General features: G+C 35.4%; 53 protein-coding genes, 1 tRNA gene and 2 pseudogenes (1 of these 56 only partly in view). 27 read left to right on the forward strand and 29 right to left on the reverse strand.

What is annotated here, in order from left to right; genetic code table 11:
* Window positions 1-238 precede the first annotated feature (238 nt).
* The 3 genes from ACFIMI_RS04950 to ACFIMI_RS04960 all read right to left on the reverse strand — a co-directional run bounded on the left by ACFIMI_RS04950 (window position 239) and on the right by ACFIMI_RS04960 (window position 2,621).
* Window positions 239-547 carry a hypothetical protein gene (locus ACFIMI_RS04950; RefSeq protein WP_375621249.1) on the reverse strand — a complete coding sequence of 103 codons (309 nt, stop codon included), beginning with the start codon at window positions 545-547 and terminating at the stop codon, window positions 239-241.
* Complete coding sequence (locus tag ACFIMI_RS04955) at window positions 540-884, reverse strand: hypothetical protein (protein WP_375638399.1); 345 nt, start codon at window positions 882-884, stop codon at window positions 540-542. The genes ACFIMI_RS04950 and ACFIMI_RS04955 overlap by 8 nt, the downstream gene beginning before the upstream one ends.
* Window positions 885-1,394: 510 nt before the next feature.
* Window positions 1,395-2,621 carry a UbiH/UbiF family hydroxylase gene (locus ACFIMI_RS04960; protein WP_375692293.1) on the reverse strand — a complete coding sequence of 409 codons (1,227 nt, stop codon included), beginning with the start codon at window positions 2,619-2,621 and terminating at the stop codon, window positions 1,395-1,397.
* Window positions 2,622-2,841: 220 nt separating this feature from the next.
* Here ACFIMI_RS04960 and pcsA point away from each other — a divergent pair, with 220 nt between their 5' ends.
* The 3 genes from pcsA to ACFIMI_RS04975 are packed head-to-tail and all read left to right on the forward strand — an operon-like array spanning window position 2,842 to window position 5,102.
* Window positions 2,842-3,624 carry a phosphatidylcholine synthase gene (pcsA, locus tag ACFIMI_RS04965; RefSeq protein ID WP_375692294.1) on the forward strand — a complete coding sequence of 261 codons (783 nt, stop codon included), beginning with the start codon at window positions 2,842-2,844 and terminating at the stop codon, window positions 3,622-3,624.
* 21 nt (window positions 3,625-3,645) lie between these two features.
* Complete coding sequence (locus tag ACFIMI_RS04970; protein WP_375638401.1) at window positions 3,646-4,692, forward strand: enoyl-CoA hydratase/isomerase family protein; 1,047 nt, start codon at window positions 3,646-3,648, stop codon at window positions 4,690-4,692.
* Complete coding sequence (locus ACFIMI_RS04975; RefSeq protein ID WP_375613429.1) at window positions 4,689-5,102, forward strand: DUF6163 family protein; 414 nt, start codon at window positions 4,689-4,691, stop codon at window positions 5,100-5,102. Before ACFIMI_RS04970 ends, ACFIMI_RS04975 begins: the two co-directional genes overlap by 4 nt.
* Before the next feature lie 323 nt (window positions 5,103-5,425).
* Here the strand turns inward: ACFIMI_RS04975 and ACFIMI_RS04980 are convergent, their stop codons facing one another.
* The 11 genes and pseudogenes from ACFIMI_RS04980 to ACFIMI_RS05030 form a co-directional block, all read right to left on the reverse strand.
* On the reverse strand, window positions 5,426-5,788 hold the full coding sequence (locus ACFIMI_RS04980; RefSeq protein WP_375618144.1) for a hypothetical protein: 363 nt from the start codon (window positions 5,786-5,788) through the stop codon (window positions 5,426-5,428).
* Window positions 5,789-5,911: 123 nt separating this feature from the next.
* Window positions 5,912-6,053: pseudogene (locus ACFIMI_RS04985) on the reverse strand (MBL fold metallo-hydrolase); the annotation flags it as partial.
* A 44-nt stretch (window positions 6,054-6,097) separates the two neighbouring features.
* On the reverse strand, window positions 6,098-6,457 hold the full coding sequence (locus ACFIMI_RS04990) for a hypothetical protein (RefSeq protein WP_375606871.1): 360 nt from the start codon (window positions 6,455-6,457) through the stop codon (window positions 6,098-6,100).
* Window positions 6,458-6,566: 109 nt separating this feature from the next.
* A complete protein-coding gene (locus ACFIMI_RS04995) occupies window positions 6,567-7,376 on the reverse strand; it encodes an MBL fold metallo-hydrolase (protein WP_375638402.1) in 810 nt (269 codons plus the stop codon).
* A gap of 10 nt (window positions 7,377-7,386) precedes the next feature.
* Window positions 7,387-8,160 carry a TatD family hydrolase gene (locus tag ACFIMI_RS05000; protein ID WP_375638403.1) on the reverse strand — a complete coding sequence of 258 codons (774 nt, stop codon included), beginning with the start codon at window positions 8,158-8,160 and terminating at the stop codon, window positions 7,387-7,389.
* Window positions 8,150-9,709 (reverse strand): methionine--tRNA ligase, encoded by a 1,560-nt coding sequence (metG, locus tag ACFIMI_RS05005; protein ID WP_375638404.1) that lies wholly within the window; start codon window positions 9,707-9,709, stop codon window positions 8,150-8,152. Before metG ends, ACFIMI_RS05000 begins: the two co-directional genes overlap by 11 nt.
* 76 nt (window positions 9,710-9,785) lie before the next feature.
* A complete protein-coding gene (locus ACFIMI_RS05010; protein WP_375692295.1) occupies window positions 9,786-10,829 on the reverse strand; it encodes a DNA polymerase III subunit delta' in 1,044 nt (347 codons plus the stop codon).
* Window positions 10,826-11,470 carry a dTMP kinase gene (tmk, locus tag ACFIMI_RS05015; protein ID WP_375613423.1) on the reverse strand — a complete coding sequence of 215 codons (645 nt, stop codon included), beginning with the start codon at window positions 11,468-11,470 and terminating at the stop codon, window positions 10,826-10,828. Before tmk ends, ACFIMI_RS05010 begins: the two co-directional genes overlap by 4 nt.
* 28 nt (window positions 11,471-11,498) lie before the next feature.
* The gene (locus ACFIMI_RS05020) at window positions 11,499-12,662 is read right to left on the reverse strand and encodes a D-alanyl-D-alanine carboxypeptidase family protein (protein ID WP_375681822.1); all 1,164 of its coding nucleotides are present in this window, start codon (window positions 12,660-12,662) and stop codon (window positions 11,499-11,501) included.
* A gap of 1,089 nt (window positions 12,663-13,751) precedes the next feature.
* Window positions 13,752-14,651, reverse strand: coding sequence for a septal ring lytic transglycosylase RlpA family protein (locus ACFIMI_RS05025; protein WP_375610370.1), 900 nt, complete (start codon window positions 14,649-14,651; stop codon window positions 13,752-13,754).
* A gap of 539 nt (window positions 14,652-15,190) precedes the next feature.
* A tRNA-Lys gene (locus ACFIMI_RS05030) sits at window positions 15,191-15,266 on the reverse strand.
* Window positions 15,267-16,469: 1,203 nt separating this feature from the next.
* Here ACFIMI_RS05030 and lexA point away from each other — a divergent pair.
* Window positions 16,470-17,174, forward strand: a complete 705-nt coding sequence (gene lexA, locus ACFIMI_RS05035; RefSeq protein ID WP_273791042.1) for a transcriptional repressor LexA — start codon at window positions 16,470-16,472, stop codon at window positions 17,172-17,174.
* Window positions 17,175-17,634: 460 nt separating this feature from the next.
* On the forward strand, window positions 17,635-18,948 hold the full coding sequence (rimO, locus tag ACFIMI_RS05040) for a 30S ribosomal protein S12 methylthiotransferase RimO (RefSeq protein WP_375613421.1): 1,314 nt from the start codon (window positions 17,635-17,637) through the stop codon (window positions 18,946-18,948).
* 525 nt (window positions 18,949-19,473) lie between these two features.
* On the opposite strand, the gene ttcA is transcribed toward rimO, so the two are convergent.
* The 4 genes and pseudogenes from ttcA to ACFIMI_RS05060 form a co-directional block, all read right to left on the reverse strand.
* Complete coding sequence (gene ttcA, locus ACFIMI_RS05045; RefSeq protein WP_375628128.1) at window positions 19,474-20,349, reverse strand: tRNA 2-thiocytidine(32) synthetase TtcA; 876 nt, start codon at window positions 20,347-20,349, stop codon at window positions 19,474-19,476.
* A gap of 236 nt (window positions 20,350-20,585) precedes the next feature.
* Window positions 20,586-21,203 (reverse strand): 30S ribosomal protein S4, encoded by a 618-nt coding sequence (rpsD, locus tag ACFIMI_RS05050; protein ID WP_273722651.1) that lies wholly within the window; start codon window positions 21,201-21,203, stop codon window positions 20,586-20,588.
* Window positions 21,204-21,373: 170 nt separating this feature from the next.
* Window positions 21,374-22,201, reverse strand: a complete 828-nt coding sequence (gene murI, locus ACFIMI_RS05055; protein WP_375611921.1) for a glutamate racemase — start codon at window positions 22,199-22,201, stop codon at window positions 21,374-21,376.
* Window positions 22,194-23,031 (reverse strand): annotated as a pseudogene (locus tag ACFIMI_RS05060) (RNA methyltransferase). The gene murI and the pseudogene ACFIMI_RS05060 overlap by 8 nt, the downstream one beginning before the upstream one ends.
* A 302-nt stretch (window positions 23,032-23,333) precedes the next feature.
* Here ACFIMI_RS05060 and sfsA point away from each other — a divergent pair.
* From sfsA to radC, 3 genes are read left to right on the forward strand one after another with little or no spacing between them, the layout of a single operon-like run.
* The gene (gene sfsA / locus ACFIMI_RS05065) at window positions 23,334-24,050 is read left to right on the forward strand and encodes a DNA/RNA nuclease SfsA (protein WP_375611922.1); all 717 of its coding nucleotides are present in this window, start codon (window positions 23,334-23,336) and stop codon (window positions 24,048-24,050) included.
* Window positions 24,043-24,873 (forward strand): type I methionyl aminopeptidase, encoded by an 831-nt coding sequence (gene map, locus ACFIMI_RS05070; RefSeq protein ID WP_375611923.1) that lies wholly within the window; start codon window positions 24,043-24,045, stop codon window positions 24,871-24,873. Before sfsA ends, map begins: the two co-directional genes overlap by 8 nt.
* 17 nt (window positions 24,874-24,890) lie before the next feature.
* On the forward strand, window positions 24,891-25,685 hold the full coding sequence (gene radC, locus ACFIMI_RS05075) for a DNA repair protein RadC (protein WP_375613419.1): 795 nt from the start codon (window positions 24,891-24,893) through the stop codon (window positions 25,683-25,685).
* Window positions 25,686-25,729: 44 nt separating this feature from the next.
* On the opposite strand, the gene ACFIMI_RS05080 is transcribed toward radC, so the two are convergent.
* The 4 genes from ACFIMI_RS05080 to ACFIMI_RS05095 form a co-directional block, all read right to left on the reverse strand.
* Complete coding sequence (locus tag ACFIMI_RS05080; protein WP_375611925.1) at window positions 25,730-25,942, reverse strand: DUF3126 family protein; 213 nt, start codon at window positions 25,940-25,942, stop codon at window positions 25,730-25,732.
* Window positions 25,943-26,562: 620 nt separating this feature from the next.
* Window positions 26,563-27,336, reverse strand: coding sequence for an alpha/beta fold hydrolase (locus ACFIMI_RS05085; RefSeq protein ID WP_375613418.1), 774 nt, complete (start codon window positions 27,334-27,336; stop codon window positions 26,563-26,565).
* Complete coding sequence (locus tag ACFIMI_RS05090) at window positions 27,333-27,845, reverse strand: DUF192 domain-containing protein (RefSeq protein ID WP_375613417.1); 513 nt, start codon at window positions 27,843-27,845, stop codon at window positions 27,333-27,335. Before ACFIMI_RS05090 ends, ACFIMI_RS05085 begins: the two co-directional genes overlap by 4 nt.
* Before the next feature lie 250 nt (window positions 27,846-28,095).
* Window positions 28,096-28,671 carry a cold-shock protein gene (locus ACFIMI_RS05095; RefSeq protein WP_273791031.1) on the reverse strand — a complete coding sequence of 192 codons (576 nt, stop codon included), beginning with the start codon at window positions 28,669-28,671 and terminating at the stop codon, window positions 28,096-28,098.
* 323 nt (window positions 28,672-28,994) lie between these two features.
* Here ACFIMI_RS05095 and ACFIMI_RS05100 point away from each other — a divergent pair, with 323 nt between their 5' ends.
* The 5 genes from ACFIMI_RS05100 (at window position 28,995) to ACFIMI_RS05120 (ending at window position 33,851) form a co-directional block, all read left to right on the forward strand.
* Window positions 28,995-30,128, forward strand: a complete 1,134-nt coding sequence (locus ACFIMI_RS05100; RefSeq protein WP_273791030.1) for an ABC transporter substrate-binding protein — start codon at window positions 28,995-28,997, stop codon at window positions 30,126-30,128.
* 112 nt (window positions 30,129-30,240) lie between these two features.
* Entirely contained in the window at window positions 30,241-31,317 is a 1,077-nt protein-coding gene (locus ACFIMI_RS05105; RefSeq protein WP_375611928.1) for a branched-chain amino acid ABC transporter permease, read from the forward strand.
* The gene (locus ACFIMI_RS05110) at window positions 31,317-32,375 is read left to right on the forward strand and encodes a branched-chain amino acid ABC transporter permease (RefSeq protein WP_375613416.1); all 1,059 of its coding nucleotides are present in this window, start codon (window positions 31,317-31,319) and stop codon (window positions 32,373-32,375) included. Before ACFIMI_RS05105 ends, ACFIMI_RS05110 begins: the two co-directional genes overlap by 1 nt.
* Window positions 32,372-33,154 (forward strand): ABC transporter ATP-binding protein, encoded by a 783-nt coding sequence (locus ACFIMI_RS05115; RefSeq protein WP_375611930.1) that lies wholly within the window; start codon window positions 32,372-32,374, stop codon window positions 33,152-33,154. Before ACFIMI_RS05110 ends, ACFIMI_RS05115 begins: the two co-directional genes overlap by 4 nt.
* Window positions 33,141-33,851: an ABC transporter ATP-binding protein gene (locus tag ACFIMI_RS05120; protein ID WP_273791026.1), complete on the forward strand. Its 711-nt coding sequence runs from the start codon at window positions 33,141-33,143 to the stop codon at window positions 33,849-33,851. The genes ACFIMI_RS05115 and ACFIMI_RS05120 overlap by 14 nt, the downstream gene beginning before the upstream one ends.
* A 95-nt stretch (window positions 33,852-33,946) precedes the next feature.
* On the opposite strand, the gene gatA is transcribed toward ACFIMI_RS05120, so the two are convergent.
* Together gatA and gatC are read right to left on the reverse strand one after the other, a co-directional pair.
* On the reverse strand, window positions 33,947-35,431 hold the full coding sequence (gene gatA, locus ACFIMI_RS05125; protein WP_375611931.1) for an Asp-tRNA(Asn)/Glu-tRNA(Gln) amidotransferase subunit GatA: 1,485 nt from the start codon (window positions 35,429-35,431) through the stop codon (window positions 33,947-33,949).
* A 31-nt stretch (window positions 35,432-35,462) separates the two neighbouring features.
* Window positions 35,463-35,750: an Asp-tRNA(Asn)/Glu-tRNA(Gln) amidotransferase subunit GatC gene (gatC, locus tag ACFIMI_RS05130; protein ID WP_375606898.1), complete on the reverse strand. Its 288-nt coding sequence runs from the start codon at window positions 35,748-35,750 to the stop codon at window positions 35,463-35,465.
* A 148-nt stretch (window positions 35,751-35,898) separates the two neighbouring features.
* On the opposite strand from gatC, the gene ruvX reads away from it, so the two are divergent.
* Window positions 35,899-36,378, forward strand: coding sequence for a Holliday junction resolvase RuvX (ruvX, locus tag ACFIMI_RS05135; protein ID WP_375611932.1), 480 nt, complete (start codon window positions 35,899-35,901; stop codon window positions 36,376-36,378).
* On the opposite strand, the gene ACFIMI_RS05140 is transcribed toward ruvX, so the two are convergent.
* Complete coding sequence (locus ACFIMI_RS05140) at window positions 36,363-37,982, reverse strand: acyl-CoA dehydrogenase family protein (RefSeq protein WP_375613414.1); 1,620 nt, start codon at window positions 37,980-37,982, stop codon at window positions 36,363-36,365. The genes ruvX and ACFIMI_RS05140 overlap by 16 nt on opposite strands.
* Before the next feature lie 125 nt (window positions 37,983-38,107).
* On the opposite strand from ACFIMI_RS05140, the gene ACFIMI_RS05145 reads away from it, so the two are divergent.
* The 4 genes from ACFIMI_RS05145 to dprA are packed head-to-tail and all read left to right on the forward strand — an operon-like array spanning window position 38,108 to window position 42,204.
* Window positions 38,108-39,073, forward strand: a complete 966-nt coding sequence (locus tag ACFIMI_RS05145) for an aspartate carbamoyltransferase catalytic subunit (protein WP_375692296.1) — start codon at window positions 38,108-38,110, stop codon at window positions 39,071-39,073.
* Window positions 39,070-40,371 (forward strand): dihydroorotase, encoded by a 1,302-nt coding sequence (locus ACFIMI_RS05150; RefSeq protein ID WP_375636758.1) that lies wholly within the window; start codon window positions 39,070-39,072, stop codon window positions 40,369-40,371. The genes ACFIMI_RS05145 and ACFIMI_RS05150 overlap by 4 nt, the downstream gene beginning before the upstream one ends.
* 11 nt (window positions 40,372-40,382) lie before the next feature.
* Window positions 40,383-41,015 carry a glycerol-3-phosphate 1-O-acyltransferase PlsY gene (gene plsY / locus ACFIMI_RS05155; protein WP_375613412.1) on the forward strand — a complete coding sequence of 211 codons (633 nt, stop codon included), beginning with the start codon at window positions 40,383-40,385 and terminating at the stop codon, window positions 41,013-41,015.
* Complete coding sequence (dprA, locus tag ACFIMI_RS05160) at window positions 40,972-42,204, forward strand: DNA-processing protein DprA (RefSeq protein WP_375692297.1); 1,233 nt, start codon at window positions 40,972-40,974, stop codon at window positions 42,202-42,204. The genes plsY and dprA overlap by 44 nt, the downstream gene beginning before the upstream one ends.
* Here dprA and ACFIMI_RS05165 read toward each other — a convergent pair.
* Window positions 42,134-42,340 (reverse strand): hypothetical protein, encoded by a 207-nt coding sequence (locus ACFIMI_RS05165; RefSeq protein ID WP_005773510.1) that lies wholly within the window; start codon window positions 42,338-42,340, stop codon window positions 42,134-42,136. The two genes, dprA and ACFIMI_RS05165, sit on opposite strands and share 71 nt — an antisense overlap.
* A gap of 264 nt (window positions 42,341-42,604) precedes the next feature.
* Here ACFIMI_RS05165 and topA point away from each other — a divergent pair, with 264 nt between their 5' ends.
* From topA to ACFIMI_RS05200, 7 genes are all read left to right on the forward strand, one after another.
* Window positions 42,605-45,178 carry a type I DNA topoisomerase gene (gene topA, locus ACFIMI_RS05170; protein WP_375611939.1) on the forward strand — a complete coding sequence of 858 codons (2,574 nt, stop codon included), beginning with the start codon at window positions 42,605-42,607 and terminating at the stop codon, window positions 45,176-45,178.
* Between the two features lie 3 nt (window positions 45,179-45,181).
* Complete coding sequence (gene rnr / locus ACFIMI_RS05175; protein ID WP_375689043.1) at window positions 45,182-47,458, forward strand: ribonuclease R; 2,277 nt, start codon at window positions 45,182-45,184, stop codon at window positions 47,456-47,458.
* 265 nt (window positions 47,459-47,723) lie between these two features.
* Entirely contained in the window at window positions 47,724-48,896 is a 1,173-nt protein-coding gene (locus tag ACFIMI_RS05180; RefSeq protein ID WP_375692298.1) for an MFS transporter, read from the forward strand.
* A 102-nt stretch (window positions 48,897-48,998) separates the two neighbouring features.
* Window positions 48,999-49,166, forward strand: a complete 168-nt coding sequence (rpmG, locus tag ACFIMI_RS05185; RefSeq protein WP_004864083.1) for a 50S ribosomal protein L33 — start codon at window positions 48,999-49,001, stop codon at window positions 49,164-49,166.
* A 331-nt stretch (window positions 49,167-49,497) separates the two neighbouring features.
* Complete coding sequence (locus ACFIMI_RS05190; RefSeq protein ID WP_375611942.1) at window positions 49,498-50,061, forward strand: thermonuclease family protein; 564 nt, start codon at window positions 49,498-49,500, stop codon at window positions 50,059-50,061.
* Window positions 50,062-50,089: 28 nt separating this feature from the next.
* A complete protein-coding gene (locus ACFIMI_RS05195) occupies window positions 50,090-50,719 on the forward strand; it encodes a uracil-DNA glycosylase family protein (protein ID WP_375613408.1) in 630 nt (209 codons plus the stop codon).
* Between the two features lie 21 nt (window positions 50,720-50,740).
* The gene (locus tag ACFIMI_RS05200; RefSeq protein ID WP_015856433.1) at window positions 50,741-51,232 is read left to right on the forward strand and encodes an Lrp/AsnC family transcriptional regulator; all 492 of its coding nucleotides are present in this window, start codon (window positions 50,741-50,743) and stop codon (window positions 51,230-51,232) included.
* A 26-nt stretch (window positions 51,233-51,258) separates the two neighbouring features.
* Here ACFIMI_RS05200 and cobT read toward each other — a convergent pair whose 3' ends face one another.
* The 3 genes from cobT to glpD all read right to left on the reverse strand — a co-directional run bounded on the left by cobT (window position 51,259) and on the right by glpD (window position 55,869).
* A complete protein-coding gene (cobT, locus tag ACFIMI_RS05205; protein WP_375628152.1) occupies window positions 51,259-52,266 on the reverse strand; it encodes a nicotinate-nucleotide--dimethylbenzimidazole phosphoribosyltransferase in 1,008 nt (335 codons plus the stop codon).
* A 393-nt stretch (window positions 52,267-52,659) separates the two neighbouring features.
* Complete coding sequence (gene dusA / locus ACFIMI_RS05210; protein ID WP_375613406.1) at window positions 52,660-53,640, reverse strand: tRNA dihydrouridine(20/20a) synthase DusA; 981 nt, start codon at window positions 53,638-53,640, stop codon at window positions 52,660-52,662.
* Window positions 53,641-54,339: 699 nt separating this feature from the next.
* Window positions 54,340-55,869, reverse strand: a complete 1,530-nt coding sequence (gene glpD / locus ACFIMI_RS05215) for a glycerol-3-phosphate dehydrogenase (protein WP_375628154.1) — start codon at window positions 55,867-55,869, stop codon at window positions 54,340-54,342.
* A 345-nt stretch (window positions 55,870-56,214) separates the two neighbouring features.
* Here glpD and ACFIMI_RS05220 point away from each other — a divergent pair, with 345 nt between their 5' ends.
* Both ACFIMI_RS05220 and accB read left to right on the forward strand, forming a co-directional pair.
* Window positions 56,215-57,087, forward strand: a complete 873-nt coding sequence (locus ACFIMI_RS05220) for a DsbA family protein (RefSeq protein ID WP_375621287.1) — start codon at window positions 56,215-56,217, stop codon at window positions 57,085-57,087.
* A 242-nt stretch (window positions 57,088-57,329) separates the two neighbouring features.
* Window positions 57,330-57,671, forward strand: the 5' portion of a protein-coding gene (gene accB / locus ACFIMI_RS05225; RefSeq protein ID WP_375613403.1) for an acetyl-CoA carboxylase biotin carboxyl carrier protein. Its footprint extends 156 nt past the window's final position; 342 of the gene's 498 nt are visible here — the first part of the coding sequence; it begins with the start codon at window positions 57,330-57,332; its stop codon lies beyond the right edge, outside the window.

The following is a 57,671-nucleotide window of genomic DNA, read 5'->3' on the forward strand; positions in this document are numbered from 1 at the left end:
GATGGATAATTATATCTCACTTACATTTCTTCAAGAGATGCTTTTAAAAAATCTACTTTTTGAGGTATAATAAGAAATTAAATAAGGAATTTTAGTAAGTTAGATGTTATTTCATTTATAATATGATAATCGTTTCATCAAAAAAAGAACATATAATTTGTTGATGATTTAATTGTTTTTCATAGAAAAAATGACGAGAAATTTCTATTCATTATGAAATTTATAAGAGAAAAAATTATTATGATTCATATAAATTTCCCAATAAAATACAGCATATACCGACACTCCCTCCCATTCCTGATCCTATCAGTGCTCCTATTATTATTCCGGCAGAAAGTGCTACTCCTATACCCATTGCGATAACTGGACCAAATCCTGGAAGAGCAATATAACCATAAGCTGCAAGAGTTGCCGCGATAGCTCCTGATATGCTACCATTTAAACCGCCAATGAAAGCAAATTCTTTAATAGAATGGTAGCACTTTTTTAATTTTTTTTTCTTACAGCTGTGAAAAGAAACGTTGCTGTAAGTTTTTAAATCAATCATATTCTTTTCTTTCATTTTGAATGCTAACTGTTCCTGAATAGTCAACGGATACGAAAAAATGGGACTTTTTAAATTTTACTAAAGCACGCCAGATACCATTGTCATCTAAGCGCAATCGTTTAATATTCTCAAAACCATTTTGCATAAGACAATTTTTAACTTGTGAAGCAGTAAATGAGTTCTGACCTATTTTAGTGACCTTTTGAGTAGAGCTATAGGTAAAGGTTTGACAATAAGGAAGGTAAAAAACTTCACTTATTGAAGTCGTGACTATCAACGAGACACATGCAATCATTATAAAAAAAGTACTTAATTTCAAAAAATTATTTAGTGTCATCTTGTTACCATTTGTTGAAACAACACTTCATTAACCTCTGTGTTACTAACAGGTTCCAAAGATGATTTTATTTTTAATATTATACTTAACAATAAAAATTTTTGAAAATATATTGATTAAATAAAACTGTTTTTATTTATTTTCTTATTAAAATTAATTTAATAAAATAAATTTTTCAAAACGGTATTATTTTTCATTTTATTTATAGTTCTAAATTTAACAGCTATGATTTAGCAAGATATCTTTATAATTTAATTTGTAGTCTATAATTCAGTTTTCTCTTATTTCATATCAACATACTAAATAATATAATAATTTTTAATAAAAAATAATTTACAGTTATATTAATTAAACATGTTATTATTATAAATAAATCAATAAATATAATTAATTATTTTAATATAATTTGTTACTTCTTAGAAAGAACAAAAATATTTTTTTACATCAGTAATAGATATGATTCAAAATACAATTTATTATTTTTTATCTTACGTTATTATTCATTATTGCTTAGTAGAGCTGTTTTGATGATTTTGTTGGAAATATTTGCATAATTTCCTTGAATCCATAACCGGGATACATTCCTTCGCGCATAAATAAATTACGTAATGGTGGGAAACTATGCAACAAACCAAGCCCAATGCTTCGTATGATATGAACAGGCAACATATGAGAAAGTAGAGCAGAGTTCAGTGTATGAACAGCTCCACTTCGGATTAATATATCTGGTTTGCGGCATTTGTTATAATGTGCAACAATCATTTCAGAGTTAGAATTGGATATTTTATTGGGTAAAATATCAATTAAAGTTTGGACATCACGGAATCCTAAATTTAATCCCTGTGCCCCAATAGGGGGAAAAACATGAGCGGCTTCACCCACTAAAATTGTTCGATTAGCAGCAAAATGATGAGAAAGAAGTCCGAAAATCGGCCATGCTTGAATTGATGTTTCTAAGCTTAGCTTTCCAAGCATTGATTGCATTTGGTTTTCGATCATTTTTGCAATTGTTTTTGGTTCTATATTTAATAATTCCTCAGCGCGGGAAGGATGAACAACCCATACAAGACTAGATCTTCGTCCTGGTAGTGGAACCTGTGTAAATGGACCGTGTTCTGTATGAAATTCAGTTGATGTATTTTGATGAGAAAACTCATGAGAAAAGTTGAGAACAAGTGCTTTTTGTGGATAATTCCACTGTTTCACACTTATCCCTGCTGCTGCACGTGTAAGAGAGTGACGTCCATCAGCTGCAACAACAAGTGGTGCTTGAATAATTCTATGATCAGCAAGAGTAATGCATACATGGTTTTTTGTGTGATGAACAGATTTGGCTGCAGAAACAAATCTTGTAATATTGGGCGTATGTGTAACAGCGTCGACTAAAGCACTATTCAATTTTACATTAGGTATATTATAGCCAAAAGCTTTTTCGCCAATTTCAGTAGAAGAAAAATGCACCGTAGGAGCATGCACAATTCTAGAAGTTATATCTATAATTCTCATGGACGATAAAGCAGCTGCATGTTTTTGAAGATTATCCCAAATATTGAGTTTTTGAAGCGTGCGTATTGCGGGCATCATAAGAGCCGTTGTCCGTAACTCATCTGTATGAGCAGGGGGCCCAACAAGAAAAACAGAAAGCCCCTTCTGTGCAAGACTCAGCGCGGCTAACATTCCGACAGGACCTGCACCAATAACAGCAATATCTTTATGCTCTTCCTTTTCAAATATCACAACGATTTGAACCTTTATTCATTGAGAAAATATTTTAACATTTCCAAATGATCTCTCTCTTTTTATTATATGAAGCTCTTCTATTATTATAGTATGTAATAAATAATGCGATATAAAAAAGTAACCTTTTTATGATTTTTTTAAATGCTGAGTTATATCATCGTTAAAAAATGGCGTATTGATAGATGGTTGAAGACTTTAAAACGAGGATAAGAAAACCTTGAAACGTAAATTAACAAAGAAAATCAAAACAAATGCTAAATTATTACGCCATAAAAAAGTAACAATGCCACAAGCAAAGGCCTTTTCCGTTCATTTACTAACAGCTTCGGGATCATTTTTAGCGTTTCTTTCTCTTATATCAGCCTCTCAAAAAGAATGGACAGCTATGTTCTGTTGGCTTGGGCTTGCTCTTCTCGTTGATGGTATAGATGGACCAATTGCACGCAAACTTGATGTTAAGTACGTTCTTCCAACATGGTCTGGAGAGCTGTTAGATAATATTATTGATTACGTGACTTATGTCTTAATTCCTGCCTTTGCACTCTATCAAAGTGGTTTCATGGGGATAGGGTTATCATTTTCATTGAGTGCAATTATTGTTATTTCATCTGCTATTTATTATGCAGATACTAGTATGAAAACCAAAGAAAACTTTTTTAAAGGATTTCCTGTTGTTTGGAATATGATGATTTTTACGCTTTTTGTAGTCAGACCAGGAGAGTGGATTACTTTTATCATTATTGTTCTATCGGCGATTATATCTTTTTTGCCAATTTATTTTATTCATCCAGTAAGAGTCCTTCGTTTACGTAGAATTAATTTTCCCATTTTTCTCTTATGGTGTTTTTTTGGTGTTTCTGCCTTCTTTTATCAACTAGAGGCTCCCTATTGGGTTAAAATAGGAATTTCGGTAACAGGAATTTATATATATTGTATTGGCGCAATCATGCAAACATTTCCTAAACTTGGGGCAAAAAGTATAAAAAAAACAATGAAATAATTGTTTTAAGAAGGGTGTGAGATGCAAATTAATTTTGGAGCAGATGATGATATTTCTTTTACGAAAGAAGGGCGTGCTGGTATTATAAAGCTCACACGTCCTTCAGCATTAAACGCTCTTAATCAACGAATGGTTTCAGCTTTAAAAAAAGCTCTCAGAACATGGGAAACAGATGATAATGTTTCTTGTGTCTTAATTGAAGGGGAGGGGCGTGCTTTTTGTGCTGGTGGAGATGTTGTAGAAATCTATCATATGGGGAAAAGTGCTGCTGCTTGTCAATACTTTAGAAATGAATATAGTTTAAATGCTTATATCAAACATTTTTCAAAGCCCTACATTTCTTTCTTAAACGGTATTTGGATGGGAGGAGGGGTAGGTATTTCTCTCTACGGCTCGCATCGAATTGTTACAGAAAATACAGTTTTTGCTATGCCAGAAGGTGCGATTGGATTTTTCCCAGATGTAGGTGCAAGTTTTTTCTTACCATCTCTTCCCAATCATTTTGGTATCTATCTTGCATTAACGGGCGCACGTATAAAGTGGGGAGATTGCTTAAATTTAGGATTAGCAACACACGCCGTTGCTGAAACTGAATTCGATATGATTAGAAAAGCTGTTATTGAGCAAGGAGATCCTACTTTAGCTTTAAACGAGCGAACAATTACAAAAGACTATGAAACAAGTCATGAAATACGTTGTATTATTAACACTTGTTTTAGTGCCCATACCTTAGAAGAATGTCTCGAGTTGCTACATAAAAAAAGCAATGAAGATGTTTTATTTGCTAAAGAATGTTATGATATTTTGCAGTCACGTTCTCCGACAAGTTTAAAAGTTATCTGGAAACAAATGAAACAAAATTCATCTCAAACGTTGGAAGATTGTATGAAAATTGAAAACCGCATAGCGTATCATATGATTCATTCACATGATTTTTATGAAGGTATACGTGCTATGTTAATCGATAAGGATAAAAGACCTCAATGGCAACCAGATAAACTTTCAAATGTGACAGATGAAATGGTAGATTCTTACTTCCAACCTGTTGAACAAGAGTTATTATTGTGAAAAATAATTCTCACAAACAGATTTCAAAAATCAATTTAATCTATAACTGTTACTTACGGTTTTTAGCATTTATTTGCTTAGTTCTAGGTATTTGTTATTGGATACGCCTTGTTGGTGTTTTTCCAGGTATTCTATGGCGTTTTGATCTTATGCCTTGGCAGTGGCAATTTGCATCAGCTATATTGGCTATTCTCTATCCTATTGCCTTAGTTGGACTTTGGATGTATTCACTATGGGGTATCATTGTGTGGTGTATTGCAGCGTTGATTGAAGCAATAACAATATATTATTCCGATTTTATTTATCAGCCATTTGTACCATTATTTCATGGAATATTGTTTTTAGCTTTTATAGTACTACAAATTGTAATTATTTTTTTTAAAAGAGTAAAAAATAAAAAAACATTGTGATTAAAATTTTCGAGCCAGAATAACAGGCTCAATTTTCGATCTTAGCTAACTTAACTAGCTCAAGTAGCTCATTTTAAAGCTTCGTTCCTCAAAACACTGATGCTAGCTATACTTCTCCATAAAGTTCCATAATATATATTATGCGATAATATGATGCAGAAGATAAATCCTTTATCCAAAAAGAAAACCCTCCTTTAAAACATCATCATATTTATATCATACAATTTACTTTTAAAATAAAATTTGGTCTTTAAAGTACATTCCTTAAAGACCAAAAATAGTGATAGTGATAATGAAATTACGTATAATAAAACTAAGAAAAATTATTGTGCTATTTGACAACGTTTCGTACGTGCAAGATCACTCAAAACAGCATTACGGTTATTTAAAGCTGAAATTTCATTACTTTCACTGGATTTAGGATCTATAAAAAACAAAGCAGGAAGAAATACAAGACTTGTTGCTGCTAAAGCCGCATTTTTATTTCTTGCTTTATAACGCTCTCTAATTGTAGCATCGATTTGGCGCTTATTAGCAAAAAATTCCCGTTGAATATCAGAACAACTCATTGTTCCATCATGTAATGTGGTAACTGGAATATTTTTTTCTAAACGCCCCCCACATGCTGTCAAAAAAAACGCTAAAACGACAATACATACACCCCATTTAAAATTTTCTTTATACATAAAAACCTCACTTTTAACACAAAATGTTTTTAATGAGATTTAAATAGAGCAAAAGTAAGATTAAAATTTTAACAAATATACTATCAACAAAAATATATTTCGTTAATAAGTTCACGCATCTGTTTAAAAAGTAAGACCTTGATATGCAAGGTTTTACATAGGATGGGACGTAATTTACGACCACATTGTAATTATGTGTGAGTAGAGCTTCAATGATGAGAACATCCAAATCCATTAATTTCGATTTGGTCTTTAAGGTATATTCCTTAAAGACCAAAAAATGAAATTACATATGATAAATAAGAAAAATTACTGTACTATTTTACAACGTTTCATACGTGCAAGATCACTCAAAACAGCATTACGATTATTTAAAGCCGAAATTTCATTGCTTTCACTGGATTTAGGATCCATAAAAAACAGAGCAGGTAAAAATACAACACCTGCCGCTGCTAAAGCTACATTTTTATTTCTTGCTGTAGAACGCTCTCTAATTGTATCATTAATCTGTCGTTTATTAGCAAAAAACTCCCGTTGAATATCGGTGCAACTCATTGATCCATCATGTAATGTTGTCGTTGCAATATTTTTTTCTAAACGCCCCCCACATGCTGTCAAGGAAACTGCTAAAACGGCAATACATACACCCCGCTTAAAATTCTTATACATAAAAACCTCATTTTAAACATAAAAAAGTGATATTTATGTCAAAAATAAAACAAAATAAAGGATAATCTTCAAAAAACTTTATTTAACGTAAAATATTGTATGAATAAGCTTATGCAGTTGTTTCGAAAGTAAGGCCCTGATACGCAGGTTTTACATAGGATGGAACGTAATTTACGACTGCATTATAATCCAGCGATCTATCCATATGTGTGAGTATTGCTTGTTTTGGCTTTAAATATTTTATCCATTGTAATGCTTGATCAACAGAAAAATGACTTGGGTGAGATTTAAATTGAAGGGCTTCGATGATGAGAACATCCAAACCCATTAATTTGGATAATGTTTTTTCAGGAAATTCACTAACATCCGTACAATAGGCAACGTTCCCAATCCGAAAACCTAAGGAATGAATGTTTCCGTGGTGTTGTAAATGTGTATTGACGCTTATTTCTCCGCCCTGCCCCTGAATAATAAATTGGCTATCTTCATTGATAAGATGCTCTTTTAAAATGGGAGAATAAGATGAATCTTTTGGAGTTTGAAAACAATATCCGAAAGCACTTTTGAGATGCTCTAGTGTAAATCTGTCGGCATAGATATCTATTAAACATTTTTGTGCAAGTGCATAGCTGCGTAAATCATCAATACCGTGGATATGGTCTGCATGAGAATGCGTGTAAAGAGCAGCATCAAGATGGCTTACACGCGCATCGATCATTTGTGAGCGAAAATCTGGACCTGTATCAATAACGATCGTTGTTTTGCCTCCTGAAGGTTTAATACGTTCAACTAATAAAGAACTTCTGTAGCGTTTATTTTTAGGGTTATTCGGATCACATGTTCCCCAATCACCATTAGGTCTTGGCACTCCTGGAGAAGGACCACAACCTAATATTGTAAATCGGTATTGATCACACATATCTTTTGCCTTATTTCATTTTGCTAAATAAACGAAAAGCATTACGCGTTGTTATTTGAGCTGTTTCTTCAATGCTTAAGCCAATTGTTTCAGCCAAAACAGCTGCTGTATAACATACAAAAGATGGTTCATTTGTTTTGCCCCGATGGGGACTAGGTGCTAAAAATGGAGCATCTGTTTCCACTAACAAATGCTCATGGGGCACAATTTTTGCTATTTCACGGATTTCAAGTGCGTTTTTAAAAGTAAGAATACCCGAAAAAGAAATATAACCACCAAGTTCAATTCCAGCACGAGCAAGTTGCATTCCAGACGAATAACAATGAAGGATAAAGGGAAAAGCTCCTTCTTTTATCTGTTCACGTAATATTTTCTCCATATCGATATCGGCATTGCGTGAATGTATAACAAGAGGAATCTGTGTTTCTCGAGAAGCAATGATATGTTCTTGAAAAACTTTCTTTTGCTCTTCTGGTGTAGAGTAATCATAATGATAATCAAGGCCCCCTTCCCCAAACGCAACAATTTTAGGATGATTCGAGAGCTGTATAAGCTCTTCCGCTGTAATATTTTGTTCTTCATGCGCGTGATTGGGGTGTGTTCCAACGGAACAAAAGACTTGATCATAGCTTTGCGCAATGGCTAACAGTTTATCTAACTTATGAACATGGGTTGAAATTGTTATCATACGTTTAACGTCAGCATCTAAAGCCCGTTGGATAACATTATCCAAATCTTGTGAAAAGTCTTCAAAATCAAGATGACAATGTGTATCAATCAACATGATGAGTGTCTTCTTTCTTCAAGATATAACGAGGAAAAATTGGTTCTGGTGGTGGAAGATCAAGCCCTTCTTGAATTTTTGAATGACTTATATGATACAATAACCGATCATCTTCAGCAACCGCAAGGCTATCAAGAAGTTTCGTTGCTGATTGGGGTATGAAAGGCAAAAGCATAATTCCTATTCTCCGCAAGATTTCTACAGTTATATAAAGAACTGTAGAAAATCGTTCTCGATCGTTTTTACGTAAACTCCAAGGTTGTTCGTTGGCAAAATAGCGATTGGCATCTGCTACAATTGAAAAAATAGCTGAAAGTGCTAAATGCATACTATAAGAAGACATAGCTTGGTGTACAGTTTCAAGTACTTGAAGAGATTGTTCTAAAAGCTGTTTATCTTGAGCTAAAAATAAAGCTGGTTTCGGGACTTGTGCATTACAATTTTTGGCAATCATAGACAAACAGCGCTGTGCTAAATTACCAAGATCGTTAGCAAGATCAGCATTAATACGGTTCACAAGGCTTTCATGACTATAACTACCATCTTGTCCGAATGGCACTTCACGGAGAAGGAAATAACGGACCTGATCAAGACCATAATGATCAACCATTTCAAAAGGATCAACGACATTTCCAATAGATTTTGACATTTTTGCACCACGATTAAGTAAAAAACCATGTGCAAAAATATTTTTAGGCAATTCAATTCCAGCAGACATTAAAAATGCCGGCCAATAGACTGCATGAAAACGAATAATATCCTTACCAATAATATGCGTATTTGCAGGCCAAAAATCACGTTTTTTTGAATTTTCATTGAAAAAACCTATTGCTGATAGATAATTTGTAAGCGCATCAACCCAGACATACATCACGTGCTTTGGATTCTCAGGAACAGCAATTCCCCAGTTAAAACTTGTGCGTGAAATAGAGATATCTTTTAATCCCGATTTGATAAAACTTATAATTTCATTACGCCGCTCAAGTGGCAAAATAAAATCAGGATATTTTTCATAATATTCAAGAAGAGCCTTTTCATAACCAGAAAGTCTAAAAAAATAACTTTCTTCTTCATTCCATTCAACTGGAGAGCCTAATTCCTTCTCGCGACGGATGTTGTCTGCTCCAACTTCTGTATCTTTCTCTTCATAATACGCTTCTTGGCGAACCGAATACCACCCCGTATAACGACCGAGATAAATATCGCCATTTGCTTCCATCTTTTTCCAAATTTCTTGACAAGCTTGATAATGGCGTTCTTCTGTCGTACGGATAAAATCATCATTAGAACAATTTAATACTGCAAGCATTTTTTGAAACACCGCACTATTACGATCTGCAAGTTGCTGAGGTGTCATGCCTAATGCAGCTGCGGTTTGTTGCATCTTGAGACCATGCTCATCTGTACCAGAAAGAAAAAATACATTTTTTCCGTTTAACCGTTGAAAGCGGGCTAAAACATCGCTTGTAATGGCACTATAAGCATGTCCAATATGTGGAGCAGCATTAGGATAAAAAATGGGAGTTGTTATGTAATATGTGTCACGCATGTCATACTCGTTGTAAAACGCTATAAATAGAAGATATAATGACATAACGCTTGTTCATCGCATTGTCACGGAAAAACTAATTCTCATGAATGATCTTATGAACTTTAAAAAGTAAGTTAATAACAAACTGCTTTTTATCGAGATTAAACAGTTGTATTTCCTCTATTTCTTGATGAATCTCCTGCCATTTTTCCGCATATTTTTTTGAGAGAAATAAGTCTCCCTTTTCAACGAGCATGATAGCTTTTTTTTGAATTTTATTAAGAATTTCATCACAAAATTGTTGAAATTGGAATGTAGAAGAAGCAGATGAAAATGTTTGTGCAAGAGTATGTACAATCGTTGCATTACAAACAGGTTTCTCTAGGAGAGCATCAATTGTTTTAATAACTTCAAGACCGCCATGGCAAATAAGTAAAGCGGCTTTTCGAGGACTTCCTTTAGATTTTTTAATAATCATTTCAATTGTTTTTTCATCAGGTAAATCCTGATCGGCGAAAATATGTATAATAACTTTTTTCATTTCATCGTTATTCAACGGACGAAAAGAAGTTTTTTGACACCGTGAATGGATTGTTGGAAGCAATTTTCCTGAAGAATGTGCGATAATAACAAATAACGTTTTTGTAGGTGGTTCTTCAAGTATTTTGAGAATTGCATTTGCTGCATTTCTATTCATATCATCTGCAGAATCAATAATAACAATACGCCATCCATTATCTTGCGATGTTCGACTTAAAAAATGCATAATATCACGGATATCATCAACGAGTATTCCTGTTTTAAACTTTTGTGTTTTCACATCAAATCGACGTGAAATATACAAAAGACCAGGGTGACTTCCTTGTGTAATTTGGCGCCATGGGGTAGAATAAGGATCGGGTTTCAAGAAAGAACTCTGTTGAAAACTTAAAATGTTCCAAGCAAGATGAAAGGCTAATGTAGCCTTTCCAATCCCGTATTCTCCTTCAAATAATAATGCATGATGCAAACGCTCTTCTTTAAGCATTTGTGTCAAAAAATGACGCACATCCTCATGACCAAAGATAACATTGTTCTGGGATGGTGATAAAATTGTATCAATATCATCATATTGGCGTAAGGTATTTAAATTACTCATGAAAGCTGATCCAACAATACCTGATGACAAATATTTTTTATTTGATGAGCAATAGCTTCCACTGAGCCAGTGGCATCAATGACTCGAAATCTATGGGGTTCTTGTTTGGCCAATTGAAGAAAAGCCTGACGTCTTTGTTCTTGAATTTCCAACTGATCTTTTTCAAAATAATCAATTTCTTCTGTTTTTTTTCTTCGTAAATTTGCACGCTTCATACCACACATTGCTGGCATATCTAATAAAAATGTTAAATGAGGCAAAATACCATTGAGCGCAATACACTCTAAAACAGAAAGAAGAGAAGAACTGACTCTATTATTGAGTCCTTGATAAACGCGTGTAGAATCAATAAAGCGGTCACATAAAACGATTTTACCTTTTTGCAAAGAAGGTGCAATAACTTCATGAAAATGGTCAGCGCGTGCAGCTGTAAACAAAACAGCTTCAATCAACGGTCCATACTGTTGCGTCTGCCCCGACAACAAAATATGCCGGATTGCTTCTGCTCCTGGCGTTCCTCCTGGTTCTCGTGTTGTAACAACATCATAACCTTGGTGAGAGAGAGACTCAGCAAGTAAAGAAATCTGCACCGTTTTTCCTACCCCCTCCCCTCCTTCGAATGTAATAAAATAACCTGACACGTATGACCTTAACCTTATTAGCGCGTAACTACAAATATTTCCGTAACCATCCAATTGTTATTTCATAGAATGCATTTTTTACTTTTGCAAAGAAACTTCCTTCCTGAATATTCATTCCGGCAAAAACTGGTTTTTCCAGAAGAATCTTTTTATCTTCTAAAATTTGAATAACACCAACTGATTGCCCAGAAACGATGGGGGCTTTCAATGGACCATGATATTTAATTTTTGCTTTAACATTTACTTTTTTTTCATTCGAAAGCATAAAACTTATTGGTGTTTTAACAATGAGTGGAACAAAATTTTTCTTACCACCGTAAACAGAAGCACGACCAACCGTTTCTTTTTTTGTGAAAATTGTTTTGAGATCAAATGCCGTCATCCCCCATTGAAGAATGCGTTCTATTTCTTTTGTATATTTTTTACCATCTTGCAAACCATTGATTGCTAAAAAAAGACGTCGATGATTTTTAGAAATGGTGGCAACCATTGAAAAACCTTCTTTTTCACTGTAGCCAAAACCAAATCCTTCTACACCAATTTCCTTAGAAATAAGAGGGTTTTTATTACGTTGAAAAATATTATTCCATGTAAAATGAGGCTCACAATAAAGTGCATAATAATCCGGATATTCCTGAACAATATGACGTGCTAATATAATCATATCACGCACAGTTACAAATTGTCCCTCTTCGGGTAGCCCTGTAGCATTAACAAAATGACTCTGAGATAATCCGATTATTTTTGCGCGCTGATTCATCAGTTTTACAAAATGATCTTCATGTCCTGATATTCCTTCAGCAAGAATAATAGCAGCATCATTTCCATTCACAATAATTAAACCACGTAAAAGATCAGAAACACTGATTTCTGTCTTTATCTTTGCAAACATAGTGGTTGTACCGGAAGGTGCTCCACCTTTGCGCCAAGCATTTTCACTGACCTTGAATTTCTGCGTACTTTTTAATAATCCTTTTTTTAATTGATGAAATACAACTTCTGCTGTCATCAATTTTACTAATGAAGCAGGAAAAAAAGGAATATCACTTTGTTTTTCATAAAGTATTGTCTCTGTATCATCATCGAGTAATAACAGTTGTGATGCGGGAGTTTGAAAATCTTGTGCTCTCCCCCACGTATCAAATGCCAATACTCCCCATAATATCAATAAGATCCTTAATGCTGTATACATAGCTGCTCCTCCCATCCCAAAGATCAACATAAAGAATCTTATATAGGAAAAAACTTTTTGATTTCTGAAAATTGAGGAATTATTTACAACTCATAAAAAGATTTTATTTTCATTTAGCTTTAGAAAAAATAATATGACACGTTTTTTATCTTCCATGTAGGTTCAATTTAACATTTTAAATGTATGAGAGACAAAAGATTTTTTCCTATTTTTATTGATAGTATTTTGATTTGTTATGATAAATTATCATTTTAAAATTGAAGCTAACTCAAAATACTGTAAGATTCTCTCATCCCCTCTTCTCATATTGAATTCATTAAAAATCGCTTACTTACGGGTCATAAGTAGGGTTCGTATATGGATAAAAATTATTAAAAAAGAGAGTAAAAATACTTCTTATAAACCTCTCAAGTGTTAAGAATTATCGCACAAAACATTGGGGGCTTGCAAAGTGTATGATGGTGTCGATTTATATCTTCATAAGAGTAAAGATGCTGATGTCTAAAGGCGTTAACAGTTATACCATTCACAGGCGCTGTCGCAAAATAGGCTTGTAGCGTGTTAAAGTATGTCTCTTTTAAATAAGTCCATGAATTGGCAATGTAAGTGTATTTTGTTTGAGACGCTCTGTTTTTCGTGAGGGAACTTACTCCATTAAAGAACATGATAAACAAAAGCATGAGATAATGCATAATCTTTTCATAAGATATTACCGTAGATACTTTAGAAAGATGCAAGGCCGAATCAAAAGAAAATATTTTTTTACTTGTTAAGCTTTTTATTCCTCTCAAATCGAGAGTACAAGTTGTTTTAGAGATTACACAAACAGACTGACACAATAATTTACCTTCGTCTAGCAAAAGCTATTACAGCAAGAAAAGTACACGCTTTATTAAGCAAGCAATATCATAAAACGACGAATAGACCAGCAATGGAGTGGAAAGGCCGTACTGAATTTATAATAATAGAACCCAACCACGCTTTTTGAAAAGGACAAAGCGCTTTAAGATAAAAATCCTACACTAAATCCGTAATTTCTTACCTTTTTTACTAGAAAATTATATAGATAAAAAATCAATGCATTTTTTCTTAAAACAGTTGTAGCCAATTAACCTTTGTTTTTTTGTTTAGCTTATTTATAGAAGCAACTTGATCGAATGGTATCGGCTTATCAACCATGATAGGACCAATTTCTGGCAATTTAACTGCAACAGTTTTATTACGTTGTTCTTGTTCAACAGCAGCTGCTTTAGCTAATTCTTTTTTGTTCCTTGTATTGCGCTGCTCTTTTAACAAAACAGTTTCTCTTTTTTTCGCAACATTTTCCGACGCTAATGAATATGGGGCAGCATTTCCAGGAGTATAAGAGGACATTAAATATGCAGCATCATAATAGCCAACAGGTGCTTCAGCAATATATTCTACTTTAACATCTGCGACCCCCCTATCTACATACCCCAATATTGCCGCAGCTTGCCTTGATAAATCAATGATTCTGTCTTTCATAAAAGGTCCGCGATCATTCACTCTAACAACGATTGAAGACCCATTTTTCAAATTAGTAACACGAGCATAGCTAGGTAAAGGCATTGTAGGATGAGCAGCAGTCAAAAGATTCATGTCATAAATTTCACCGTTGGCAGTTAAACGTCCATGAAAATCTGAACCATACCATGATGCTTCGCCAACACGTTTATAAGTTGGATCACTTTGAGGATAATACCACTTTCCTTTTATTTGATAAGGTTTACCAACAATCGCTCGTCCACGCTTTTTTTCTTCCGATTGATTCTTCTTATTAGATACTTGTTGAGGTAGTACAGAAGTGTTTACGTTAATTGGTTTATTATGATAGGAATCTTTTATTGAAAAATTCATAGTTTGGCTTGCGCAACAAGATACCAGTGACTGAGAAATGACGATCATAGAAAACAATTGAAGTGTTGGTTTAATCATAAAAGTAATTTTCTTTTTTCTATTTGAAGGCATCTATTCAGTCCACTTATTTCTGTTAAGTACTACTTGTAAAAACCACGTCACGCTTTTTGTACGCAACGGAAGAATTTACGTTTTTAAATGATTTCCCTCGCGCATATACCACTCTTGAATTGGCCCCTTCTATCAAGAAATTAACGTATTGTTAACCTTTTTATGGTTTTCATACAAAATAAATGTACTATAGTAGATGTTAAAAAGATTAAAATTTAAACAAATCAACATCTTATAGAAAATTCATTTCATAATATAAGTGTGAATAAGTGGTGATTTTAGCAACTGTTTTGCGAATCATGTAATGCAGTGGGTATTAAAAACCACCTATGGATTGAGAAAATTAGAAACCGCATGTGCTGCCAACGCAGGTACAACCCTATCCGTAAGTTTGTTGAAAATGGAGACAGCATAGCACCGCTCTATTCCAAAAACAGCTGATAGAAAATGACAGACTATAGAATCGATAAAAACTTCAAAAAGAATCAAAACAAAAAAGATTCTTAAATTTTTTATAGCCTATTGATATTACTTAAATTTGGTGAGCGCGCAGGGATTCGAACCCTGGACCTACTGATTAAAAGTCAGTTGCTCTACCAGCTGAGCTACGCGCTCTCACACAAGCTATCTAGTTTGCAGAAAGTGAAGGGAACATACGGTTGACTTTCCATTTGGTCAACACCTTTTGGAAAAAATATTATTATTTTCTTCAGTTATCAATAATTTTCCGTTTTCGCCCCTTTACTTCATCATTGTATAAGTACTCTTTAATCTTCTTTTTGAAGTTTCAATAAAGGAAAAATTTCACTGCAAAATATTGCATAGATTCGAAGCGTTAAAATTATGAGCAATACCCCCTTCCCCTCACATGGGTTGTTGAGCATAATGGGTAGAGAAGAAAAAATACCTTTTATTATAATATTATTTTTATATCTTTATATTTTAGTGTTTAATTTTCAAATATGAATACAGCTTTATAAGATAATATATTGATTTATAATAATTTATTATTTTTCACTTGAGTGAGAAGTCTCAAATACTGTAAGCTTATCTCATTTCAAATCTTTTTTATATTGAAACAATAAAAAGCATTTTCTTGACCAATATAAGTGAGAGAATAAAACTATAAAAAAGAAATGAAAATACCTTTTATGCCTCCTTTCAATAATCAAAATTTATCGTAACATTAGGGTTCATGAAAATAGTATATAGCAGTTGACACGTTAGACCTGAAAATGGAACAATGAGCAACAATGGCATTTTGAGAGTATAATTTTATTTATGCATAATGAATATATAACGAAAGCCAATTTATCCTATAGAATAAAGTAGATATGAAGCAAAATTTAGTCTCATTGAAAATATCCCGAATGACTATAAATTGTGCTCACTATTAGAGCTGTAGATAATTTTACTAAGAATAAAAAAGCAGAAATAATATGCAGTATGTAAAATGATTTTAAATACCCATAGAGAGTTCTAAATATATAGAATGCCTTCTATTTAACTTTTTTATATCAGAAATTACAAAACATGTAGATATATTTTTAGAAGAAAAGGATAATACTGGTCATAAAATTTGGTGTTAGATAATTCAGTCAGAACTATAAAATATTTTATACATTATTTAATATTAATGTAGCTATATAGTATATAAATAATAATTTAAATATATCTATAAATAAACATATTTCTTTATTAAACGATAAGATCAAAAACAAAGAAAATAATTTTGATTTGGCGATAAAAATTGTAAAAATGTTATATATACATGTATTTTTACTTTACTAATTTTTATTATTTTGATTGGAATATTGAATGTTAACATGTAAACAGTATGAGCTACTCTTGTTTATTCATAACCATATAAAAGAAACTGGTGTTCCTCCTTCTTTTGAAGAAATGAAAAATGCATTAGAACTTTCTTCAAAGTCTGGTATTCATAAGCTCATTATAGCCTTAGAACAAAGAGGTTTTATACGTCGTTTGCCCAATCGTGCTCGTGCTGTGGAGGTAATTCGACTTCCTGAGAAAATAACATTTAACCTTTCTTTAGCACGTAAAATTTCTCCCAGTATAATAGAAAGAAATAAAAGGGAAATATCAAAAAGCTTGAGTCCCTTTGATGAAGAAGAAAAAAAAAATATCACCATTCCTATTATGGGACGTATTTCTGCAAGCGTACCCGCCTCTGCTATACTGCAGCAAATAAACAGCCTTTCTCTTCCACTCGATATGGTTAATACAGGTGAGCACTACGCATTAGAAGTTAAAGATGATTCTATGATGGAGGCTGGTATCTTTGATAAAGATACGATCATTGTGAAACGTCAAAATACAGCAATAACAGGTGAAATTATTGTTGCGTTTATTGATAAAAAAGAAGCAACATTAAAACGTTATCGACGCAAAGGAGCTTCTATTGCATTAGAAGCTGCAAATCCTCATTATGAAGTACGGACATACGAATCCGAGCGTGTAGAAATACAAGGCAAACTTACCGGACTTATTCGCAAATATTAAAAAATAAACCTTATAGTACGCGATATATATCGCAATAAGAAGCTGTTGAGTATTTTTTTATTGTGCCACACGCAATTGACTTCTTCTCCACAGCCAAAGGATGCCCCCAATTCGGTTTATAAACAATCCAGATCCTTATCGAGCGGATTTCACTTTCCCTTCCCTCCATGTTCTTCACTTATGTCAAGGCTTGGCAAGTAAGCTTTAAAATATTCACCACGTACTTTGAAAAGAACTTGAATGCTTTTAAGAAAGCAGCCTTATATCCTCGTCCTCAATGATGGAATTTTGCGATATAATAAGACAAAATTGTATGCATGCATAAAAACACATAAAATTTTGTAGAAAAAAATCAAATAACTTTGTAACAGACTGTATTGCATAGGTATAAAAATAAAGAACATTATTTTTAAGTTAATAAAAACGTAACTGAATCATTCATAGTAATTGTAGGATCATCATGGTAGCACCTCGTATTAGTTTTGTCTCCCTCGGATGCCCAAAAGCACTCGTAGATTCTGAGCGAATTATTACACGCCTTCGCTCTGAAGGGTATGAAATTTCACGTCAACATCAAGGAGCTGATGTCGTTATTGTGAATACCTGTGGTTTTCTTGACTCGGCAAGGAAAGAATCATTAGCCAATATTGATGAAGCTCTTAAAAAAAATGGAAAAGTTATTGTAACAGGGTGTCTCGGTGCTGATCCTGATGCTATTCGCCAAACATATCCTAATGTATTGGCTATTACAAGACCGCAAGCTTATGAAAGCGTTATAGAAGCTGTTCATACAGCAATTCCTCCTGTTCATGATCCTTTTCTTGATTTAGTTCCTCCCCAAGGTATTCGTTTAACACCTCGCCATTACGCCTACTTAAAGATTTCTGAAGGATGCTCTAACCAGTGTAGTTTTTGTATCATCCCTACTCTGCGTGGTGATCTCACTTCACGTCCCATCAGCGATGTTCTTCGTGAAGCTGAAAAACTCGTGCAAGCGGGTGTAAAAGAACTTTTGGTTATTTCACAAGATACGAGTGCTTATGGTGTTGATCTTAAATATCTCGAAAATTCTTGGAAAGATCGTACAATCAAAACGAAATTCTTTGATCTTTGTCGCGAACTAGGCGATATGGGTATTTGGGTACGTATGCATTACGTTTATCCTTATCCCCATGTTGATGAAGTTATCGAACTTATGGCTGCAAAAAAAATTCTTCCTTATCTGGATATTCCTTTTCAGCATGCATCACCGGCTGTTTTGCGTCACATGAAGCGTCCCGCACTTATGGAAAAAACAAACCGTAGAATTGAAAAATGGCGGAAAATCTGTCCAGATCTTACTTTGCGATCAACATTTATTGTTGGTTTTCCTGGTGAAACGAATGAAGATTTTAATATTCTTCTAGAATGGCTAGAAGAAGCAAAAATTGAACGCGCTGGGTGCTTTAAATATGAAGAAGTAAAAGGAGCTGCCGCAAATGATTTGGGATTAGAAAATATTCCTGAAGAGGTAAAAGAAAACCGCTGGCATCGTTTTATGGCAAAACAACAACAAATTTCTACACATCTTTTAAAGAAAAAAATTGGAAAAAGACTCCAAGTTCTTATTGATGAAAGTCAAGGAAAAGTTGCCAAAGGACGGAGTCAGTACGATGCTCCAGAAATAGATGGTGTTGTCCATATATCATCACGACGCCCACTGCGTGTTGGTGAATTTGTCACCGTTAAAATCGAACAATCGGATGCCTATGACCTTTATGGTATAGCTGTTTAAAAATTTAACTCCTTCTCTGTCCTCAATGATGAAGATTTCTATCAGCATTGGTTTATAAAAAAGCGATTTTTCATAACAAGAACCGATCATGTAACTCACTTCATGAGAATTTACGAGCAATCCTTACTCTGAGTGTTTGCTATACACTCCCAAAATACCAAGCAGTTATATATTCTCTTAATTTAATGCCTTAAATGACGGTGACGGCGGCGCAACAGAATAAAATAAAATCCACAAGGTACACCATTTTTAATTAACAAAAGAGCAAATCGACAACCGTACTATTTTCCTATTTTTGATATTGCGACAGTCATTGGTTAGTGAAAGGAAACTTTTTTCAAGAGTGTTTTATGCACACAAGAATTTCCTTTGTGATATGCAAACGGATATTTTTTATGGAAGCAATATAAGAGAATTTGAAACAAAACAATCTGACGATATTTAAATGAAAAAAATAAATTATCATTATAAATAAGTATCTTATCTTAAACTCTTTAAACTTATTTTTAAAATATCTAATTTTTATTAACACGTTTTAAAATCAAAGAATTTCTTATCAAGCAAATGACTTGGGCGTACATTTGTTAAAGCGCGAATCATCGTATCTTTACGTCCTGGCATTTGTCTTTCTATATTTTTCAGCATTTCTTTCATTGCATTACGTTGTAATCCATCTTGACTACCGCAAAGATTACAAGGAATAATTGGAAATTGCATTTCTTGAGAAAATTTTTCCATATCTTCCTCAGCAGCATAAACAAGAGGACGTAATACAAAAAGATCTCCTTCATCATTTTTAAGTTTTCCAGGCATGGCAGCTAATCGGCCACCGTGAAACAAATTCATAAAAAATGTTTCTAAAACATCATCACGATGATGACCTAAAACTAATGCAGAACATCCCTCTTCACGTGCAATACGATAGAGATTACCACGTCGTAATCGAGAACAAAGTGAACAATATGTCTGCGACTCTGCCAATTTATCTGTAACAATGGAATAAGTATCCTGATATTCAATACGATATGGAATTTTATAAGAACTTAAAAAGTCTGGAAGAATATGCTTAGGAAATCCTGGGTGCCCTTGATCAAGATTACAGGCTAGAATTTCAACGGATAAAAGACCTCGCCACTTTAAGTCTAAAAGAAGCGCTAATAAACCATAAGAGTCTTTTCCACCCGATAAAGCAACAAGCCATTTTTTCCCTGTAGAGAGCATAGAAAAATCATCCAAAGCTTGTCGCATATGACGTAAAAGTCGTTTGCGCAATTTATTAAATTCTACGCTTGAAGGAGCAACACGAAACATTGGATGACAATTATCTGCTTCGCTTATTAAAGGATCATCTCTCCCTTTGTTTTCTTCTATTGCCTGATATTCAACTGAAACATCATTCATAATACCATATCCTGCACAATAAACGGCTCGTTTTGCAAAGATAAAAACAAATATTAAAGCAAGCTTACATTTATGTTTTTTGAATTTATAAATTAGATACACAAAAAAGAAATGGAACTATACAAATTTATGACTATAAAACATAGCAATAAACTTAATATAGAACCATTTACAAAAAGAACTTAATTTTGAAGTTATCATAATAGAAGAGAGAAACAATTTCTCTTACAGAAAAATTATCGAGAATAAAATTCAACAACCAGATTAGGTTCCATTTGCACAGCATAAGGAACATCTGCAAAAGCAGGAATACGTGTAAAGGTTGCTTTCATCTGTTTATGATCTGCTTCAATATAATCAGGGACATCACGTTCTGCCAATTGCACTGATTCTAACACTAAAACAAGTTGTTTCGATTTTTCCCGAACCTCAATAACATCACCGGGTTTACAACGATAAGATTGAATGTTTGTGCGCCGCCCATTGACATTAACATGACCGTGATTGATAAATTGGCGAGAAGCAAAAATCGTAGGTACGAATTTTGCACGATAAACAACAGCATCCAAACGTGATTCTAACAGACCGATAAGATTTTCGCCAGTATCGCCCCGTCGACGAGCTGCCTCTTCGTAGGTTTTATGAAATTGTTTTTCTGAAATATCTCCATAAAACCCTTTCAATTTCTGTTTAGCGCGCAACTGAACCCCATAGTCAGAAAGTTTTCCTTTACGACGCTGTCCATGCTGACCTGGACCATAATCACGACGATTGACAGGAGATTTTGGACGCCCCCAAATATTTTCTCCCATACGACGGTCAATTTTATACTTTGTTGTTTCACGTTTACTCATCGCATTTCCTTATAAAATAAAACACGAGATCTTAAGACCCCAAGGAAACGCGCCCTCCTCTGCCTTTAAATACTAAAGACTGACAGAACACCTTAACATATCAATATGCAAAGTTATCCACGGGACACGTCAATTAATGCTATTTTCTTGAAAAAATAGCTAGATCATCATTATTGGTCTCGTAACCCAAAGTCAACTCCTTTCATGAGTTTTAAGCCAAATCCTTTAAACAAATTCTCCGTTAAAGAAGTGATATTTTTCGATGTCAACAACGCAAAATCTTGATATTTCTTTATATATTGATGGTGTATCTTTCCCGACAATGGTAATAAAGATCTGATATGTTTGGCGATCGCTTTCGCCGGATCAATCCACTCAACGGACCATAAAGCATGTTCACGAAAGAAATTAATCAAAAAAGGATAATGTGTGCAGGCTAAAACAATAACATCCGTATATTGTCCATTTTTTTCCACAAAACATGGCAAGATTTCTTTTCTTAACTCTTCTGAATCGATAGATTTTCCCCGTAAATAATCTTCAGCAAGTCCAGCCAGCTTTTTACTTCCCACAAGCTGAACATGACACTGTCCAGCAAAAGAGTTAATTAATTCATTTGTATAAGCACGTTTAACTGTTCCAGGAGTCGCTAATACGGAAATAAAACCAGATTTTGTTTGTTCAGCAGCTGATTTAATTGCAGGAACTGTTCCTACAAAAGGGACATGAGGAAAATTCTGTCGTAAATCTGCTATCATCAGTGTAGAAACAGTGTTGCAAGCAATTACACATAAAGCTGGATTGTAACGTGTTAAAAGATTTGTAAAAATCTTCAAAATACGCTCTTTCAAAATATTTTCTTTCCAATTTCCATAAGGAAATCCTGCATCATCAGCAACATAGATAAATTGCATGTCAGGGATAAGAATACGCGCCTCCCTGAACACTGTTAAACCACCAATACCGCTATCAAAAAAAAGAACAGGTCGTTCATCCATTAGTTTTCACACTTATTTTTAACTTTTTTACGATCACGCTCTTCCGGTGCTCTACTCCCCCGTGGATATTGTGGCGAAAAATGATCCAAAGAAGATATAATGCCTCGCAATAAACGAACCTCAGGTTCACTAAAGTTAGCGCGCGTAAAAACAGAGCGCAAATTTGCAAGCATTACTTCTTTACGTTCTGGTGGTCTAAAATACCCACGGATATTCAAAGCCTCTTCTAACTGAGATAAAAAACCATGGAATATTGTTTTATTTGCAGGTTCCATCTCTGCTGCACGAAATGCCGTATCGCTGACATTCTCTAAACCAGCTTTCATCCATTCGTAAGACATTAAAAGAACCGCTTGCGCAATATTAAGTGACGCAAAAGCAGGATTAACTGGAAAAGTAATAATTTCATCAACAAGGCTGATTTCATCATTTTCTAGTCCCCATCTCTCTCTTCCAAAGACAATCCCGGTCTTATGTCCGATACTTTCACGCTGACGTAATACGCTTGCTGCTTCGACAGCACTTTTTACAGTTTTAAATCCACATCTTTCACGTGCTGTTGTGGCAAAAACATAGTGTAAATCTGCAATTGAATCACGCAATGTGTTAAAAATCACAGCATTGTTAATGACATGATCAGCTTTACTCGCAGCAGCTCTAGCTTTTTCATTTGGAAACATCTCTCGAGGATTGACTAATCGAAGCTTAGAAAGCCCAAAATTTGCCATTGCCCTTGCGACCATACCAATGTTTTCAGGAAGCTGCGGTTCAACTAAAATAATAATGGGACCATTTGTTAAATTTTCACGATTCCTATTCGTTCCTGCCATCAATTTTACCTAGTTTCACTTAAACTATCTCCCTCTCCACTATTTTTACGAAACCTTTTTCACAATACTCTAATGCTGTTTAATAATAAATTATAGATAATCTATCTTTTCATTCAAAGATAATAGTTTCTAAACCTAATAATAAATTTTAAAAGCCATTAAAGTGAACGATGGAATTTATAACAATTTATATAAGATATCGTAGCGTTTTTTACATCAATTTTATCTTTTTTAATAGGGAACAGCCCCTATAAATCATAATCTCAGTTGAATTATGAAATCATAAATCCTAAAAAAGGGATATGCACTTTATTCCCAAACTTTTTCCTGCAAAGCTTATCCGTCGTTATAAACGTTTCCTTGCGGATGTTCAACAAGATGATCAGCATGTCCTCACCGTGTCTGTACCTAATACAGGATCAATGCTTGGATTAACAGCTTTCAACACCAATATTTGGCTTTCTTATCATAACAACATCAAACGAAAATATGCCTATCAATTAGAAATTATTGAAGCCGATAATACTTTGGTTGGTATTAATACTTCTTTACCCAATAAACTTGCGTTAGAAGCAATTCAAAACGGATTACTACCAGAATTAAATGGATATAAAACAATTTTAAAAGAACAACGCTATGGGACACAATCACGAATTGACTTTCTTTTACGTGATGACATTCTTCCTGATTGTTACCTAGAAGTCAAAAATGTTCATTTTATTCGTCAGAAAGGATTAGCAGAATTTCCTGATAGCGAAACAAAACGTGGTGCACGTCACCTTGATGAGCTCATAGGAGTTGTACAACAAGGAAAACGAGCTGCTATGCTTTATATTATTCAACGAGAAGATTGCTCAGCTTTTACAATTTGTCATGATCTTGATCCACTCTATGGACGTAAGTTTGATTTAGCATTAAAATCAGGAGTAGAATGTTATGCTGTAAAGTGTCATGTAAGTGTAGAAGGCATTTTTCCGATTCAGAGAGTAAAAATAGAAAATAGAAGAAACAATGACTGAGTATATCGAATATAATAAAATCCCTTTAAAATTTAATGGAAAAATCCGCATTTTCGATGATTATGCTTTTGCTAAAATGCGTGAAGTTGGTCGTATTGCTGCAGAATGCCTTGATGCGCTTACAGATATTATTAAGCCGGGCGTTACTACGCAAGAAATAGATGATTTTGTATTTATTTTTGGAGCTAAGCGAGGAGCACTTCCTGCTGATCTAAATTATCATGGATACAGCCATTCATGCTGTACATCTATCAATCACGTTGTCTGCCATGGCATTCCCAATAAAAGACCTTTGCAAGAAGGTGATATTGTAAATGTTGATGTAACCTTTATCCTTGATGGTTGGCATGGGGATTCAAGCCGAATGTATCCTGTTGGAAAAATTAGGCGTGCCGCAGAACGCTTGCTAAAAATAACCTATGAAAGTCTTATGCAAGGAATCGCTGTCGTTAAGCCTGGAGCAACGACAGGTGATATTGGGGCAGCCATTCAACAGTATGCAGAATCTGAACGCTGTTCAATTGTGAGAGATTTTTGCGGACATGGTATCGGCCAGCTTTTTCATGATGCTCCCAATATTCTCCATTATGGAAATCCTGGAGAAGGAGTTGAATTAAAACAAGGTATGATGTTTACAATTGAGCCTATGATTAACCTTGGTAAACCACAAGTTAAGATTTTATCTGACGGTTGGACTGCTGTTACCCGTGACCGCTCTCTGACAGCACAATATGAACATACAATTGGTGTTACAAATGAAGGGTATGAAATATTTACACAATCTCCTAAAAATATTTTTTATATTCCAAATTCCCATACCTAACGCAATGTAGAGATGTTATGGCTAAAAAATTAAATCAAAAGGAAGATACTCAAAGTAATCACTTTGCATTAACATCGAGTTCTCCACTCACCCCAGTATCAGAAAGAAAAAGTGAAGAGCCTCAGAAAAACGCACAGCTTCATAAACATTATCAAGGCCATCGTGAACGTCTTCGGAAGCGCTATTTAAAGTCAAAAGGAAATGCAATTGAAGATTATGAATATCTTGAATTATTGCTTTTTCGCACAATACCCCGTGCAAACACAAAACCCATAGCTAAAAATTTGATAGCGCGTTTTGGTTCATTAGCTGATGTGTTGGGAGCGGATATTCACCGACTTCAAGAAATTCCAGGATGTGGTCCCGCCACTGCAGTTGATTTAAAAATTATTTCAGATGTTGCTGGACGTCTTGCTCGTGCGCAATTGTTTAAGCGCGATATTTTTTCATCATGGGATAAAGTGTTAGCGTATTGTAAAGCTGTTATGGCTCACGAAACACGTGAACAGTTTCGTATTTTGTTTCTTGATAAGAAAAACGGCTTACTTGCTGATGAGGTGCAACAAACTGGAACCATTGATCATACCCCTGTTTATCCTCGTGAAGTTATTTCTCGAGCTTTAGAGTTATCCGCATCAGGACTTATCTTAGTCCACAATCACCCTTCTGGCGATTCCACCCCCTCTAATGCAGATATAACAATGACATATAGATTAAAAGATGCAGCAAATGCATTAGGCATTATTATCCATGACCATCTTATTATTGCACGAAATAACCATACGAGTTTTAAAGCGTTAAAACTTATATAAATCTTATGGGATAAAAAAGACTTCATTCAACTATGAATAACGAATCAATTTTCTAAATCAATATCTAATATAGCCATTGAGAAATTATAGGAGAGCTCATCTTCATCTTCATCTCGATAGATAATGCCTAAAAACTCATCTCCCATATAAACCTCACAAGAATCACTCTTTTTAGGCCGTGCTCTGACTTGCAATGCTGAGTTTTGGAATATATTTCTAAAATAATTATCAAGTTTTTTTATTTCATCAGCATTCACTATGCTCTCCTGTTTTTTTGAAACGATTAAAATAATTGCGTGTCGTGCAAATAAGACACTCTTATGATTCTGTAAAGTCAGTAAAAAAGCATAATCTGAATATTTACTTAATATTACATATATTCACAACGTTCTTTATACATTCATAAAGAACGTTTACAAAAGGAGTCTATCATTATTAAATATACCCGTATAGATTAAAAAATGGCAAAAAAAAACTGTATATTTTTAATAATTTTACTTTATCTCCAATTTTAGCATCTGTATTTAAAATGCATATTCGTAAGAATAAATTGATCAATAATTTATAATTTTGTTTATTTTATAAAAAATACAAATAAAAATATTTTTTTATTTAAAACTACATTTTTTAGCAAAAAATATTTATTACATCATTCGAAAATAATTCTTTTTAATAACCTTTAAAGTATAATTATCTAATCTTAGAAGAATTACCTCTCTGGAAAATATACAAAATAAGCTAATAAGAGTTTATTTTTCTTTTCATTTTTTATAAAAACTTACGTCATAACAGAAAGATTTTTTAATAAGCTTTTTTCAATTTATACGAAATAAAAATATTGGGTATTTCTGTAAATTCTAAAAGCTATGAAGAGTTCTTATTTTATAGGATAACGAGAAAGAAAATCGATAACGCCTTTTTTATAAACTTTATCGCCTACAGCAAGCATATGATCTCGATCAGGAATTGATAAAGCTTCACCACAAGGCAACAAGGCTGCCAATGGCTCTGCATCACCGCCAATTTCATCTAATGAACCAACGGCAACAAGTGCTGGTTGTTTGATTTTGTAAACTTCAGACGCCGTTAACTCCTGTTTTGATGTAATGATACAAGCAGCAAGAGCACGCCTATCGCTTTTCGTTTGATCTGCAAATTTACGGAACATTAAACCGCGCGTATTGGTAATAGTGGAAATATCTTCTGCTAAAAGGGCCTCAGCAACGGGCTCCCAATTTCCTGCTCCCGTCACCATACCAATACCTAAACCACCAAAAATAACACTGTGTACATATGTTGGATGCAAAAGAGCCATGAAAGCACTAATACGAGCCCCCATAGAATATCCCATAACATGGGCTTTAGATAACTCTAAATGCTGCAGTAACTTTACTGCGTCGCCAGCCATAGCTTGAGGTGTATAAAAGATAGGATCATAACTTTTAACTGAATCTCCGTGACCGCGATTATCAAGAGCAATAACACGATATCCTGCTTCCGTGAGAATACGAAACCAACCTGTTGCATACCAATTCACCCGTGCAGAAGATCCAAAACCATGGATCAACAAAACAGGAGCGCCTTGTCCTTCTTCTCGATAAGCAAATCGCAAACCATTATATTCAAAAAAACGAATATCTTCAGCGGTCATTTTTTATTGCACTTTCCACAAAGTACAGGATGAATAACACGTTGTCCTTTTTGTATCTGTTTTTCAGAAACTTCACCAGCATTAATTTCAAGTGCAAAAGCTGCAGGAACTTCTGATGAAATGGTATTTGTTGAAAATGGAGAAGTATTTTCAATAATCGATACAATAATTCCCTCAGAGTTTAAGAAAATCATATCTAAAGGTAAAGGCGTATTTGCCATCCACATAAAAATTTTCTGCTCATCTCCCGATGGATAACTTTTTAGCTGCTTAAAGAGCATTGCACGATCGCGTGGAAAATCAGTTCGATACATTAAACCAGCTGCCGCTTGAGATGGCGTAAAAGCAATCTCTACCTTATAAAAAACCGGACCTTGCTTTGTATGTATTTCTAAAGGAATCGGATGCACAGGAATCTCTATGGGCTCCTTTGCTACAACAACACGCATATCTAACATAAAAAGCATCACCAATAAAACAATATACCCCTTTTTAAAAGGCTTTAACATTCTTGTCTCCACCACAGAAAAATTTTAAATTTTGTTTCTAAAATAAAAAGTACCAGAGTTTAAAAGTCAAAAAAAAGAGGATTGCTTCCTTGTTATTTTCTAGTTTTTTTCAACGTAATATGCGAAATTTTCTTCATTTGGTTTATGGATTAACGAGAGCCATATTTTCTTTAAAAATCTACCTCTATAGCAATTTACGGAATAACCATCTTTAAAAATATAGAAAACACACTGATTTCACTCGTGAAATTCAATGCGTAGCTAAAGGAATGCCTATGTCCGGATAAATCTCTGCTGTCATTAAACCTTTTTCTCCTTTACCAAAACGTACAAGAACAACTTGGCCGGAACGAAGCTCTGCTAAACCAAAACGGCGCAATGTTTCCATATGAATAAAAATATCTTCTGTTCCTTGCCCTCGGCTAAGAAAACCGTATCCTTTGTCACGATTAAACCATTTAACAATTGCTCGTTCTAGTCCACTTTCTGGAGTAACAACAACATGGGTACGGGCAGGAACTTCTGATGGATGAATTGCTGAAGAACAATCTATGGATTTCACCTGAACGCACTTTAACCCTCGTTCAGTTTTTTCCACAGCACAAATGACTTTAGCTCCCTCTAAAGCTGTTTGAAAACCATCCCTTCGCATTACCGTAACATGCAATAATATATCTGGAAAATGAGGTAAATCAGGTACAATAAATCCATACCCCTTACTACCATCAAACCACTTAATGACACCACTGATTTCGATAATCTCCCCACAAGCACCTATACTATCCTCAGATGGGGAACAATCCTTTAATGCATCCTTACTCGTCATAATAACGTGATCCTGTAGCTTGTAAATTGTACGATATTGATTCTCTAGGTTTAAGTAAACATTGCTCTTGTATCAACACGCAAGCCCCAAGATAAGATTTCCCCACATTGTCGTATCTTCTATGTTAATGTCAGAGAATATCAACATGAATATTTATAAAACTATTTGATTGTACACTTTACATACCTTACAAGGAGTGCCCTACAAAAGAGGTCATATAAAAGTTTTTTTACATAATGATATTTTGATTAATGTGTAACTTGCATGATGAAGAAGTTCAATATAAGGTGAAAAAACGACAATTCAATTAAGGAAAATGCGCAATGCAATTGAAGAAAATCCTTACGATAATCGCAGCATTTATGGCATTTACAGCAAATGTTTATGCGAGTGAACCTATTAAGATTGGTGTTTATCTTCCATTAAGTGGTCAAAATGCATTTGGAGGTCAGCTTGAAATTAGAGGTATAGAATTAGCCCATAAAAAAGTTCCAGAAATTTTAGGACGTAAAGTGGAACTTGTTATTATTGATAATAAATCTGATAAAGTAGAAGCGGCTAATGCTGTTATGCGTTTAACAGCAAGTGAAAAAGTGAGTGGAATCATTGGTAGCTATGGTTCTTCACTTTCGTTAGCAGGTGGTGAAATATCTGAAAAGGCAAAGACTCCAACCATTGCAACGTCCTCAACAAGTCCCCTTGTTACACAGGGTAAAAAATATTACTTTCGTGCTTGCTTTATTGATTCCTATCAAGGAGTAGGAATCGCAACTTATGTAAGCCAAACTTTACACGCAAAAAAGGCTGCTATCCTTAAAGATATTTCAAGCGATTATGCTATTGGTCTTGCAAGTTATTTTACGCGTGCTTTCAAAAAATTAGGTGGTGAAGTTATCTCAAATTTAAATTATAATTCTGGGGATCAGGACTTTTCAGCTGTTCTCACGCAAATTATCGCCCAGAAACCTGATATCTTATTCATTCCATCTTACTTTTCTGAAGGTGCTATCATCATGAAACAAGCACGAGAATTAGGGGCTAAGTTTCAAATTATGGGTGGAGATGCTATGGATAATCCAGAAACCATTACGATTGCAGGAAAAGCTGCAGAAGGTTTCTTACATACGACACTTCCCTATAGTGAGGATATGCCAAATATGTCAGTAGCTGCGCAAGAATTCACAAAAGAATGGAAAAAAGCTTACCCAGACAAAGAGCCAAATATCAATTCTGTTTTGGGATACACGAGTTATATGATGTTCATGAAGGCTATTGAAAATGCTGGTAGCACTGATCGTGAAAAAATTACTATCGCACTTAGCCAATTAAAAGATTTTCCTACCCCCTTTGGGGATATGTCAATGGATGAAAATCATAACCCTAAAATTCCTATTGGTATCATTAAAATACAGGATGGAAAACGTGTTTATTTAGAAGAAGTTAAACCTGCTTTTTAATTAAAAAGTTTTACTTACTAAAATGCAAGAATTGGTTGAGGATTTTTTTCTCAACCAAATTTAGAAATTTCTTATTGTCCTATGTAAATTAACAAATGTGGAAGGATGAGAGATGAGCACTGAAATGTTCATCCAGTACTTTTTTAATGCACTGGCATTGGGATCTCTTTATGGGCTTATTGCTATTGGCTACACCATGGTCTACGGTATACTGAGACTCATTAATTTTGCTCACGGTGATATCTTTATGCTGGGAGCATATTTTGTTTTCTTTTCCACAATTGGCTTTATGCCTGCTTGGGCAGCTTTTCTTCTTTTGTTCCTTGCTGCTCTTGTTTATTATTCGGTCTTTATAGGCTTTAAAAGGCGTCCTCCAATTTATTGGATTGCTGCTTTTTTAATTCTTGCGCTAGGATTTGTTTATTATTTTAAAATTTCCCCGCAAGACTTTACACCGATTTGGGTTTTAGCTCTTTGTTTTTCCATTTTTATTACAAGTGCTGTGGGTGTTGCTGTTGATCAATTTGCTTATAAACCTCTACGCCATGCTCCGCGTATTTCGGCACTTATCGGTGCAATTGGTGTTTCTTTTTTTATTGAAAACCTTGCTACTGTACTCTTTAGTGGTGTTCCGAAAGGTGTACAACAGCCAGACTTTCTTGTAACACCATTTTTATGGCATCTAGGATCAGGAGCAGATGGTATCATCAGAATTGCTCCCATGTCTCTGATCGTTCCCTTTGTGTCATTAATTCTTATTTTATTACTATTATGGATTATCCATAAAACAAAACCGGGTCTTGCTATGCGCGCAATCTCCCATGATATTGAAACAACACGTTTGATGGGTGTGTCTGTCAATAAAGTTATTGCGTTTACATTTGGAATAGGCTCAGCTCTTGCCGCCATAGCAGGCATTATGTGGTCTTTACGTTATCCTCAAATTCAGCCTTATATGGGTGTTCTTCCTGGTCTCAAAGCATTTATTGCTGCTGTTATCGGAGGTATTGGTTCGATACCAGGAGCAATGTTGGGAGGATTGTTATTAGGGTTTATTGAAATTATGATTATCGCATTTTTCCCCGCGCTATCTGGATATCGAGATGCCTTCGCTTTCATTTTATTGATTCTGATTCTATTGATATTGCCCACAGGATTAATGGGTAAAAGAAATCAGGAGAAAATCTAATGGCAAAGTCAGCGACAACTGTTTTATCGTGTATAAGTGTTTTAGTTCTCATAGGTTTTTTATTTTATGCTGATAGCCATTTTAATGACTATACGCTTCGTATCATCAATCTGATTGCTATTAATGCGATATTGGCAATTTCGCTTAATTTGATTTACGGTTTCACAGGTATGTTTTCTCTTGGACATGCTGGATTTATGGCTATTGGTGCTTATGTTTGCGCAATTTTACTTCTTTCCCCTGAACAAAAAGAAATGATGTGGATTCTTGAGCCTATTGCTGAACCATTATATCATTTGCAGTTACCTTTTTTTATCGCTGTTGTCGTAAGTGGTTTGTGTGCTGCTGTTGTAGGTTTATTAATTGCTTTACCAATATTGCGTCTTGGTGGCGATTATCTTGGAATTGCAACATTAGGTTTTGCGGAAATTATTCGCATTGTCATTACGAACGCAACATCGCTCACAAATGGCTCTTTGGGAATCAAAGGAATACCTCAAAATGCAACATTATGGTGGAACTATGGTTGGCTAGCATTTACAGTTCTCTTTATTGTCCTCTTACTGCAGAGTAATACTGGTAACGTATTACGTGCTATTCGTGATGATGAAATAGCTGCGAAAACTATGGGAATTAATGCTTTTTTCTACCGTAGTTTTTCCTTTACTGTTGGAGCATTTTTTGCAGGTATAGGTGGCGCATTAATGGCGGCTCTTATTTCAACCATTGATCCAAAAATGTTTAATTTTCTTCTGACTTTTAATATTTTAATGATTGTTGTTGCTGGTGGTCTCGGTTCAATTACAGGGAGCATTATTGGCAGCATTATTATTACAGTCATGCTTGAATGGCTTCGTATTATTGAAAGTCCATTTGACTTAGGTTTTATACATATTCCAGAAACCCCAGGGCTTCGTATGGTTGTTTTTTCTCTTTTATTGCTGGTAATTATCTTGTTTTGGAGAAAAGGGTTAATGGGACAACGAGAATTTTCATGGAATGGAATTTATAGCTTTTTGACACGCAAAAAGCTTTCTAATACTGAGGGAAAGCTATGAACGACAATATCCTTTCACTCAATAATATTGTAATGCGTTTTGGCGGATTAGTTGCTGTAAATAATGTTAATATGGCAATTAAACGAGGAAGTATTACTGGATTAATTGGTCCCAATGGTGCTGGAAAAACAACAGTTTTCAATATGATTTCTGGATTTTATGCTCCTACAAGCGGCATCATTCTTTTTGATGAGAAAAAAATTTCTGGAGCGTCTCCTTATATTATCTGTAGAAGCCATATTGCCAGAACATTTCAAAATATTCGTCTTTTCTCAGGGTTAACGGTTTTGCAGAATGTTATGGTAGGAGCGCATGTTCGACAAAAATATCCTTGGTTTTCTTCAGCTCTCTTTTTTTCAAAAGCAATAAAAGAAAAGAAGGAAGTTTATAAAAATTCCTTGGAGCTCCTTGAACAGCTACAACTTGATCATCTTGCCAATCAATCGGCAACAGCTTTACCTTATGGTGTGCAACGACGTCTAGAAATTGCACGTGCGTTAGCCACAAAGCCCAAATTGCTTCTTCTTGATGAACCTGTTGCTGGCATGAATCCACAAGAAAGTGAAGATCTTAGAAAATTCATAGCAAAAGTGCAAAAAGACTTTGATCTTACAATTCTTCTTATTGAGCACGATATGAAAGTGGTTATGGGGCTTTGCCAACATATTTTGGTTATGGAATATGGCTGTTGCATTGCCAGTGGTACACCAGATGAAATTCGTAATAACCCTAAAGTTATTGAAGCTTATCTTGGCGGAGATGTTTATGGATATTCTTAAAATAAAAAATCTTTACGTTCATTATGGCGCCATTAAAGCTGTCCAAAATCTTTCTATGTCCATAAAGCGGGGCAGTATTGTCACTTTAATTGGAGCCAATGGTGCAGGAAAAAGCAGTATTGTACGTTCTATTACAGGGCTTAATCGCTCTGTTTATGGAGAAATTACCTATAATGGCAAATCTATTATTAAAAAATCACCAGAAGAGATTTTGCGATTAGGGATTGCTTTAAGCCCTGAAGGACGACGTATCATGCCCCATCTCACTGTTTTAGAGAATCTTCATCTAGGCGCTTATATTCGTCACGATAAGCAGGGAATTTCCCGTGATATTGAATGGATATTTGACCTTTTTCCGCGCCTACGTGAAAGAGCAAAACAGTTGGGAGGAACAATGTCAGGTGGTGAACAACAGATGGTTGCTGTGGGCCGTGCACTCATGAGCAATCCTGATATGGTCATATTAGATGAACCCTCGTTGGGGTTAGCACCACTTCTCGTTCGAGAAATTTTTTCGATTATTCGAAAAATTAATGATATGGGGAAAACTGTTCTTCTTATTGAACAAAATGCATTTGCTGCACTTTCCATAGCTGACTATGCTTATATTTTAGAGGTAGGACATATTTTATTTCACGGTGAAGGAAAAACTATGCTCTCTGATTCGCGTGTTAAAGAAGCCTATCTTGGTGGGTAAGACTACGAATTAAGGAAATAGAGCTCATTCCCTCCACCATTTAAAAGAGCATTTCTCATTAAGGATGAGAAATGCTCCTTTGTGAATTTTGACTATTACATCCACCATTTTTCTGCACTGAATATTCCTGCTTCTTGTTCAATAATGTGCGCTATCTGAAAAATGACTTCTTCAGAAAAAGGTTTACCAATCAATTGCAATCCTAGAGGTAAACCATTTGATGACAGACCAGCAGGAACAGAAATTCCTGGTAATCCAGCCATATTAACTGGTACAGTAAAAATATCATTAAGATACATTGCTACAGCATCATTTTTTATTTTTTCATCAGCAATACCAAAAGCAGATGTTGGTGTTGCTGGTGTCAAAATAGCATCAATGCCTGAAGCAAAACATTGATCAAAATCACGTTTTACGAGTGTTCTTACTTTTTGAGCTCTTAAATAACAGGCATCATAATAACCTGATGAAAGAACATAAGTCCCAACCAGAATGCGCCGTTTGACTTCATCACCAAAACCAACAGAACGCGTATTTTCATACATCTCAATGATGTCTTTCCCAGGCATGCGCAAACCAAAACGCACACCATCATAACGCGCTAAATTAGAAGAGGCTTCTGCAGGAGCTATAATGTAATAAGAAGGTAGAGCATATTTTGTATGGGGCAAAGAAATATCTTTAATCTCAGCACCTGCTTCTTTTAACCAATTTATTCCTTTTTGCCAAAGCTCAATAATTTCTGGAGACATTCCATCCACATGATATTCTTTTGGAATACCGATTTTCATTCCTTTGATTGATTGACCAAGATAACTTTCATAATCAGGAACTGGTAAATTGACGGAAGTAGAATCTTTTTCATCAAAAGAGGCCATTGATCTGAGTAAGATAGCACAATCACGAACATCTCTAGCAACAGGTCCAGCTTGATCAAGAGATGAAGCAAACGCGACAACGCCCCATCGCGAACAACGTCCATAAGTTGGCTTTATTCCCACAGTTCCAGTAAAAGCTGCTGGTTGACGTATTGAGCCACCTGTATCGGTTGCAGTTGCACCAGCACAAATTTGTGCAGCAACAGCGGCTGCGGATCCTCCCGAAGAACCACCGGGTACGAGTTTTTCATTTGAGCCTTTTTTTCTCCATGGACTAATAACGGGACCATAATATGATGTTTCGTTGGATGAGCCCATAGCAAACTCATCCATATTAAGTTTTCCTAACATCACAGCACCATCTTGCCATAAATTAGCCGTGACAGTTGATTCATAGTGCGGTTTAAAACCATCAAGGATATTTGAACAGGCTTGAGTATGAACACCATAGGTTGCAAAAAGATCTTTAATCCCCAAGGGAATTCCTTCCAAAAGCCCTCCCTGCCCTTTCGCTAAGCGACTGTCTGATTCAGCAGCCATTTTCATTGCCTGTTCTGCTGTTATTGTTACATAAGCATTCAAAGTTGGATTCGCCAACTCTATTGCTTGTAAATAAGCTTCCGTTAATTCTGTTGCTTTGAGATTTTTCTTTGTTAGAGCATCACGAGCTTGCGCAATTGTGAGAGTTGTTAAATCAGTCATATTGGTTCTCAAATTTCAAAAATATAAAAAGTTACTCAACAATTTTTGAGACAAGAAAAAAATTTTCTTCTGTAACAGGGGCATTGGCTACAATATCTGCTGCTTTATCGCCATCTGTAACACTATCTTCACGCATTCGTAGAGTCATCGGCATCACAGATGTTAATGGCTCAACCCCACTGACATCAACTTCATTCAATTGCTCTACAAAACCTAAAATAGCATTGAATTTTTTTGTCACAGGTTCTATCTCATCATCGTGGAGGGCAATCCTTGCTAAATGTGCTATCCGCTTGACTGTCTCTTGATCAACAGACATACTCTTTACGCCTTTCTGCTTTTTTGTTTATTTATTTGATCTTTATTCTGGCTATACAAGGGTGCACTTGTAAGTGCAAGAATATTAGATAACATGAATAAAGAATATAACTATAGATCTGAAACATTAAAAAACGTATTATACCTTTATGACTGTTATTAATATAGATGAAGTTATAAAACATCTTTTGCCTAGACAAACAATAGCAGGCTTAGATTTAGGGACAAAAACTATCGGAATTGCGATTTCTGATATGGGGCTGACTGTCTCAAATCCGCGTCCTGTACTACAGCGAAAAAAATTTACAGAAGATGCTTACACACTTATTAAAATTTTTGACCGTGAAAATGTAGGCGTTATTATCATTGGCTTACCTCTTAACATGAATGGAAGCAGTGGCTCTCGTGTTCAAGCAACCAGAGCTTTTGTGAGCAATATGAAAGCTTATACAAAAATTCCATTTGTTTTTTGGGACGAACGTTTATCAACAATTGCTGCGGAACGGTCTCTTTTAGAAATGAATGTATCGCGCGCTAAAAGAGCAAGCCGTATTGATTCGGCAGCCGCCGCTTTTATATTGCAAGGTGCTCTCAATAGAATTCAAAACTTTCATCATATGGAAGGATAGAGGACATTGAGCAAATGCCCTGCATTATATCGTGCAATGAGCATCCCGTAAGAAGATCTCCATTGTCCCCCAAGGCGGCTTTCCATATAGGCATTCGCAACATGTTCTATGTCTGTAGAACGTAATGCTGCTGCTGCTGCTGCATAAGCTACTTGTTCAACAAAAAATCTTCCTGCACCTTCATTTGCTGATGCCATATCACCTGCTGACTTAATAATTTCAATTGCTCGGGGTCCCGCTGGTCCAATATCAAGAGCAATTTTTTCCAACAATTTCTGAAACAATCCCGGTGCTTTTTCAGCAATAAGAATTGCATCCTTTACCAATTGATTAGCAGAACTATTTCTCACAATTCGCGCAGGCCCATTATGCAACATTTGTGATAATGGATTATTCTCTATAAAACTTTCAATACCAAGTTGTGCAATAATTTCACCAATAATAGGCACAACCAATTGACTTACATGATAAGCAATAATAGGTGTCATAATGCGGGCAAAAGCTGCTTCAGAACGGTCATTTGCTGCATTGTCAAATGCTCTCGCTAAACGCAAAACCAATGCTTGTGAGGCAGCTATATCTAATGCAATATCTGCAAAAATACGTTCTGTCAGTGGAGGTAACGGCTGATTGGGTATTTTTTTCCGGAAAAAATCCATACCAAATTGAAGAGCCGCTCGTAAAACACCTGCCGATATGACAGATTGATCGAAACGCATCATCGTCTCGATATCTTTAATAACTTTAAGCCCTTCTCCAGCATTTCCCAAAAGCCAGCCATAACTGCCTTGGAAGTCGACAACCCCCTCTGGTGTTAAAAGTTCTCCAGATCGCTGAATTAAATGACGAATCGATATAGATCCATTTAATGCGCCATTTTCTTGTATGCGTGGAATAAAAAAACAACTTAAATGACCATCTAAATCTGCACTAACAAGATATCCGTCAGCGGTAGGATTAATAACGTTGGTTTTTACAACATTTAAACGATATAGATCACGTTCCATACTTTCATCGAAAGAAATTTTCTTAACACTTGGAAAATTGAAAGCGTATTTTTCAATATCGTCAAATGCACAAGTTAGAGAAGCAGCCTTTTTATGATGAATAGGCTTTGATGAGGAATCATATTGGCGTGATAAAAGTACATTTTGCCATTTTTTGAAGAGCTCAATATCACTAATTAAAACAGCAATAGCTGCACTCGTTATGATAACTTCATTCAAATGTCCTGTTTCTAAACCAGCAGATAAAGCTAAACGAATCGCACGCGCTTGATAGCGTACTCCATTTTCTGAGCTCGTATTTTCCCAAAGCGAGGTAACCAAACCTGCTTGTCTAGAATATTGTTGAAGAGCTTGATAGGAAGAATGGATCTCTAATCTTTCTGTTGGTTGCCCCCATTCATCATTATAGCATAGTAAAGGCTTATAATGATTCGCTAAGCAAGAAAGTTTCCATGCTTCTCGACTCGCGGCAAAATCCCCTATTTCTTCAAAACTTGCTAACAAAAACTTAGGCAAAGTAGAAGCAATACGAAACATAAGCGTATCGCTAAGAAATGTATTTTTTCGACGAGTATTTTGCGCAGATACAGCACTCATAGGTATATTCCTACATTCAAATCATTCATATCATAGACTATTTGTCTTTTTAGAGTTAAGAAACATTTATCATATTCAAACAAATGCTTGTTTAACCTGTTTAGAGAGAGATAAAGAAGAATGCTATGATGCAAGATAATTTTTTCCCACTTTTCCCTCATCAACATCTTTTAGCTATTAAAGATCTGAGTGTACAAGATCTTAATACATTGCTTGATCGTGCAGAAGCAAATATTATCCTTTCTAACAAAATTGATAAAATAAAATCTACTTTGCATGGACGGACTCAAATTAATCTCTTTTTTGAAGCCTCTACGCGAACACAATCTTCTTTTGAATTAGCGGGTAAAAGGCTAGGTGCACACGTGATGAGTCTTGCGATCGGCAACTCATCTGTAAAAAAGGGAGAAACATTACTTGATACTGCTACAACTCTCAATGCGATGAAGCCAGATATACTGGTTTTTCGCCATAACAGTGCAGGAGCGGCAGCTTTATTAGCGCAAAAAGTTGATTGTTGTGTTATTAATGCAGGTGATGGTGCTCATGAACATCCAACCCAAGCTTTATTAGATGCTCTAACCATTAAAAGGGCAAAAGGTCGTATTGAAGGATTAACTGTTGCGATTTGCGGAGATATCTTACACTCACGTGTTGCCCGTTCCAATATCCTGTGTCTCAATGCTTTGGGTGCTCGTGTTCGTGCTGTTGCTCCCTCAACACTCTTACCCGCAGAAATCGCTCATATGAGTGTTGAGGTTTTTAACACGATGAAAGAAGGTCTTAAAAATGCTGACGTTATCATGATGTTGCGCTTACAGCATGAACGGATGACAGGCTCTTTTATTCCCTCTACGCGTGAATATTTCCATTATTTTGGCTTACATAAAGAAAATTTAGCCTATGCCAAAAATGATTCTATTATTCTGCATCCTGGCCCAATAAACCGTGGTGTAGAGATTGCATCCGACATAGCAGATGGACCACAAAGTATGATTCATACACAAATAGAAATGGGAATTGCAGTGCGTATGGCTGTCATGGAGGCTTTATTAGATTCACGCGCAAAGATCAGTGGAGAAAAAAAATGATAAAACCAATTGTTTTTCAAAATGCTCGTATTATTGATCCTTCGCGCGCAATCGATGAAATTGGTACAGTTATTGTTGAAAATGGACGAATTATAGCCGCTGGAAAAGAAGCTCTGAATCAGGGGTTTCCTGAAGAAGCAGAAGTTATTAACGCACAAAACAAAGCAATTCTCCCTGGACTTGTTGATGCGCGCGTTTTTGTTGGAGAATTAGGGAATGAACATTGTGAAACAATTACATCAGCAAGTTACGCGGCCGCAGCAGGTGGTATTACTTCCTTTCTTATGATGCCAAACACGCATCCAGTTATTGATAATGTAGCACTCGTTAAATTTATTACGCATACAGCACAGGAAATGTCATTGGTCAATATTTATCCCGTTGCTTCAATCACACAAGGTTTCAACGGACAAGAAATAACCGAATTTGGTTTGCTCAAAGATGCTGGAGCCGTTGCCTTTAGTGAAGGAAAAAAAACACTTCAAAATTCATCTGTTATGCGGCGTGCAATGACTTATGCACGCGATTTTGATGTTCCATTGATGCATGAAACGCAAGATAAAGATCTTACAGGGCAAGGTGTGATGAATGAAGGACTGCTTGCCAGTTGGCTTGGTCTTTCTGGCATCCCTCGCGAAGCAGAAGTTATCCCACTTGAAAGAGATCTACGTTTAGCAGCATTAACGCAAACACGCTATCATGCCGCTCAAATATCGACAGCACTCTCTGCTGATGCACTTCGTTTAGGTAAAAAACGCAGTGAGAAAATTTCAGCGGGTGTATCTATTAATCATTTATCTTTCAATGAAAATGACATTGGACAATATCGCACTTCTTTTCGCTTAATGCCCCCATTGCGTACAGAAGAAGACCGTGTAGCAATGATTGAAGCAATAAAGGATGGGATTATAGATGTTATTGTCTCTTCTCATGATCCTCAGAGTATCGACACAAAACATTTACCATTTAATGACGCGGCAATTGGCGCTATTGGTATGGAGACCTTATTGAGCGCAGCCTTACGTCTTTATCATAATGAGAGCCTATCTCTTCTACGGATAACGGAACTTTTGTCAACGGCGCCTGCAAAGCTCTTTGGACTCAATGCAGGAACACTCAAAAAAGGGGCTTATGCAGACCTTATTGTGGTTGATCTTGAAGAACCATGGGTTGTTTCGAAAGAGAAGCTCTATTCACGTTCAAAAAATACCCCTTTTGAGAATGCACGTTTTCAAGGACGCGTGCTCCAGACCTTTGTGAAAGGGAAAAACGTTTTTAAACTTGATCAACAAATTTAATGAGATTCTTAATGAATGAAGCAGAAATATTTTTTCAATCCACTCCATGGTTTATTTTCCTCATATCTTATCTCATTGGCTCGATTCCATTTGGGCTTCTTTTTACGAAATTGTTCAAAATTGGTGATATAAGAACAATCGGTTCCGGCAATATTGGAGCAACAAATGTTTTACGAACAGGAAATAAAAAGCTTGCTGCTCTAACACTTCTTTGTGATATGTTGAAAGGAACTATCGTTGTTTTCGTTATAAAGTTTTTTAGTGATCCGCTAGACAATAGTATCCTTGTTTCTCTAGCAGGCTTTTTTGTTTTCTTAGGACATCTTTTCCCCGTATGGCTTAAATTTAAAGGTGGCAAAGGTGTTGCTACCTATCTAGGAGTCTGCTTAGGAATCTATTGGCCTGCAGCAATTATTTTTATTATTGTATGGAGTGCGATTTTTCTCCTCATGCGTTATTCTTCATTATCTGCGCTTATTGCTGTTACGATCACACCGATATTTGTTTTTTATTTTTCCGCTTCTTATTTCTATTGTATGCTGATTGTGATGAGCGTATTTGTGTTTATAAAACATTCTGCAAATATCGGTAGATTATTAATTGGGGAAGAAAGTAAGATTGGTACGCAACACGGAGATAAATAAAGGAATCCTGCTTACTGATCGTCAACGTCTAAGCTGGTTACGGTTATTGCGCAGTGAAAATATTGGAGCTGTTAGTTTTCGCAATCTCATTGATCATTATAAAACAGCAGAAAATGCTCTGGCAGCGCTGCCAGAGCTTAGTAGAAAAGGGGGTGGTTCTGTATCTATTAAAATAGCAAGCTTAGAAGATGCAGAAAAAGAAATGCAAGAGGCTGAAAGATTAGGTGTCCGGTTTATTGGTATGGGAGAACCAGATTATCCAGCTTTTCTTAAGGTTACAGAAGCCCCCCCGCCGCTTATTGCTATCAAAGGTAATGTTTCAATTTTTCAAAAAACTTCTATTGGAATTATAGGTTCTCGAAATGCTTCAGCTGCGGGAAAAAAGCTTACAGCTCAATTTGCGCGTTTTCTCGGAGAAGCAGACTTTGTAACAATTTCTGGGCTCGCTCGTGGAATTGATAGCGTTGCGCATCAAGCAAGTTTAAAAACAGGAACTGTTGCAGTCATGGCGGGAGGAATTGATCATATCTATCCTCCTGAAAATAAAAAGTTGCATGAAGATATTATTGCCAACGGTGGAGCCATCATCAGCGAAATTCCCATTTCTTGGAAGCCGCGTGCTATCGATTTTCCAAGAAGAAACCGTATTATTGCAGCTCTATCACTTGGTCTCTTGGTTGTAGAGGCAGCCCTGCGCTCAGGGTCCTTAATTACCGCACGTCAAGCAGCTGAAATGGGACGGCTAATTTTTGCCATTCCCGGTTCTCCACTTGATCCAAGATCTGTTGGTACAAACAATCTTATCAAAGACGGTGCTCTACTCACCACACATCCTTCTGACATTATAGAAACACTTACGCCATTAATTTCACCGCTTCCAAATTCGCAACTCAATTTTTTTGAGGAACCATCCTCCTTACAACTTGAAAAGGAGAATTTTAATTTAGCAGATGAAAAAAACAGCGATCTCTCTTTAGCAGATGATGATGCAGCACGTGCAGCAGTTCTCTCCGCTCTTTCAACAACGCCAATCGACTTAGACACACTCAGTATCCACTCAGGTATTTCACTCCCAACTCTCTACCTCTTGTTGGTAGAACTCGAGCTTGCTGGAAAGCTTATTCGACACTCTGGTGGTTGTGTGTCATTGTCGAATCTTGATCTTCCCCAAGAGCCTCAGCACTATTAATAATGCTTTGCCCTTCTTTGGCAACCATATCCAAAAGCAATGCTAAAAGCGGACTGTGCGCCTGACGCGCCATCTGATTCATTTGCTTTGACATGTCTGTAATATATTGGATAACTTTTAAATGATTTATAAACATAATCCTCTATCCTTGAGCATTTCCCCTCCTACCTCTCAATAGACGTTATCTTAGTATTTCGCCGTATGTTTTTGTAATAACAGTGGAAAATAAATCGTGTAATTCTATATAGGGTGTACTCTAATAATGACAATCATAAGTTGTACAATATTCATGTTTTTTATATGGCTAATATTTTTTTATGTGCTCTTAAGCAATTGGCATTAGCTATTCGCGTAAAAGGCGTTTATAAAAAAATTTTTATTTCAATATTTGGGTAAAATTATGAATATCGTTATCGTTGAATCTCCAGCAAAAGCAAAAACAATTAATAAATATCTTGGGTCTCAATACAAAGTTGTCGCATCATTTGGACATGTTCGTGATTTGCCTGCAAAAGATGGTTCTGTTTTACCGGATCAAGATTTTTCTATGAAATGGGATATAGATTCTGCTGCCGCTAAACGTTTAAATGAAATAGCAAAAGCCGTTAAAGAAGCTGATAGCCTTATATTAGCAACAGACCCTGATCGTGAAGGGGAAGCTATTTCATGGCATATTCTGGATGTTCTTCGTCAAAAAAAAGTTTTAAAAGATAAACCTATTAAAAGAGTTGTCTTCAATGCCATCACCAAAAAGTCTGTGCTTGATGCTATGAATAATCCACGTGATATTGATACATCCCTTGTCGATGCTTATCTTGCACGTCGTGCTCTCGATTATCTCGTTGGTTTTACACTTTCACCTGTTTTATGGCGTAAACTCCCTGGTGCGCGTTCAGCAGGACGCGTTCAATCGGTTGCTTTGCGTATTATTTGTGATCGTGAATCAGAAATAGAACATTTTATCAAAGAAGATTATTGGTCCATTACAACACAGTTAAAAACCATCCGAAATGATAGTTTCCAAGCAAGATTGACAATGTTTAATCAAAGAAAAATAGGCAAGCTTGATATTCAATCTCAAGAACAAGCAGACCAAATTCGCTTTATGCTGGAGAAAGCGCAATATCATACACTCAGTGTTGAAGCAAAACCTACAAAGAGAAATCCTTTTCCTCCATTTACGACTTCTACACTACAACAAGCAGCTTCTTCAAAACTAGGTTTTTCAGCTTCTCGCACTATGCAAATTGCCCAAAAGCTTTATGAAGGCATTGAAATTAATGGTGAAACGGCAGGGCTTATTACTTATATGCGTACCGATGGTGTGCAGATAGCACCAGAGGCTATTGATTCAGCACGAAAAGTTATTCATGAAACTTTCGGAAAAGACTATATTCCTGAAAAGCCACGTTTTTATTCAACAAAGGCAAAAAATGCACAGGAAGCACATGAAGCGATCCGCCCAACAGATTTTCAACGCAATCCTAGTCAAGTCCGTAATTTTCTCGATAGCGATCAAGCAAAGCTCTATGATCTGATATGGAAGCGTGCCATTGCCAGCCAAATGCGCTCTGCTGACATTGAACGTACAACCGTTGAAATTGAAGCACAGCAAGGAGAAGAGCGTGCAAATCTACGGGCAACAGGATCTGTTGTTCGTTTTGATGGCTTTATTTCCGTCTACACGGATCAACGAGACGAAGAAAATAATGAAGAAAATGAAACAACACGTTTACCACAAATAAACACTGGTGAAGCACTTACAAAAGAAAAAGTTGAATCTGTACAACATACCACAGAGCCCCCTTCTCGTTATTCTGAAGCTTCATTAATTAAAAAGCTTGAGGAGTTAGGAATTGGTCGTCCTTCAACTTATGCATCCACATTAGCGACATTGTGTGACCGTGGATATATTGTCATTGATAAACGAAAGCTTATTCCCGATGCCAAGGGACGTATTGTTACAGCCTTTCTTGAAAATTTTTTTAATCGCTATGTAGAATATGGTTTCACAGCAGATCTTGAAGAAAAGCTGGATCTTATCTCTGATGGCAAACTTTCTTGGAAAGACGTATTGCGAGATTTTTGGGATGGATTTAATGCATCTATTAGCAATATCCAAGAACTCCGTATAACCAATGTTCTTGATGCTTTAAATGTAACATTAGCACCTCTCGCCTTTCCTGAACGCGAAGATGGAAGTGATGTGCGTTCCTGTCCTCTTTGTAAAAATGGTCAATTATCATTAAAACTTGGGCGTTATGGTGCTTTTGTTGGCTGTTCCAATTATCCCGAATGTAAATACACACACCAACTTGGTACAGATACTGGAGAAGAGAATGAAGCTGTACGCAATGATGAACCTGTTATACTTGGTATTGACCCTGAAACAGGAAAAGAGATCTCTCTTCGTAATGGCCGGTTTGGTCCCTATATTCAACTTGGTGAAAGCAAAGAAGTTAAGCGTGCAGGATTACCAAAAGAATGGCAGGCAGAAAATGTAACCCTTGATAAAGCCTTGGCTTTACTATCCCTTCCCCGTGAAATTGGCATTCATCCTGAAACCGGAAAAACAATCACGGCTACGATTGGACGATATGGTCCCTATCTTAGCCATAATGGAAAATCTGCGCGCCTTCTTCATGCAGATGAAGTTTTTGATATTGGTATCAATCGCGCTGTTACAGTATTAGCAGAACAACAAGAAAACAAAACCAGGCAAAGCAGAACAACACCTGAAGCATTGGCAACATTAGGAGAGCATCCCGAAGGAGGAACCATTACCGTGCGCAACGGGCGTTATGGTCCTTATGTCAATTGGGGTAAAATTAATGCAACATTGCCAAAAGATAAAGATCCCATTAGTGTAACACTTCCAGAGGCACTAGAACTTATATCGGCTAAAGCATCGAGTAAAAAAACAACTTCAAAAAGAGCTTCTTCTAAAACAAAAGCAAAAATAAAAGAGACATAAATTTTGGCTAAAGGTGAAAAAAACATAAAATATCTCTCTTCATTCAAGGGGAAAACTTTTCCCAATAAGGAAGCAATCCTTTCCTTTATAATTGAGAATCCTAACCACTCAAGTAAACGAGAAATCGCTAAAGCTTTTAACTTAAAAGGCGATTCTCGTATCTGGCTTAGAGATATGTTACGTGAGTTAAAGGATCAAAATCTCATATCTAAACACCACAAAAGAGCAATAAACAAAGGAAAATTACCCCCTGTTTCTTTAGTAAAAATTAGCGGACGTGATAAAGATGGAAGTTTTATTGCACAACCTCTTGAATGGGAAGATTCTCCAAAGCCCAATATTGAAATACACTCTTTTCATCACATAACAGGAAGTAATATTGGTGTTGGAGATCATATTCTTGTAAAAGTTTTTCGAAATAAAAATTCTGAAAGCTCAAGCCATCCTTATACGGGACGAATTATTCGTAAAATTGATGTATCTCCCAAAAGCGCATTTGCTATTGTACGAAAATTGGAAAATAATCAATGGCGCCTTGATCCTATAGACCGCAAAACCAATGAACTCATTGTTGAAATGTCTCCAGAAATGAAGATTCAAATTGGTGATCTCGTTGAAGTCGAAATAAAAAAAAATACTGGTTACGGATTAAAGAGCGCAAAAATAAAGAATGTTTTAGGGCACATTAAGAGTGAGAAAACACTCTCAATGATAGCGCTTCTTTCGAAAGGAATTCCTTATATTTTTCCTGAAAGTGTTCTTGAGCAAGCCAAACATATCAAAGCTGCCAATATGGATAATCGTGAAGATTGGCGACAATTACCCTTTATTACAATTGATCCACCAGATGCAAAAGACCATGATGATGCAGTTTATGCAACCAAGGATACGGATCCAGCAAATAATGATGGTTGGATTATTATTGTAGCCATTGCAGATGTTTCTTATTATATCAAAACAGGAAGCGCTTTAGATAAAGAAGCATTGAAACGTGGAAATTCTGTTTATTTTCCTGATACCGTTGTGCCAATGTTACCTGAACGCCTTTCTCATGATTTATGTTCTCTGCGTGAAGGAAAAGAAAGACCAGCTTTAGCCGTTCGTATGATTTTTGATGCAAACGGTAATAAACGAAAACATAGTTTTCATCGTACTATGATTCGTGTAAGAGCCAAACTTTCTTATCAAGAAGTACAATTGGCAATTGAAGGTAATATAAATGAAAAAATAACCCCTCTTTTTGAGAGCATTTTGCACCCCTTATGGGAAGCCTATGCATGCCTTAAAGCTGCGCGAAATCGTCGCCAACCACTAGAATTAGAAATTGCAGAAAAAAAGATTATTCTTGATCAAAATGGATGCATAAAAGATGTTGTGAGTGAAACACAATTAGAAGCGCATCGTTTAATTGAAGAGTTTATGATACAAGCTAATATTGCAGCTTCTGAAACATTAAAACAACATCACCAGCCGCTCATTTATCGTATTCATGAAAAACCTTCTCTTGCTAAGCAAGAAATACTTCGGAGCTTTCTTCAAAGTTTGGGGATACCACTCTCCCGCGGAAGCGAACTTACCTCAGCGCGCCTTAATAGAATTTTAGAAAAGGTCGCTCATACTCAACAACAAGAACTAGTCAATCAAGTTATTTTGCGTTCACAATCACAAGCAGAGTACAACCCTAAAAATAGTGGCCATTTTGGTTTGAATTTGCAGAACTATACACATTTTACATCACCAATCCGTCGTTATGCTGATCTCATTATTCATCGAGCACTCATTAAAGCTCTCAAATTAGGAAATGATCAATTAACAGATACACAAGAACAAAATCTTGCAGAAATTGCTACGCAAGTTTCTTTATACGAACGCCGTGCAATGATGGCTGAAAGAGAAACGATTGATCGGCTTGTTGCTCACTATTTAACGAATAAAATCGGTCGTATTTTTACAGGCCGCATTTCCGGAGTTACAAAAGCAGGTCTTTTTATCTCACTTGATAAACTCAATACAGATGGTTTTGTCCATATTTCTACACTTAAAAATGATTATTATCATTTTGATGAAGCACAACATGTTCTTGTAGGACAGCGTAGCCATAAAGGCTATCAGCTCAGTGATGTTGTAGAAGTAAAACTTATAACGGTACAACCTTTTGCTGGCGCTTTATGCTTTGAACTGTTAACAAAACCTCGTCCAATAAAATTTTCACCGACATCCTACCATAAAAACAAATTAAAAAAACAAAAGTATACTTTTTATGGGAAAAGAAAAAATTAATCTTCTTGCCCTCCATTGAATATATATGAATAATAAATTCAATTTAAGAAATGACTTATATTATATAATATTTATATATACAATCTTATTTCTTTAGTATACAAGAGGATAAATTTTATTGTTAAGTCTATAATAACCATATAAAAATCTTGCAGTTTTTTATACTTAGAAAATGAGAGAAACTGCAAAGGATAGTTTTGGCTCCCTTTCATTTCAGCTCATCTTTTCATTGTTTAAATAAACAAGAGTACCTTAAGCCATTCTCATGAAAAAAAAACCTTTTGACTCTCAAAATAATTCTTTGCGTGCAATTATTGCCGCTATTGCAACCATTGGCACTGTTGGAACAGCATTGGCAATGGGAACACAACTTGTCTCTCTTCTTATGGCAGAGAAAGGACTTTCCAACAGTACAATCGGCTATAGTGGAACAGTTGGTGGAATCGCCACAATTATTGCAGCTATTTTTACGTCTCGAATTGCCTTATGCTTAGGAATCGCTCAAGCAATATTGCTTATGATGGCGATAGGATCTTTAAGTTTTTTAGGATTCTATTTTTTTGATCCCATATGGATTTGGTTTATTTTAAAGTTTATATTACATTTCAGCATGACAGTTATGTTTATCCTGTCAGAGTTTTGGATCAACAGTTATGCTCCCCCAAAAAAACGCGGTTTGATCCTTTCTATTTATGCTATTGTCTTAGGATTAGGGTTTATAATAGGTCTAACGCTGCTAGCAAAAGTGGGAACACAAGGATTTATTCCTTTTGCTGTTGGATATAGCCTTATTATACTTGCTACTATACCAATTCTTACCGCTTGGAAATTAAGTCCAGAATTTCAAAAAAATCAATATATGCCATTTTTTCGTTATCTTTTTCACGTTCCAAGTGCAATGATGGCGGTCCTTGTTTACGGGGCCATTCAAATGGGCGTATTAACTCTTATAATACCCTTTAGTTTATCCATTGGTTATAATGAGAATGAAGCAGCACATTTTATGGCAACCCTTGCACTTGGGAATATTTTCCTCTTAATTCCTATCAGCATTATAAGCGACTACGCCAAAGATCGACGCTACCCGCTGATGAGTTGCGCTATTCTAGGTTTTATAGGAACTTTTATAGTACCATGGATTCTTCAATATCCATGGATTCTGATGCTTGATTTGTTTTTTCTGGGTGGTGTATCAGCGAGCCTTTATACAATTAGTCTTGCACATTTAGGAGCCCGTCTCAAGGGGCAAGAACTTGCTGCTGCTAATTCTGCTTTTATTTTTTGTTATGGAATTGGTATGCTCATCGGACCGACCTTTATCGGAAAATCCATGGATATCTTTAAACCCTTTGGTTTTTCAATAGCCATGGCTGTTTTTTTCGGTTTATATGTCATTTTGGTGTTTGTCCAACTTATGAGAAAATTAATCAGCTCTTGACTTTTTTGAGAACATCCGTAGTGTTGCCGGAAAATCTGATGATGTCGGAAATAAGTTTTGACAGCAATAATATTTTTTCAGTATAAATAGGGTATTTACATTATGGCTAAAGCAGCAACCATTAAGATCAAGCTTTTATCAACTGCAGATACTGGTTTTTTCTATGTAACAAAGAAAAACAGCCGTACAATGACAGATAAAATGAGCAAGCGTAAATATGATCCAGTTGTAAAAAAGCACGTTGAATTTAAGGAAACAAAAATTAAATAAATAAAATTATTATTAAATTGATAGATTTTATACTCCAAAAGAAATGTGGGAGTATTGCTCTTCAAAGTTATTTTTTGAGGGATGTTTTTTTATTTCCTTAAGTTTAAAAAGTTTACTTTAAACTTTGTATGTTTTGTACGGATTTGGATAAGTTGATTTATTATTTAAGTTGCTTACATATATTCTGTATGAGTATTTGATTATTGTGATATCTAATGAAAATTTTGTCATTAAAACGAAACACTGTTTCGTCATATGAATAAAGTTTCTCGGGTCAATTATAAACAATACTAAAATAGAGTTATAATAATGTTAGCAGTTTCTTTATTTCATGAAAAAATCTTTTTCTCATTTTAATCTAAGAAGCTTTAATCTAAAAGTTATCGGTTTCAGTATTTTTGTCGCTGCTAGCATTCTTATCATTATGTCAACTTATTTTAAGAAAACTCAGCTGTTGCCTCAAAAAGAAAAATTTTCTTCTCAAAACACTGTTGAAGGAAATGCATTAATCATTGATGGCGATACCATTATGATTTCTTCAATTAAGATTCGACTAGCTGGAATTGATGCTCCTGAACTCCACCAATTTTGTGGAAAAAAAGAAGCACGCTACCCTTGTGGGCTTGAAGCAAAGAAATATTTAGAAAAACTATTAAAAAATCAAACTGTTACATGTCACTGGCAAAAAACAGATAAATATCGCCGTATTCTTGCAACATGTAAAACAAAACAAGTTAGCAATATCAACGCAACACTTGTACATAATGGTTGGGCTGTAAATTATTATGAATACCCCAAAGAAGAGCAAGAAGCTAGAAAGAAAAAGAAAGGAATATGGGCATCAAGTTTTCAACGACCAAAAGAATGGCGCAAAGCAAATCCTCGCACAGAATAAAAAAAATATTTTTTAATTTTATTTACTAATGAAACAATGTAGCCCAATTATCAAACTTGAAAAAGAGATCTATTCCTGTCGTGTTTGCGTCCAACAACCCCATTATTTTCCTCCTCTTCCTCATGAACCAAACCCTGTCGTTTATTTATCCGATACTGCTTCGATTGCAATTGCAGGCCAAGCGCCAGGGTTGCGTGTCCATGAAACTTCTATCCCTTTTAATGATCGCTCTGGCGAAAAATTGCGTAATTGGCTAGGTGTCACGAAAGAAGAATTTTATAATAAATCTCTCTTTGCTATTGTTCCTATGGGATTTTGTTTTCCAGGTTATGATAAAAATAAAGCTGATTTACCACCAAGACGTGAATGTCGAGAAATATGGCATGAAAAGATATTTCAGGCAATGCCTCAAATAAAGCTTGTTCTTGCTATTGGCAGTTATGCGCAAAAGTGGCACATTACAGAATTAAAACATAAAACCGTTTCTGCAACTGTTGGTGATTGGAGAAATATTCTTTCCATTCCTCAACCTCGAGGCTATAATGTTATGCCTTTGCCTCATCCGTCATGGCGAAATACTTCTTGGTTACAGAAAAACCCATGGTTTAACGATGAGCTTATTGTATATCTGCGTTGTTTAGTGCGTAAATTTTTATAAATTAAAATATTGAGAAAAAATATGGATCGTCTTGACCGAAAAATTTTACATCTTTTGCAAGAAAATGCGACACTTTCTGTTGCTGATATTGCTAAAAAAGTGGGACTTTCGACCACTCCTTGCTGGCGTAGAATTCAAAAACTTGAAGAAGATGGCGTCATTCAGCGTCGTGTTGCTGTTCTTTCTCCAGAAAAAGTAAACGCACACGTCACTGTTTTTGTGTCTATTCGCACAAATACACATAGTCATGAATGGTTTAAGCGTTTTTCAAAAATTGTGCAAGAATTCCGTGAAGTCATTGAATTTTATCGAATGAGTGGAGATATTGACTATTTATTGCGTGTTGTTGTGCCCAACATTGAAGCTTATGATCTTTTTTATAAAAAATTAATTTCTAAAATTGATATCCGTGATGTCTCATCTTCTTTCGCAATGGAACAGATTAAATATACAACGGAACTTCCACTTAATTATATTAAATTACACGACAAGACGCATGAACAAAACTCTTAAGATTTTTATATCCGTCTCATGATCTTTTAGGCATTCAAACTTTCTTGTTCCAAAACTGCCATTTGTGCATGTGTTAAAACAGCGGCTTTGACGATACCAGCTGCCATAGCTGCTCCTGTCCCTTCACCAAGACGCATCCCCAAATCTAGAAGTGGTTCTTTGCCAATTTTTTTTAAAAGTTTACGATGAGCTGTCTCAGAAGAAACATGTCCAACAAGGGTATGATCAAGAGCTTTTGGATGCATTTTATAAAGAACCGCTGCAGCTACTGTTGCCACAAAACCATCTAAAATAACGGGTATTTTTTCTATTCTTGCTGCTAAAATAGCACCAACCATAGCAGCAATCTCACGTCCTCCTAAGCGACGCATTATCTCAAAAGGATCATTGAAATAATCCTTGTGCAAAGAAATAGCTGTCTTAACCGCTGCAATTTTACGCTGATAAAAATCACCTTCTGATTCCATAGCATTTCCTGTCCATTCTTCCACTTCCCCTCCAAACAATGCTAAGCATAAAGCTGAAGCTATTGCTGTGTTTCCAATTCCCATTTCTCCAATACATAAAAGATCTGTTCCACCCGCAATGGATTCCATTCCAAATGCCATTGTAGCAGCCGCACTCCGCTCATCCATTGCGGCATCCTTCGTAATATTCATTGTTGGATATTCTAATGCTAAATCAAATATTTTTAATCCAAGATCATAAGCAATACAAATTTGATTGATAGCAGCTCCACCAGAGGCAAAATTTTCTACCATTTTTTGTGTCATAGATTGTGGAAATGGTGTAATATTCTCCTCTACAATACCATGATTTCCAGAAAAAATAGCGACCAAAGGTCTCGTTACGATAGGTTTTTCTGTACCCCTCCACCCCGCATACCAAACAGCAATATCTCCTAGTTTTCCTAATGTTCCTTGCTCTTTTGTTAAGTCTTTTTGCCGTTTTTTTGCCAAAATTATAGAAAACTCATCAGCAACAGGTAAATTTGTAAGCAAAGCACGAAAATCATCAAATGGACTAGCGGTCATAAGGATACCTTTTAAAATCTACAATGTTTATGAAAATCCCGTCATATATACAGGATATGAATAATTTATTGTTTTTTTAACAGTGCTTTAAAAATGTTAAATACTATGAAAGCAATAATTTCTACATTCTATTTTCAACCCTAATAACAAACGTGCAAGATTCAAAATGTTATTAATATCTTATGATTACCTTTACAGTGATACCCTTAACCTATTTTTTATTTAATAGGCATAATCAGCATGCCGTTTAATATATACATTCCAACAATTCTTATGCATAATAAAAGTTATAAACTTTCAAAAACTTATAAAATTGAAGAGATCAAAATTATCGCAAAGACATCCAAACGCAAAGGATCTCAACTTTAATATATGTTAATTATTAGGCTATTATTAAATGAGAGCATAAAAAGCTTCTTTTAAAATACATATATCTGCATTTGGTTTTGTCGCATCATTTGATAATATTTGCCTCCATCGACGTGCCCCACCCCGCCCATGAAATAAACCAATCATGTGACGTGTCACATGAGAAAGCCGCCCCCCCGATGCAATATGTCGAGCTGTATAATCACACATAACCTCAATAAGATCACTCTCACTCAGATTATTTTGCGTCTCACCATAGAGTTCAAAATCAATATGTTTTAACAAAGCTGGATTATGATAAACTTGGCGACCAACCATGACAGCATCACAGAAAGTTAAGTGTTCTTTGATCTCATCAATCGATTTAATTCCACCATTTATCCCAATGAATTTATGAGGATATTTACGTTTTAATTTGTAAACTCTTTCATAATTAAGGGGCGGAATATTACGGTTTTCTTTCGGACTCAATCCTTGCAGCCATGCCTTGCGTGCATGTATCCAGAGCGCATCACATCCAGCATTCCAAACCTGATTAGCCAAAAGATCTAACGCTAACTCTTCATCTTGTTCGTCCACTCCAATCCGACATTTGACAGTTACAGGTATAGTAACCTCTCGTTTCATCGCTTCCACGGCATTTGCCACAATGTCTGGATGTAGCATCAAACAAGCCCCAAAGACACCTGCTTGAACACGATTTGATGGGCACCCGACATTAAGATTTATTTCGTTGTAGCCAAAATCCTCAGCAATTCGTGCAGCTTCTGCTAACTTTCTCGGATCAGCCCCCCCTAGTTGTAATGCAACTGGACGTTCTTTATCGCTAAAAGCCAACAATTGTTCGCGAACACCATGAATGACAGCATCTGCTACCATCATTTCCGTATAAAGGAGAGCTTTTTTCGTTAAAAGACGATAAAAAAACCTGCAATGTCGGTCTGTCCAGTCCAACATTGGTGCTACTGCAAATTTTATAGGCGATGGAAGGTTGTAAAATATCATGAGGGTATTACTCTCACGTCCCTATAGCTCTCTCTTTATACATAGAAAAATACTTACTTTTAGTTTACGGAAAATTTTATTCTCTTATACTATCATGAGTATAATAACAGTTCATTATTTTCAATTGATATCAAGGTTTACTACAATCAATCATGATAAAACACAATATCGCATTTCTCATAGATTAGTGTTTAGGTATATAAACATGAAAAAAGAAGATTTTCACCATAATATAAAAAACTCATTTACAAGTTCTTCTTACGCTCATCAAGCCTCCATCCTTACATGATTTAGCACAGCATTTAAGATAATAAATGCTAAACTAACACATTATACAATTTTTTATAATAGATTTAATTTTCTTTAGATTTTTTTAACTTATTGTGCAAATAAATGCTACAGAAAGTATCTTTATCTTCTCCTAAAGAAAGAATAAAAATCCTTATTTCACATGAATCTAATTATAAATCATTTTTTTCAATGAGTTATTCTTGGTAACATTCTTGAATTTCACTTTATAAGATAGACAAATTTCATCCTAAATATTCTATCTAATTTTGCCATTTTGTGATTCTTGCAAAAAAAACTAAAATCAGGGTATAGACAGCCATTGCCTTTTTAATATCTATGACTGATATCAGTATCTCTTTAAGGAAAATATTTTACAATATTGCAGATAAAATCTGTAAAATAAAATGATCATAAAAGTTGTTCAATCTCTTGTTGGCTTTGCATATAGGAAGAAAGAGTATCAACCTCTTGTTCATTAAATAGGAGACCCAGTTTTGAACGACGCCATAACACATCTTCACATACTTTAGCCCATTCTTTTTCCATCAACCATTTTACTTCTACTTCATAAAGCCCATGTCCAAAATTTTTTCCTTTATTTGCCTTACCATGTGCAAAGATCACCAATGCTTCCGTACCGTAGGAGCGTGCAAGCCTGCGATGTGTAAAAGCATCTAAATCTGGCATCAAAAGAGCAATCCTATTTTCGATTGTATCTAATTTGTTATAGGGAAAATCACCCCCTGGAAGTACTGCCTTAGCCGTCCATGATGCTCTCTTTTTACCAAGCTCTTTTTCAACAAATTTCATCGCATCTTCAGCCAACTTACGATAAGTTGTAATCTTTCCACCATAAAGATTAAGTATCTTTGGTGTCGTTCCTGTTCCCATTTCTTTTAAAACATAATCGCGCGTAATTTCTTGTGCTTTTGAAGCTCCATCATCATAGAGTGGACGAACTCCCGAGTAAGACCAGACAATCGTTTCAGGCAACACTGGTTGTATGAAATATTCACTGGCTGCTGCACAAATATAATCAATTTCTGTATCAGTAATATGAACGTCAGCCGGATCTCCTTGATAATTACAATCTGTTGTTCCAAGTAAGGTAAACTCTTCTTGATACGGAATAGCAAATATAATACGCCCATCACCATTTTGAAAAATATAAGCACGATCATGAGTATAAAGCTTGGGAACCAAAATATGAGAACCTCTAACAAGCCGTACTGGTGAATGTTCTTTACAATCTAATATGCTTGCTAAAACATGATCAATCCAAGGACCTGTCATATTCGCGACATAAGAAGCTGTGACACTATATTCTTTGCTACTTAACTTGTCTTGAAGAAAGATACGCCATTTATTGTCTTCTTTTTTTAAAGAGAGAACTTCTGTTCGTACTTTTATATCAGCTCCCCACTTTTCTGCATCACGAGCATTGCCAATAACTAAACGCGCATCATCTACTCTTGCATCAGAATATTCAAAACCTCTCTGATATTCTTTCTTCAGTGTAGAGCAAAATTTTTGTGAAAAATTAATCGTTTTACTGCGCCACAATTTCTGATTCCAATTCCCTAAATAATCATAAATAAAAAGTCCAAAACGCAACATCCAAGCAGGGCGCAATTCTTTATGATAAGGAAGGAGAAAACGCAAAGGACGCACAATATGTGGAGCCATACGTAAAATAATCTCGCGTTCTTTCAATGCTTCACGAACAAGTTTGAACTCATAGTGTTCAAGATAACGAAGCCCACCATGAATAAGCTTTGTTGACGCACTTGAGGTCCCAGATGCAAGATCGTTCATTTCAGCCAATCCCACTTTAAATCCGCGTCCTGCTGCATCTCTTGCCAATCCACAGCCGTTTATCCCTCCTCCAATGATAAACAGATCATAATGTGTTGTGGTTTTCATAATTTCACTTTTCATTATTTAATTTTGTTTCTCAGTACTCAATAAAGCAACAGGAAAAAATAATACAAATGTTCTTCATTGTATTATCAACGTACTTTTTCCTAAAATAAACACGCACAAAAAGCTTTTGATACCCTTATACATCAAAACAACATTTGACAAATTAAAGAGATTTTTTTTATCTTTTACAAAACATAATCCTTACCAAGCCAAGGTTTATCATATGAAATCTTTTTAGAGAAAAATTGATGTTTTTTCTCATTCTTAAAGATACACTATAACTAAATGCTTCATTGCACATAGATAGCGCTTTTCATATAGTTCACTCAATGACACCCTAAAAAATGTGAAGGTATACAAATGAATTATCACTCTCAAAACTCGAAAATAACACTTTTTTCAAAAATTTTAGTCATAGTTATGTCGAGTATTTTAATCTTTTTACCTTCTTTATCAAACGCAACATCACACTCAAAAACAGCAAATGATTTAAGCTTAGAAAAGCTTAAATCACAACTTTTGGAAGATTCTAGCTTTTTATCTAAGCTTAAAGAAAAAATGATACCACATACTGATTCTCATCATATTCAACAAATCGTCAGAGAATATCTTCTTACTCATCCAGAAATTATGATTGAAATGCAGCTTATTCTTCAAGATAAGCTGGAAAAACAGAATGAATACGAAAACCAAAAACAAACTTCTGTCATTCATTCATTAGAAAAAGAGATTTTTCATTCTCCTCATGACGCTGTTTTGGGAAACCCAAATGGTAAAAGAGTGCTTGTCAATTTTTTTGATTACAACTGTGGTTATTGTAAAATTTCCTATTCAAATATAGAAGACTTGATAAAAGAATATCCAGATTTAAAGGTTATTATCAAGGACTTACCAATTTTAAGCTCTGATTCTATGGCAGCCCATACTGTTGCCTACGCATTTCGAAAACAATTTCCAGAGAAATATCCTCAGTTTCACAAAACGCTTTTAATGTATCAGGGTCGTGCAAATGAAGCTAAAGCTATTAAAGTAGCTGTTTCATTAGGAGCAGATGAAAAAAAACTACATAATGCAATAAAAGATCCCACTCTGCAAAACGCTTTTAAAGAAAACATTCAAATTGCCTCTGCACTTCATATTACGGGAACACCTTCTTACATCATTGGTGATAAAATATTCATCGGCGCAGCCAGACAAGATATTCTAAAACAAGCGATAGATAATACACAGTGAATACCTGATCCGTTTTAGGAAGAATACTGTAAATGAGGTAATTTTATGCTTTCTCTTTTTTGATAACAGGCTTATAAGTGCAATTTTACGTAAAGCAGATACAAGTTTTAAATTGCAAAGTATAATGATTTAAAGGAAATAAAAATCTTTAAAGCCTCAAAAGATGTCATCCCTAATCTAGAGATATTCGGTCATAAAATGAGATAATGACGATCTTCATTGATCAAGGAGTTAGAAATAAAATGGCAACAAAAAAAATGGATTCGGCAAAAACCGCAATTGATACGAAAATTATTCGTGATCTTGCTGAAATTTTGAATGATACAAATTTAACGAACATTGAAGTTGAACAAGGGGAGCTTCGTATTTGTGTCTCACGCCAAAATACCTTAACTTCTTCTGAGCAAGCAATCTATGCCCCTGTTTCTACTCCTACTTTTTCTGTAACATCTTCTCCAGTTCCAACAGCTGAATCTCCTATACAATCTATCCAAGAAGATAAATCAAAAAACACAATAACCTCTCCAATGGTTGGAACAGCTTATCTTGCACCCTCACCAGGCGCACAACCTTTTGTAGAAGTA

This window comes from Bartonella sp. AP4SXKL, assembly GCF_042195845.1.
In the GTDB taxonomy this organism is placed as follows: domain Bacteria; phylum Pseudomonadota; class Alphaproteobacteria; order Rhizobiales; family Rhizobiaceae; genus Bartonella.

What these genes read in the sequence shown, in the direction of transcription:
- ACFIMI_RS04950 (WP_375621249.1), bottom strand. Translation starts at nt 547, where the DNA reads ATGATTGATTTAAAAACTTACAGCAACGTTTCTTTTCACAGCTGTAAG.
- ACFIMI_RS04955 (WP_375638399.1), bottom strand. Translation starts at nt 884, where the DNA reads ATGACACTAAATAATTTTTTGAAATTAAGTACTTTTTTTATAATGATT.
- ACFIMI_RS04970 (WP_375638401.1), top strand. Translation starts at nt 3,646, where the DNA reads ATGCAAATTAATTTTGGAGCAGATGATGATATTTCTTTTACGAAAGAA.
- ACFIMI_RS04980 (WP_375618144.1), bottom strand. Translation starts at nt 5,788, where the DNA reads ATGTATAAAGAAAATTTTAAATGGGGTGTATGTATTGTCGTTTTAGCG.
- ACFIMI_RS04990 (WP_375606871.1), bottom strand. Translation starts at nt 6,457, where the DNA reads ATGTATAAGAATTTTAAGCGGGGTGTATGTATTGCCGTTTTAGCAGTT.
- ACFIMI_RS04995 (WP_375638402.1), bottom strand. Translation starts at nt 7,376, where the DNA reads ATGTGTGATCAATACCGATTTACAATATTAGGTTGTGGTCCTTCTCCA.
- ACFIMI_RS05000 (WP_375638403.1), bottom strand. Translation starts at nt 8,160, where the DNA reads ATGTTGATTGATACACATTGTCATCTTGATTTTGAAGACTTTTCACAA.
- metG (WP_375638404.1), bottom strand. Translation starts at nt 9,709, where the DNA reads ATGCGTGACACATATTACATAACAACTCCCATTTTTTATCCTAATGCT.
- ACFIMI_RS05010 (WP_375692295.1), bottom strand. Translation starts at nt 10,829, where the DNA reads ATGAGTAATTTAAATACCTTACGCCAATATGATGATATTGATACAATT.
- ACFIMI_RS05020 (WP_375681822.1), bottom strand. Translation starts at nt 12,662, where the DNA reads ATGTATACAGCATTAAGGATCTTATTGATATTATGGGGAGTATTGGCA.
- ACFIMI_RS05025 (WP_375610370.1), bottom strand. Translation starts at nt 14,651, where the DNA reads ATGCCTTCAAATAGAAAAAAGAAAATTACTTTTATGATTAAACCAACA.
- lexA (WP_273791042.1), top strand. Translation starts at nt 16,470, where the DNA reads ATGTTAACATGTAAACAGTATGAGCTACTCTTGTTTATTCATAACCAT.
- rimO (WP_375613421.1), top strand. Translation starts at nt 17,635, where the DNA reads ATGGTAGCACCTCGTATTAGTTTTGTCTCCCTCGGATGCCCAAAAGCA.
- ttcA (WP_375628128.1), bottom strand. Translation starts at nt 20,349, where the DNA reads ATGAATGATGTTTCAGTTGAATATCAGGCAATAGAAGAAAACAAAGGG.
- rpsD (WP_273722651.1), bottom strand. Translation starts at nt 21,203, where the DNA reads ATGAGTAAACGTGAAACAACAAAGTATAAAATTGACCGTCGTATGGGA.
- murI (WP_375611921.1), bottom strand. Translation starts at nt 22,201, where the DNA reads ATGGATGAACGACCTGTTCTTTTTTTTGATAGCGGTATTGGTGGTTTA.
- sfsA (WP_375611922.1), top strand. Translation starts at nt 23,334, where the DNA reads ATGCACTTTATTCCCAAACTTTTTCCTGCAAAGCTTATCCGTCGTTAT.
- map (WP_375611923.1), top strand. Translation starts at nt 24,043, where the DNA reads ATGACTGAGTATATCGAATATAATAAAATCCCTTTAAAATTTAATGGA.
- radC (WP_375613419.1), top strand. Translation starts at nt 24,891, where the DNA reads ATGGCTAAAAAATTAAATCAAAAGGAAGATACTCAAAGTAATCACTTT.
- ACFIMI_RS05085 (WP_375613418.1), bottom strand. Translation starts at nt 27,336, where the DNA reads ATGACCGCTGAAGATATTCGTTTTTTTGAATATAATGGTTTGCGATTT.
- ACFIMI_RS05090 (WP_375613417.1), bottom strand. Translation starts at nt 27,845, where the DNA reads ATGTTAAAGCCTTTTAAAAAGGGGTATATTGTTTTATTGGTGATGCTT.
- ACFIMI_RS05095 (WP_273791031.1), bottom strand. Translation starts at nt 28,671, where the DNA reads ATGACGAGTAAGGATGCATTAAAGGATTGTTCCCCATCTGAGGATAGT.
- ACFIMI_RS05100 (WP_273791030.1), top strand. Translation starts at nt 28,995, where the DNA reads ATGCAATTGAAGAAAATCCTTACGATAATCGCAGCATTTATGGCATTT.
- ACFIMI_RS05105 (WP_375611928.1), top strand. Translation starts at nt 30,241, where the DNA reads ATGAGCACTGAAATGTTCATCCAGTACTTTTTTAATGCACTGGCATTG.
- ACFIMI_RS05110 (WP_375613416.1), top strand. Translation starts at nt 31,317, where the DNA reads ATGGCAAAGTCAGCGACAACTGTTTTATCGTGTATAAGTGTTTTAGTT.
- ACFIMI_RS05115 (WP_375611930.1), top strand. Translation starts at nt 32,372, where the DNA reads ATGAACGACAATATCCTTTCACTCAATAATATTGTAATGCGTTTTGGC.
- ACFIMI_RS05120 (WP_273791026.1), top strand. Translation starts at nt 33,141, where the DNA reads ATGGATATTCTTAAAATAAAAAATCTTTACGTTCATTATGGCGCCATT.
- gatA (WP_375611931.1), bottom strand. Translation starts at nt 35,431, where the DNA reads ATGACTGATTTAACAACTCTCACAATTGCGCAAGCTCGTGATGCTCTA.
- gatC (WP_375606898.1), bottom strand. Translation starts at nt 35,750, where the DNA reads ATGTCTGTTGATCAAGAGACAGTCAAGCGGATAGCACATTTAGCAAGG.
- ruvX (WP_375611932.1), top strand. Translation starts at nt 35,899, where the DNA reads ATGACTGTTATTAATATAGATGAAGTTATAAAACATCTTTTGCCTAGA.
- ACFIMI_RS05140 (WP_375613414.1), bottom strand. Translation starts at nt 37,982, where the DNA reads ATGAGTGCTGTATCTGCGCAAAATACTCGTCGAAAAAATACATTTCTT.
- ACFIMI_RS05145 (WP_375692296.1), top strand. Translation starts at nt 38,108, where the DNA reads ATGATGCAAGATAATTTTTTCCCACTTTTCCCTCATCAACATCTTTTA.
- ACFIMI_RS05150 (WP_375636758.1), top strand. Translation starts at nt 39,070, where the DNA reads ATGATAAAACCAATTGTTTTTCAAAATGCTCGTATTATTGATCCTTCG.
- plsY (WP_375613412.1), top strand. Translation starts at nt 40,383, where the DNA reads ATGAATGAAGCAGAAATATTTTTTCAATCCACTCCATGGTTTATTTTC.
- ACFIMI_RS05165 (WP_005773510.1), bottom strand. Translation starts at nt 42,340, where the DNA reads ATGTTTATAAATCATTTAAAAGTTATCCAATATATTACAGACATGTCA.
- topA (WP_375611939.1), top strand. Translation starts at nt 42,605, where the DNA reads ATGAATATCGTTATCGTTGAATCTCCAGCAAAAGCAAAAACAATTAAT.
- ACFIMI_RS05180 (WP_375692298.1), top strand. Translation starts at nt 47,724, where the DNA reads ATGAAAAAAAAACCTTTTGACTCTCAAAATAATTCTTTGCGTGCAATT.
- rpmG (WP_004864083.1), top strand. Translation starts at nt 48,999, where the DNA reads ATGGCTAAAGCAGCAACCATTAAGATCAAGCTTTTATCAACTGCAGAT.
- ACFIMI_RS05190 (WP_375611942.1), top strand. Translation starts at nt 49,498, where the DNA reads ATGAAAAAATCTTTTTCTCATTTTAATCTAAGAAGCTTTAATCTAAAA.
- ACFIMI_RS05195 (WP_375613408.1), top strand. Translation starts at nt 50,090, where the DNA reads ATGAAACAATGTAGCCCAATTATCAAACTTGAAAAAGAGATCTATTCC.
- ACFIMI_RS05200 (WP_015856433.1), top strand. Translation starts at nt 50,741, where the DNA reads ATGGATCGTCTTGACCGAAAAATTTTACATCTTTTGCAAGAAAATGCG.
- cobT (WP_375628152.1), bottom strand. Translation starts at nt 52,266, where the DNA reads ATGACCGCTAGTCCATTTGATGATTTTCGTGCTTTGCTTACAAATTTA.
- dusA (WP_375613406.1), bottom strand. Translation starts at nt 53,640, where the DNA reads ATGATATTTTACAACCTTCCATCGCCTATAAAATTTGCAGTAGCACCA.
- glpD (WP_375628154.1), bottom strand. Translation starts at nt 55,869, where the DNA reads ATGAAAAGTGAAATTATGAAAACCACAACACATTATGATCTGTTTATC.
- ACFIMI_RS05220 (WP_375621287.1), top strand. Translation starts at nt 56,215, where the DNA reads ATGAATTATCACTCTCAAAACTCGAAAATAACACTTTTTTCAAAAATT.